Consider the following 56,889-nt stretch of genomic DNA (forward strand, 5'->3'; position numbering starts at 1 on the left):
GTGCACCGCGAGGGGGAAGGCGAGCGGCACGCTCCGGGTGAAGTCCCGCCCCAGCGTCGACCCGCTCACGCGCACCTGCTCCCAGGTCTGCGCCGACCGCTCGTGGTAGTAGCGGCAGTTGTCGAACCTCATCGTCAGGGACACCGTGCCCGAGCCGAACGGGCCCAGCCGCAGCGGCTCTTCGAGACCGCCCACCGGCACCATCAGCGGCAGTCGGGGGCTTTCGAGCCGGACGCTGTCGATCGTCAGCGGGAGCGGACCGGAGTTGCGCACGGGCACCTCGATCGTGATCGTCTCGTGGAAGCGGTAGTGGAACGCGTAGGTCCCGCGCGCGCCGTACTCCGGCACCATCAGCCCGGCCGCCACGGGCATGCTCGGCTCGACGTCGGGAGCAAGCCGGACGCCGAGGGGGAGTGCGGCCCAGACGCAGGCGAGCGCCACCACGAGCAGCCCGTGGCGCAGCGGCCGCCGACGACGCGGCCCCCGAGCGGCGTACGACGCGGGGTCGCCGTCGAGACGCGCGTGCGGGTGGTCGGTCAGCAGGCTCATGCATGCCTCCGGCGACGGCGGCGGGCCACGAGGCGCAGGACGAGCGCGCCGGCGAGGCCGAGGCCGGCGAGCAGCACCGGGCCGGTGGCGTCGGGCGCGACGGGTGACGCGGCGGCGGCCCGGATGCTGGCCGCTGTCGGCCTGGTAGGCGTGACGATCCAGTCGCAGCCGGCCGGCTCGGGATTGGAGTAGCGGTCGAACTCGGCGCACGGCAGCATCGAGGTCGTCTTGACCAGGTTGCTCACCGGGGCGTCGGACCTGTGGCCGCAGCTGGGCAGGGACCCGCGCGTGGCGTTGTGCGTGATCTGCCGGCCGGGGGCGGCCAGGTTGTCCTGCCAGCAGTTGCCGACGCCTGCGTCGTCCCACCAGAAGTCGAGGCCGTTGGGGAGGACCTGGCCGGTGGGGGAGAAGCCCATCTCGTTGCCGGTGTAGGCGTTGTGGTTGGAGTTGTCGTTCTGCTGCAGCGGGTCGTACTCGCCCCGCAGCAGCGCCGGCGGCACCCAGAAGAGCTTGAAGCCGGTGCGCCAGTTGTCCCACACCTCGTTGGCGTTCACGAAGTTGTGGTTGCCGACGATCATGCCGCCGGTGCCGACAGGCAGGGGGAGCGGAGGGCAGACCACGCCGCGCTGGTGCCCGCGGTCGCGGGGCTTCTCGGCCTGGCACGGGGCGTCGTCGCCCTGGGTGTTGCCGTAGTAGTTGACGTTGTTGCTGTAGATCCTGTTCTGGGTGAACCAGCCGTGGTCCTGGGGCATGCCGGGATGCCCGCCCAGGATCGACTCGACGACGAAGCCCACGCCGTTGTGGTGCATCCGGTTGTGGTGCACGTAGACGGAGTTGCCGGCGGTGCCCGAGAAGCCGAGGGCGTTGTGGTGCATGTTGCAGCGACGCACCTCGACCGACCAGCGGGTGAGCGGTCCGGTGCTGGTGCTCTGGGCGTTCACGTCGGCCGCCGAGCCGGGATAGATGCCGGAGTCGCCGTTGTGGTGGGCGTTGCACCGCTGGATCAGGCCGTGGTCGGAGGTGAAGGTCAGCACTCCGTAGAGGTCGTTGTAGCGGGTGACGACGCGGTCGACGACGTAGCCGTCGGTCTCGTGGATGTAGACCGCGTTCTCCCGGAACAGCTCCAGCGTCATGTTCGCGAGATAGAAGCCGTCGGCCCGGTCGGCCTTGATGCCGTTGTGCTTGACCCAGTCGCCGTCCTTGCGGAAGCCGCCGGTGAACCGCACCTGGCCGGGCGTGGCGCCCGTCCCGGTGATCTGCAGCCGGCAGAGCGGACCGTCGCAGGTGATGTCGGGGTCCTCGGGGTCGTCGCCCGCGATCGTGACCAGGTTGACCACCTCGCCGCACGAGTGGACGAGGTCGTAGGACACCACGCCGCCGTCGTAGTCCTCGGTGCAGGCGGGGTCCCACGACGGCCGCTCGCGGTAGACGCCGGGCAGGACGTAGATGTTGGTGCGGGGCCTGCGGACCGCGTCGACGGCCGCCTGGAGTTCGCGGTGGTCGCATCGCTCGAGCAGCCGCTCGTTGAAGCGTCGCACCTTGGCCTGCCTGATCCGGGCGATCCGCTTCGGCGACGTGGGCTTGCACACGACGAGGACGTCGCTGGCCTGCTTCAGCGAGCGGTGCTCCGGGACCGCCCCGGTCCCCGGCGGGAACTGCGACTCGCGCTCCTCGTGCGCCTGTGCCGGCCCCGCCAGTGAGAGGGGGAGTCCAGCGACCAGCAAGGCCAGAGCAACGAGGCGTCCCATGTCGCCTGAACGACGAGGCCGGCCGCGAGGTCACGCGCCGCTAACCTAGGCGCCGTGACCGACCCCAGCACCCGCCCGTCCCCGCACGACCCGTCCGCCAGCACCCCCGGCGTACGTCGGGTGGTCATTGCCGAGGACGAGGCGCTCATCCGCATGGACCTGGCCGAGATGCTGGCGGAGGAGGGCTACGAGGTCGTCGGGCAGGCCGGTGACGGTCAGCGGGCGATCGAGCTCGCCGAGGAGCTGCGGCCCGACCTGGTGATCCTCGACGTCAAGATGCCGGTGCTCGACGGCATCGCGGCCGCCGAGCACATCGCCGCGGCGCGGATCGCGCCGGTCGTGATGCTCACGGCGTTCTCCCAGCGCGACCTCGTCGAGCGGGCCAGGGACGCCGGCGCGATGGCCTACCTGGTGAAGCCGTTCAACCGCAGCGACCTGGTGCCCGCGATCGAGATGGCGGTGAGCCGCTTCGCGGAGGTCGCCGTCCTGGAGCGGGAGGTGCACGACCTCAAGGAGTCGCTCGCGACCCGCAAGGCGGTGGACCGCGCCAAGGGGGTCCTGCAGGAACAGCTCGGACTGAGCGAGCCGGAGGCTTTCCGGTGGATCCAGAAGACGGCAATGGATCTTCGCCTGTCGATGCGGGAGGTCGCCGAAGGAGTTGTGACGCACGGTCCCGGGGTCACGAAGCCCGCCGACTAGCACGGGCCTGCAGGCGTTGCGCCGCGTTGCGGTCAGGTCACGAAAGCGCAACAGCGGATGCAGACGTGTCGCCTTGCGTGTCGCAGGACACAACGGAGTGCTAGGTTCCCGCTGAAAAGGGCCGCCGACGAAGGTCGTCCCGGCCGACAAGCAGACGGAGGGTCCATGATCCGCTCATCCAAGACGTGGCAGGCACTCGCTGCCACTGCCGCCGCCGGCCTGGTGCTCAGCGCCTGCGGCACGACCGATACCGGCACAGGCGCCGAGGAAGGCGAGTGCGCGGGCAAGATCGCCGCGATGGGCGCCCTCAGCGGCCCGAACGCCAGCATCGTGATCCCGTCGGTGGACGGTGCGGAGCTGGCGCTCAAGCAGTGGTCGGAGGAGAACCCCGACTGCGCCATCGAGCTCGTGCGGCACGACACCGAGGGTGACCCGGCCAAGGCCACGCCCATTGCGACGCAGATCGCGGGCGACGACAGCTACCTCGGCGTCATCGGTGGTGCCTTCTCGAACGAGACCCGGGCCACCAAGTCGATCTACGCCGACGCGGGCATCACCATGATCAGCCAGTCGGCCACCGCGACCGACCTCAGCCTCGAGGACCCGGTGCCGGTCTTCCACCGCCTCGTGCCCTACGACGACTACCAGGGCCAGGCGATCGCGAAGTACATCACCGACGTCTTCGGTGCCAAGAGGGCCTTCCTGGTCGACAACTCCGAGGCCTACGGCGAGCCGCTGGTGGCCAGGGTCGCCGAGACGCTGGGCGACGTGGTCGTCGACTCGGACAAGACCGAGGTCGGCCAGACCGACTTCGCGCCCACGATCTCCAAGATCAAGGCGGCCAAGCCCGACGCGATCATGTACGGCGGCTACATCGCCGAGGCCGCGCCGCTGCTCAAGCAGATCCGCGACGCCGGCATCGAGGCCCCGTTCATCGGTGGTGACGGCCTCTACGGTGCCGACTGGGGTTCGGCTGCCGGCTCAGCCGGGGAGGACGCGATCATCGTCTGCCCGTGCGCCCCGATCGAGGAGGGCGAGACGTTCGCCGAGGACTTCGAGGCCGAGTTCGGCGAGGCGCCGGGTGCCTACGCGATGGAAGGCTACGACGCCATGACGATCTTCCTCGAGGCGATCGCGGAGGGCAACACCACCCGCGAGGACATCGAGGCGTTCGTCGACGGCTACGAGGGTGAGGGCCTGAGCAAGCCGCTCGCGTTCGACGAGAACGGCGACGTTCCCGAAGAGCAGGTCGCCTACTACGCGTACAAGACCGAGGGTGGCGCGCTGGTCCCCGACCAGCCGATCGAGCTCGGCTGACCGAGCACACCGAACAACCGACGGGGGCGGTCAGGTGAGACCTGACCGCCCCCACTGTTCGACCCGCGTCGGTGCGGGTCGCTGGGAGGGTCAGTGGACTTCGACAGTTTGATCAACGGCTTGGGCGGGCACACGCTCGACGGCCTCTTCCGGGGCTCCGTGTATGCCCTGGTCGCACTCGGCTACACGATGGTGTACGGCGTGATGCGGCTCATCAACTTCGCGCACTCCGAGGTGTTCATGGTCGGCACCTGGACCGTGCTCGGGGTCTACACGGTGCTGGGGGCGGGTGAGGGCTCGGGCACCATGATGGTCATCGCCGCGACCGCGCTGGCGCTGGTGTGTGCGATGGCCGCCTCGGCCACGGTTGCCCTGGGTGTCGAGCGGATCGCCTACCGGCCGCTCCGCAAGAAGAACGCCCCACCCCTGATCTTCCTGATCACCGCCATCGGCTGCTCGCTCGCGCTGATGGAGACCTTCGGCTATGTGCTCAAGGTGTTCTTCGGCGAGCCGTTCGGCCGTGCTCCGGTCAACATCCCCTCGCCACTGCGGACCAGCGCCCTGATCGAGATCGGCGACTTCCGCCTCACCAACGTGCACGTCCTCGTCATCGTCGGCGCCATCGTGATGATGTTCGCGCTGGACACCTTCGTGAACAAGAGCCGGATCGGGCGTGGCGTGCGCGCCGTCGCCCAGGACCCCGACACCGCTTCGCTGATGGGCGTCAACCAGGACCGCGTCATCATGATGGTCTTCGTGCTCGGCGGTGCCATGGCGGGTGTCGCAGCCCTCCTCTACACCGTCCAGTACGACATCACCTCCTGGAGTGCCGGCTTCCTGATGGGCATCAAGGCCTTCACCGCCGCGGTGCTCGGCGGCATCGGCAACCTGCGCGGCGCCCTGGTCGGAGGCCTCATTCTCGGGATCGTGGAGGTCTACTTCTCGACCCTCTTCGACTCCAGCTGGCAGAACGTGTGGGCGTTCATCGTGCTCGTCCTCGTGCTGATGTTCCGCCCGACCGGGCTGCTGGGCGAGTCGCTCGGAAAGGCACGGGCATGAGCGCGATCACCCACCCCCTCCGCAGCCTGCAGATCCCCGAGCGCTGGAACGCCGCGCCGAAGTGGGTGCGCATCGGCACCATCGTGCTGGCCCTCGCGCTGGCCTTCTACCTGCCGTTCCTCAACATCCTGCCGTTCGCCTACGTCCGCACGGATCTGAGCCCCCACGGCTCCGACTGGGCCAGCGTGCTCTTTCTCGTGGTCGTCTACATGATCGCGGCGGCCGGACTCAACGTGGTGATCGGACTGGCCGGGCTCCTCGACCTCGGCTACGTCGGGTTCTACGCGCTCGGCGCCTACTCGGTGGCCCTGTTCGGCTCGCCGTCGTCCCCCGTCACGGAGTGGATCGCGCAGAGGTTCGGCCTCTCGGAGGGCTGGGCCGTCCCGTTCGCCGCGTGCATCCCGATCGCCCTCGCGTTCACGATGATCGCGGGAGTCATCCTCGGTGCGCCGACCCTGCGGCTGCGCGGTGACTACCTCGCCATCGTGACCATGGGATTCGGCGAGATCATCCGCATCATCGCGAAGAACGCCGACCCCATCACCAACGGCGCCGCCGGCATCACCAACGTCCCGGTGCCGCCCGGTCCCGAGATCGACGGCCGGTCCTTCTTCAACACCTCCGACGCGGAGCGCTGGTACTGGCTGGCGCTGGTCATGCTGATCCTGCTCATCTGGCTCACCCGGCGGCTTGAGCACAGCCGGGTCGGGCGTGCCTGGCTCGCGATCCGAGAGGACGAGGACGCGGCGGCGATCATGGGCGTGCCGGCCTTCAAGTACAAGCTCTGGGCGTTCGCCATCGGCGCCGCGCTCGGGGCCATCGCCGGCCTGCTGTTCGGCAGCAAGCAGCAGTACGTCGAGCCCGGCGGCTTCCACCTGCAGCTGTCCTTCCTGTTCGTGGCGATGGTGGTCATCGGTGGGTCGGGCAACCTCTTCGGAGCGCTCCTCGGCGCCTTCCTGATCACCTACCTCCCGGAGCGGTTCCGGGAGTTCCAGGAATGGCGACCCTTCGCCTTCGGCGTCGCCCTCGTGGTCGTGATGGTCATGCGGCCCCAGGGGCTCTGGCCGAGCCGAAGACGAGCACGGGAGTTCGCGGATCGACGGCACGAGGCGCAGGAGGCGGCAGTAGATGTCTGACCAGACCAGCACAAGCAGCGACGTCCTCCTCGAGGTCGACCACGTCACGCTCAAGTTCGGCGGTGTCGTCGCGCTCAACGACGTCGACTTCTCGATCCGGCGGGGGGAGATCCTCGGCCTGATCGGCCCCAACGGCGCCGGCAAGACGACGTGCTTCAACGCGATGACGGGCGTCTACACCCCGACGACGGGGGAGATCCGTTTCAACGGCAAGCGCATCTCGGGCGAGAAGTCACACAAGATCAACCACCTCGGGATCGCCCGCACGTTCCAGAACATCCGGCTGTTCCCCGAGATGTCGGCCATGGAGAACGTCATGGTCGGCACCGACTCGCGCCACAAGACCAGCGTCATGGGCGCACTGTTCCGCGCCTACCGGGTCAAGCCGAAGGAGACCGAGCTCCCGGACAACTCGCTCAAGGCGAGCTTCGCGAAGGTCTTCGGGATCAGCCGCCACACCCTCGAGGAGCGGGCGGCCCGCCGGAAGTCGATGGCGCTGCTGCGGTTCGTCGGCATCGCCGACCGCGCCCACGAGCTGGCCCGCAACCTGCCCTACGGCTACCAGCGTCGCCTGGAGATCGCGCGGGCCCTGGCCACCGAGCCCCAGCTGCTCTGCCTCGACGAGCCGGCGGCGGGTTTCAACCCGGCGGAGAAGGAGGACCTGATGGGTCTCATCCGCCGGATCCGCGAGGCCGGGCACACGGTGCTTCTGATCGAGCACGACATGAAGCTGGTCATGGGGGTGACCGACCGCATCGTCGTCCTCGAGTTCGGGCAGAAGATCGCGGATGGACTGCCCGCCGACGTGGCCCGCGACCCGCGGGTCATCGCTGCCTACCTGGGAGAGCCGGACGATGCTGCTTCAGCTTGAGGATGCCGTTCTGACCTACGGCAAGATCGAGGCGCTGCACGGCATCTCGATCGAGGTCGACGAGGGCGAGGTCGTGGCCCTGATCGGCGCCAACGGTGCCGGGAAGACCTCCACCATGCGTGCCCTGTCCGGGATCCGCGGCCTCGCCTCGGGCAAGATCGTGTTCAACGGCGAGGACGTCACGCGGCTCCGGGCCGACCAGCGGATGCGCAGGGGCCTCGTGCTCACGCCCGAGGGTCGCGGCATCTTCCCGGGCATGACGGTGACCGAGAACCTCGACATGGGCGCCTACACCCGCAAGGACCGGGCGGCTATCGCCCAGGACCTCGAGCGGGCGTTCGGCCTGTTCCCGCGCCTCCAGGAGCGACGCAAGCAGGTCGCCGGTACGCTGTCCGGAGGCGAGCAGCAGATGCTGGCCATCGGCCGGGCGCTGATGTCGCGTCCCAAGCTGCTGATGCTCGACGAGCCGTCCATGGGCCTCGCGCCGATGATCATCCAGCAGATCTTCCAGATCATCAGCGAGATCGCCCAGCAGGGCACCACCATCCTGGTCGTCGAGCAGAACGCCAAGCAGGCGCTCAGCCGGGCTGACCGGGCGTACGTGCTGGAGACCGGCAACATCGTCAAGGCCGGCACGGGGGCGGCCCTGCTGGACGACCCGAGCATCCGGGAGGCCTACCTCGGGGTCGCCTGACCCCAAACCTGAGCATCTGTCCCCTCCTGCAGACAGGCGGGGACAACGGGCGTAGGGTCACGCCTGTGGCGCGGGCCGGTCCCGCGCCGTACGGGGCAGCATCAACACGGGGATGAGACGTGTGGGAGTGACGATGGCTCGTTCACCGGTGACGGTGCGCGCGGCAGGACCGGGCGACGTGGCCACCATTCGCGAGCTGTGGGAGGGCGCCCTGCGGAGGGCGCCGATCGACGAGCAGCTGACCGACGTGGCGACGGTCGTCGCCCAGTCGGCGGCGAGCGACACCCAGGCCGTGATCGTCGCCGAGCACGACGGGCAGGTGGCCGGCGCTGCGTTCCTGCTGTGCTCCATCATGACTCCGCTCAACCGTGAGCCGGTCGTGCTGGTGGTTGCGCCGCACGTCTTCCCGTCGTTCCAGCGGCGCGGTGTCGGCACCGCGCTTATGGACGCCGCGGCGCGCTACGCCGAGCAGCACGGGATCGCACACCTGGTGACCGCCGCGGGGGCCGACGCGCGCGACTCCAACCGCTTCCTGGCGCGGCTGGCGTTCTCGCCGGTCGCCATACTGCGCGTCGCCCCGACGGCCACCGTGCGGGCCAAGCTGGGTGGGCGACGCGGCATCGCAGCCGTCCGCCTCGGCGGGTCGAGCTCGCGGCACATCGACCGGGTCCTGGCCGCCCGGCGCGGGCGGCGCGAGCGCGTCGTCGGCTAGGCGGGCGAGGGCACCAGCGCGCACGTGATCCGCGAGGTGCACACGCGCTTGCCGCGCTCGTCGGTGATGACGACCTCGTAGCAGGTCGACGTGCGCCCCAGGTGGATCGCGGTGGCCACGCCGGTGAGCACTCCGGCCGTGGCGGCGCGGTGGTGGGTGGCGTTGATGTCCACGCCGACCGCGACCTTCTCGGGAGAGGCATGGATCGCGGAGCCGACCGAGCCCAGCGTCTCGGCCAGCACGACGGAGGCGCCGCCGTGGAGGAGGCCGAGGGGCTGGGTGTTGCCCTCCACCGGCATCGTCCCCACGACCCGCTCGGCCGAGATCTCGGCGAGCTCGACGCCCATCTTCTCGTTGAGCCGGCCCATGCCCTGCGGCATGGCGGCGACGAACTCGTCGATGCTGAGGCCGGCCAGGGACTTCGCGGTGTCGGTCATGGCCGCCATTGTGCCGGGCGTCCGGGCTGTCGGTGTCGGCGGCTAGAGTCGCGTCGTGCCTGAGACCAGCTCGCCCGTTCGCCCGCGACTCCTCCTGCTCGACGGCCACTCGCTGGCCTATCGCGCCTTCTTCGCGCTCCCGGTGGAGAACTTCTCGACGGCCACGGGCCAGCACACCAACGCGGTCTACGGCTTCACCTCGATGCTGGTCAACGTGCTGCGGGACGAGCAGCCCACCCACGTCGCGGTGGCCTTCGACAAGAGCCGGCAGACCTTCCGCCTCGAGGATTATCCGGACTACAAGGCCAAGCGCAACAAGACTCCCGACGAGTTCCGCAGCCAGCTGCCCCTGATCCAGCGCGTCCTCGACGCGCTGCGCATCACCCACCTCGATCTCGACGGCTACGAGGCCGACGACATCATCGCCACGCTGACCACGCAGGCGGTGGCCGAGGGGTCCGAGGTGCTGATCCTGACCGGTGACCGCGACTCCCTCCAGCTGGTCGGGGAGGACGCCACGGTCCTCTACCCGACCCGCGGCGTCAGCGAGCTCTCCCGGATGACACCGCCTGCCGTCGAGGAGAAGTACGGCGTCCCTCCCCACCGCTATCCCGAGCTCGCCGCGCTCGTGGGGGAGGACTCCGACAACCTGCCGGGCGTCCCCGGCGTGGGCCCCAAGACCGCGGCGAAGTGGATCACCGAGTACGACGGCCTCGACAACGTCGTCGCGCACGCCGACCAGATCAAGGGCAAGGCCGGCGACAACCTGCGCGCGCACCTCGGCGACGTGATCCGCAACCGCCGGCTCAACGCGCTGGTCTGCGACCTGACCCTGCCCTACCGCCCGGGCGACCTGTCTCGCCAGCCGTGGGATCGCGCTGCCGGCCTCGAGCTGCTGGACGAGCTGGAGTTCCGTGGGGAGCTCCGCACCCGGCTGATGGAGACCATCGATCCCGACCCGGGGGCGGAGGTGGACGAGGCGGGCTTCGAGATGGAGGGGGTGCGGCTCGCCCAGGGTGACGTGGCGAGCTGGCTCACCGCCCACGCCCGCCCCGGGGAGCGCCTCGGCGTGGCGGTGCAGGGCTCGTGGCGGGCCGGCACCGGTGCGGTCCTCTCACTCGGCATCGCCGCCGCGGACGGGGCCGCCGCCTGGGTCGACGCCGTCGAGCTCAGTCCGGAGGACGACGCCGCCCTCGCTGCGTGGCTGGCCGACGAGTCACGGCCGAAGGTGCTGCACGACGCGAAGGGTCCGATGCTGGCCCTCGCTGCTCGTGGGTGGACCCTGCGTGGAGTTGCCGTCGACACCGCGCTCGCGGCCTACCTGGTGCAGCCGGACCAGCGCTCCTACGACCTGGCCGACCTGACCCTGCGCTATCTCAAGCGCGAGCTGCGCCAGGACACCGCCGACACCGGCCAGCTGACGCTGGACGCGCTTGACGACACCACAGCCAGCGACACCGCGATGCTCGCCGCCCGCGCCGTCCTCGACCTGGCCGAGGCCCTCGAGGCCGCGGTGGAGGAGCACGGCGGCACCCGGCTGCTGCACGAGGTGGAGCTGCCCCTGGTGCACGACCTCGCCCGCATGGAGCAGACCGGCATCGCGGTCGACATCGACTACCTCGAGTCGCTGGAGTCGGAGTTCGGCGACCAGGTCAAGGCTGCCGCCGACGAGGCCTACGGCGTGATCGGGAAGGAGATCAACCTCGGGTCGCCCAAGCAGCTGCAGGTCGTGCTGTTCGAGGAGCTCGACATGCCCAAGACCAAGCGCACCAAGACCGGATACACCACCGACGCCGACGCTCTCCAGTCGCTCTACGAGAAGACCGAGCATCCCTTCCTACAACACCTGCTGCGCCACCGCGACGTGATCCGCCTGCGGCAGACGGTCGAGGGACTCCTCAAGACCGTCGCGTCCGACGGGCGCATCCACACGACGTACAACCAGATCATCGCGGCGACGGGGCGGCTCTCGAGCACCGATCCCAACCTGCAGAACATCCCGATCCGCACCGAGGCCGGGCGCCGGATCCGGGAGGGCTTCGTGGTCGGCGACGGATTCGAGTGCCTGATGACGGCCGACTACAGCCAGATCGAGATGCGGATCATGGCTCACCTCTCGGAGGACGCCGGCCTGATCGAGGCGTTCCGCTCGGGGCGCGACTTCCACTCCGTCACCGCCGGCCGCGTCTTCGGCGTCGAGCCGGGGGACGTGACCACCGAGATGCGGGCCAAGATCAAGGCGATGAACTACGGCCTCGCCTATGGCCTCTCCGCGTTCGGCCTCTCCCAGCAGCTGCGCATCGACACCGGTGAGGCGCGCGGGCTCATGGACGAATACTTCGAGACCTTCGGTGGGGTCCGCGACTACCTCGCCGGGATCGTCGACGAGGCCCGCCGCTCGGGCTTCACCGAGACGATCATGGGCCGGCGCCGCTACCTGCCCGACCTCACCAGCGACAACCGGCAGCGCCGGGAGATGGCTGAGCGGATGGCGCTCAACGCGCCCATCCAGGGCTCGGCCGCCGACCTGATCAAGGTCGCGATGCTCGGGGTCGACCGGGCGATCGAGAAGCAGGGGCTGCGCTCCCGGATGCTGCTGCAGGTGCACGACGAGCTCGTGTTCGAGGTCGCCGTGGGAGAGCGGGACGCCCTGGACGCGCTCGTGCGCGAGGAGATGGGCCGTGCTGCCGAGCTGGCCGTGCCCCTGGACGTCTCCGTCGGCACCGGCCGCAGCTGGCACGAGGCCGCTCACTAGCCCTGGTGAGTGGATACCGTCTCGGGGTCACGGTGACCGACGCGGGTCAGGTAGACACTGGCGGCCAGCAGCGCTGCGAGCACGCACAGGTCCACAACCACGACGACCGTCACGAGGCCGACGACGCTGTCGGTGGTCAGGCCCCCGCCGACCATGACGACGAGTGCCATCCACACGAGATAGATCGTGCGCCGGCCCTGGCGCGCGAGCACGGCGTAGACCAGCAGCTGCAGCATCGACAGCGCCGTGCCGAGCAGGGCGAAGATCCACAGCCGCGACTCGATCTCGGCGAACTGGCCGCCGCCGACGAAGATCATCGCGAGGCCTGAGAGCAGCGAGGACGCGAGCGTCCCCAGGGTGCCGAGGACAGCGACCAGGCCCAGGCTCAGAGCCAGGGCGCGCCGGCGCTCGGCATCGGACGACATCGACGGGAAGGCGAGCACGATCACGAACTGGGGCAGGAAGAGCACTGCCTTGGTGAGGATCAGCCCGGCGGCGTAGAGGCTGGAGTCCTGCTCGGAGAGCACGTTGCGCGCCACGATGATGTCGACGCTCGACAAGGCGAAGAACGCGAAGAGCGCCTGGGAGTTGTGGACGCTCTCGCGCAGGATTGCGATCCCGCGGTGCTCGGCGCTGGCCCGACCCGGCGCCCGCTGATGCCGCAGGGCCCACCAGCCGACCAGCACTGGGGCGCAATAGCCGATGAAGACGCCGACGAGCGCCCAGAGCTCGGTCGGGCGCCAGAGGACCAGCCCAGTGCCGAGGACGATGCGCGGGACGCCGGCGGCGACGTAGACCAGGGCGAGTGCCGTCCAGCGTCGTTCGCCCTGGAGGGTGCCCGCCTGGCCGCCCATCATGGTGAGGGGCACTGCACACAGCGGCACCATCAGTGCGAGCAGCAGTGAGTCCAGGCGGAGCACGTGGTTGATCACGGGCGAGAGCAGCATCAGCACGAAGCCCAGGGCCAGCGAGGTGCGCCAGGTGACCCTGAGCACCTGCGCCTCGATCTGGGCGACGTGCTCAGGATCGGCGGCGATTCGCCGGGCAGCGGTGGCCTGGAGTCCGAGCGAGACGACTGAGACCACGAGGAGCAGGCTGAGCACAGCGGTGAACGCCCCGAAGTGGGCGGTGCCGATGAGGCGGGCCACCACCAACTGGTAGGCATATGTCGAAACATTCATGACGCCCATCGCGATGGCGATGATGCTTCCCCGGCGCATCAGCGCAGCCATCCGCGAAACCGCTCCCATGGGAGGCGAGCCTACGGGTCGACGCGGTGGCGTCCTGGAAGCGCCTGCCCATACCGAGGGGATGTCGACGAGTTCACGACGAATGCTACTTGTGGGTAATATCCCGGACCGTTGCCCGATCGGGTGGCCGTGGTCTGGGAGGGCCACGTCTGGAGGAGGGACGCATTCGTCATGCGCACACTCGTGACTGCTGGCGCCATGGTGGCGCTGGCCATCGTCATGTTGATCTTGGTCGGGGCAGCGCTCGACCTCAATGTCGATTCAGCCGCACTGACCGGTGCCGCGCTCGGGGCCGTGATCGCACTCGTGCCCGACCGCTCCACCACCGCGCGGCTCGGGGGCTTCGTCGTGGGGCTCGCCGCAGCGTGGATCGGGTACGTCGGCAGGGCAGGGGTGCTGCCCGACACCTCGACCGGCCGGGCCTTGACCGCCGGCCTGGTCGTGCTCATCGCCGTCGGGGTGTGTGCGGCGACGTGGGGGAGGCTGCCCCTCTGGAGCGCCCTCGTCGGGGTGGCCGCCATGACCGGCACCTACGAGTCCGCCTACAGCGCGGCTCCGTCCCTGGTCGTGGACACCTCCGTCACCGGGGCGACGACTGCTCTCTTCACGGCCGCAGTCGGGTTCCTCGCCGCGGCGGCCTTCTCCGCCGGCCCGGCGGGGTCGTCGACCGAGCGCCGCAGAGAGGCCGCGCCGGATGACACCCACACGGAGCTCGAGACGATGCTGGAGGAGACCCGATGACGAGCACGATGCAGCGGCGTTCGCTGGCCCGGGTCGGGGCAGGGCTGGCCGCCCTTGCGCTCGGGAGCACGATGCTTCCCGCATTCGCCGCGGAGGAGGACGGCGAGGTCGCGGTGACGAACACCGAGACCGTGCAGGTCTACCTCGCGCCGACCGGTGAGATAGAGACCCGTCGGGTCTACGAGCAGCTGACCCTGAGTGGCGACGGCACCCTCGACCTGGAGAACCCGGTGGAGACGGCCGGACTCCGCAACCTCGACGGCTTCGGCACGTTCGAGGTCGATGGCGGTCTCCAGCGCGGAACGGTGTCGGTCGACGGGGTCGAGCGGTTCCGGAGCGTCAGCGACTACCGCGGCGACCTGCCGCTCGAGGTCGAGATCGAGTACCGCCTCGACGGCGAGCGGGTGGAGGCTGACGACGTGGTGGGCGCAGACGGCCTCCTCGAGGTGTTCTACACCGTCCGCAACATCACGTCCGAGCCGCAGGAGATCACCTTCACCGACGGCGCCGGCAGCACGGTGACCGAGTCCGTGGACGTGCCGATTCCCATGGTGGGCTCGGTGTCGACAGTGCTGCCTGCCAACTTCACGGACGTCGAGACCAGCGGAGCGAACATGGCTGGTGACGGGAAGGGCGGCACCAAGCTCACCTTCACCATGACGCTGGTGCCGCCCCTGGGCGAAGACACGGTGCGGGTGGGATACCAGGCTCGCGTTTCCGACGCCACGATTCCGGCCGCGACCGTGTCGGCGCTTCCGGTCAACCCGCTGGCGAGCCCGGCCTTCAAGTCCGCGGCGTCGAGCTACGAGGCCGGGTCGCAGACGGGCGAGAAGCTGGCAGCGGGCGCGACCGAGATCGACAGCAACCTGCTCAAGCTGCGGGACGGCACTGGCGAGCTCATCCTGGGGCTGATCCAGCTCCGCAACGGCGCCAGCCAGCTTCGTGACGGTCTCGCGGGCCGGGCCGCCCCCGGGGCGGCCAAGCTGGCCACGGGCGCCGGAGCGCTCCGGGACGGCCTCACCCAGATCGACTCCGGAGCCGACCGGCTCGACACGGGCGCGGGCAAGCTCCGAGACGGAGCCGGCCAGCTGGGCGCGGGCGCCGAGGAGCTCAAGGCGGGCGCGGCCAAGCTGGACGCGGGCGCGAAGCAGCTGCACACGGGGACGGGCACGGCCTTGGCCGGCAGCATGTCCTTGACCGCCGGCTTGTCGAAGATCAGCTCCGGCCTGAAGACCCTGGGCGGCGAGCAGGGGCTCGGGGCTGCGGGCAAGGGCATAGACGCCCTGCAGGCAGGCGTGGACCAGCTCCTCGCAGGGTTCGGCTCCGCCACTCAGGACGGGACCCTGCTCTACGCACTCAACGCGCTCTCCGGCGGGCTCGGACAGCTCGAGGGCGGTGCCGGCCAGCTCGCCGGCGGGCTGGGACAGCTCCGAGGTGACGCCGGAGTGCTGGCTGATCCCGCCGACGGCTCTGGGCTCGCCAAGGCGAAGAACGCCGTGGACGTCATCAAGGGTGGGCTCGACGAGTCGCTCAAGCCGGGCGGCAGCCTCGACCAGCTGGTGGGCGGCCTGACGGGGGTCAAGACGGCCTTCTGCTCGTCGCACCCGACGCTCAGTGCCCAATGCGCAGGCACGGTCGACCAGCTGATCGCAGGGGTCGGTGTCAGCCGCACCAACCTCGGTCAGGCCGCAGGGGGACTGGGCGCCGTCTCCGGCGGACTGGGCCAGGCTCTCGGCGCCCTGGACGCCCAGCTAGTCCCGGGGGCCCAGGCGCTCCACGCCGGTCTGATCCAGGCCAAGACCGGGGCGACGAAGGCACACCAGGGCGGGATCGCGCTCAAGGACGGCGTGGCCAAGGTCGGCGCGGGTCTGACACAGCTCGAATCCGGCCTCGCCACGGCGATCTCCGGCGTCCTGCAGCTCTCCACCGGCGCGACCGCGGCCTACACCGGGTCCAGTGCCCTCACCGAAGGGCTGGGCAAGCTCTCGGGCGGCACGGGCGAGCTCGCGACCGGCACCGGCAAGCTCGCTGCGGGCTCCGGGAAGCTCTCCGAGGGAGCAGACAAGGTTGCCGGGGGAGCCGGTCAGCTGGCAGATGGCACGACCAAGCTGGCCGACGGCACGCAGGAGGCCGCTGCAGGCTCCGCGCGTCTCGCGGACGGCGCGACCGAGCTGTCCACGGGTCTCGGCGAGGCCGCATCCGGATCGGGTCGCCTGGCAGACGGACTGGCCAGGGCGGCGTCCGGGGCGCCGGCCATCCGCGACGGCGCCGGCAGGCTCTCCAAGGAGGGCATGTCGAAGCTCATCGGCGCGGGCGAGGACACCGCCATGGACTACGGCAAGCTGGCGGCCATCGTCGCGGCCGGGTCCGAGCGGGCCGAGGCGGAGGCGATGGCCTACGGGGCTCCCCAGGGTGCTCAGGGCCTCACCGCCTACTCCTTCGAGATCCGCGGCGACACCGGCGAGGGCGGGCGCAACGTGACCCGCGGTGTGCTCGCCGGCCTCCTGTTGGCTGCGGGACTGGGCGTGGTGGCGCTCCGTCGCCGGATCGTCTGACCTCACCCCTCGATGCGGCGCCCCGGCCTGTGGCCGGGGCGCCGTTCTCGTGCCCGGAACCGGGGTCAGCGCAGGTCGGCCACGAAGATCGCGGTGCCCGGGGTGATCAGGCCGCGGGTGCGTGACCAGCCGCCCCAGACGCGGTCGTGGTCCTCGGGCCACTGCGGCTCCACGAGGTCGATCAGTAAGAAGCCCTGGTGCGCGAGCAGGCGCACCCAGTCACCCAGCGTGCGGTGGTGCTCGACGTAGGCGACCACGCCGGTCTCGTCGTCGATCTCGACGTAGGGAGTGCGGTCCCAGTAGGACTGCGAGGCCGTCAGGCCGGGCTCGTCGGGGTCGTCGGGGAACATCCAGCGCGTCGGGTGGGTGATCGAGAACGCGAACCGGCCCCTGGGCCTGAGCACGCGGCGTACCTCCGCGACGCAGCGCTCGATGTCGGCGACGAACTGCAGCGCGCCGAACGACGAGAACACGACGTCGAAGGCGTCGTCGCGGAAGGGCAGGTGCGTCGCGGTCGCGAGCACGGACGGTACGGCGATCCCGGTGGACTCGTCGAGGCGGCGACTGTGCTGGAGCTGCCGGTGGGAGAGGTCGAGGCCGACGGCACGACCGCCCTGGTCGGCGACCCACCGGGAGCACTGTCCGGCGCCGCTCCCGACCTCGAGGACGTCGCGACCGTCCACCGGCCCGAGCACCCCCGCCACAGCCTCGGTCAGTCCCTCGGGACCCCAGACGAAGCCCGCGTCGCCCAGGAACTCCCCGTGGGTGGCCTGGTACTCGTCGGCGTAGCGGTCCCAGTCGGGGCCGTTCGCCCGGCGGGACTCCTCCTCGTCGACCGCCCGACGCTCGACGCGGACAGGGGGATGGGGCAGCGGGTCCACGTTCGGAGGTTACTTGAACGCCAGCAGGGCGCCGGACAGGAGTCCGACGCCCTGCTGGGTCGTGATCTGATGCCGGGTCAGCCGATCGACGTACGGCCGGAGGTGCGGCGGTTGACGTCGTTCGGGCCCGACTTGATGCGGCTCGGGTCCGACCCGGCCTTGACCTCGCGACCGTCGCTCGCGCCACCGCGGTCGGTGTCGCACTTGGTCGGGTCGGTCTTGCGCTTCTGGTATCGCTTGTTGGCCTTGCCGGTCTTCTCGACCTTGTCCTTCAGCCGGTCCTTGTCGGTGTCGGCCTTGGTCGGGTTGGAGCGGGTCTTGCCGATGGTGATCTTGCTGCCGCTACGAGTGATGTAGACGACCTGCTTGATCTTGTAGCCCTTGACCTCGAGGCCGTCCGTGAGGCCGTCCTTGTCGGTGTCGCGCTTGAGCGGGTTCGTCGAGACATGGATCTTCTTCTTCGCCTTGCGGCCGCAGACCTCGAACCGCTCCTTGATGGTCATCCCCTTGAACTCGCGACCGTCGCTGAGCCCGTCGTTGTCGGTGTCCACGTCGTGCGGGTTGGTCCCGATCGCCTTCTCCTTGGCGTCGCTGAGGGCGTCACCATCGGAGTCCTTGGCGCCGAAGTCGTCCTTCGGGTTGTTCACCGGGTTGGTGCCGTTGTTGACCTCCGCACCGTCCGAGGCACCGCCATCGTCGGTGTCCCAGTCCTTCGGGTTGGTCTTGAAGGTCTTGACCTCGGCGCCGTCGGTGAGACCGTCCTTGTCGGTGTCGGCCTTCTTCGGGTCCGTGCCCAGGGCCTGCTCCTCGGCGTCGGTGAGGCCGTCGCCGTCGGTGTCGCCGCTGACGACCTTGTCGTCCACGCTGTGGCCGGCGGTGGCGTTGGTCCCGGCCTCGACCTCGGCGCCGTCGCCCACGCCACCGTCGTCGGTGTCGTAGTCCAGCGGGTTGGTCCTGGTCGTGTGGACCTCGGCGCCGTCGCTGAGGCCGTCGCCGTCGGTGTCGGCCTTGTGGGGGTCGGTGCCGAGCTGCTTCTCCTCGGCGTCGGTGAGGCCGTCGCCGTCGCTGTCACCGGGGACGGGCGAGTCGTCGGCGCCGTGGCCCTTGGTCGGGTTGGTGCCCTGCCACACCTCGGCGCCGTCCGGCACGCCGCCGTTGTCGGTGTCGGGGTCCAACGGGTCGGTGCCGTAGGTGTTGACCTCGGCGCCGTCGACGAGGCCGTCACCGTCCGTGTCCGCCTTCGTGGGGTTGGTCCCGTGGGTGTTGACCTCGGCGCCGTCGTTCAGGCCGTCGCAGTCGGTGTCCGGGTTGCCCGGGTCGGTGCCGATCTGCTTCTCCTGGTCGTCGGTGAGGCCATCACCGTCGCTGTCGGTGGCCCCGCACTCGACGCCACCGGTGGGCGCGAGTGCCCGGACGTGCATCGGGGCCAGGCTCAGGTCGGCCTCAGCCACCGTCACCCCGGCGGGCGCGGGCAGTGAGAGGACCTTGAGCTGCACGCGGATCAGCGCCTGCAGGTCGGCCTGGCCGGTCGCGCCGCTCGACTGCATGGAGGGCGAGAACGCCGTGACGGTGAGGTCGACCAGGGGGTCCAGCGTATCGAGCTCGGGGCCGAGGTCGACCGGCTGGCCGTTGAGCGGGATCGGGATCTGGTTGCCGCCGATGTTGGCGACGATCGTGGGCTTGTCGACGATCGTGGCCGTGCCGGTGGTGCCGTCGGAACGCGCCTCCACGGTCAGTGCACCGGTCACGTCGAGCGTGACGTTGCCGCCGAGCAGGTCGACGTCGCCCACGTGGGTGGTCACCCGCGACACCACGTCGTCACCGGCCGCAGCCGTGTCCACCAGCCTGGTCGTGGCACGCACGTCCGAGGCGCCCACCTTGACGAGCGGGCCAGCGGGAGCCGGCACGGCCCCACCCCCGGTGGCACCGGCCAGCGTGGTGAGCGCGTCGCTGTAGATCCGCTCGCCGTTCGTCGCCGGGACGCATGCCGCGCCCGACCTGTACGCCGCCATCACGTCACCGGTGATCAGGGGCGCCTGTAGCAGCGGGTCGAGGGGAGTGCCCTGCAGGGGCACCAGTGCGCGGGCCGGCGGGTTGGCCGTCGGCGGTGCCGCGACCTGCTCGGAGTCCACGGGCACCGGGACGTTGCCGAGCAGGAGCGAGGCCTCGAGGTTGGCCGAGGAGGCCGTCGCGTTGTTGGCGGTGCGCGTGCTGTCCACGTCAGCGCGGCTGTGGCCAACACCGGCGTCGGCGAGGCTGCCCTGGCCGGCGATGTTCGTCGTGAGCTTGATCAGGTCACCGTGTGCGTCGGCCGAGTATGCCGCGGGCAGCTTGGCCGCCGAGGCCGGTGACACCCCCAGCACCAGGGCCGACAGACCCGGCACGAGTGCCAGAGTCGTGAGTGCGGCCCAGGTGCGCCGGGATGGGAAGTCCCCCATGTGCATTAGCCCTTTCATTGACGGGAGAGGACGACGGATTGTCGTTCCCCCAGAAGTTCGCGTCTGTCTTGACAGCGTCAAGGTATTGGCAAAATGGTCAACGAGGTGGGTAAACGTCCGTTACGGATGGCCCGTCGGTGCGGAGGAGACGCGGCCCGGTTGGACTGGGATCAGTGCGCCCGCGTAGTCTTGAGGATGCGCCAGAGGTCTGCCTGGGTTCCATACGGAGCGGACCCTCGCTCGCTGTCGGCTCCGAGCGGTCCACCAGGTCTGCGGGGCCAGCACTAATGATGGTGAAACAGGGCTTCTGCGCGTGCCCGCACGACTTCTGTCCACCCTAGGAATCCATCTCCTTATGACGAGCACCCTCTCCACTCTTCCGGACTACGACGCGCCCCAGGTGGCCGTCAACGACATCGGGTCCGAAGAGGACTTCCTCGCCGCGATCGACGCGACCATCAAGTACTTCAACGACGGCGACATCGTCGACGGCACCATCGTCAAGGTGGACCGCGACGAGGTCCTGCTCGACATCGGCTACAAGACCGAGGGCGTCATCCCCTCGCGCGAGCTGTCGATCAAGCACGACGTCGACCCCTCCGAGGTCGTCGAGGTCGGCGACAAGGTCGAGGCCCTGGTTCTCCAGAAGGAGGACAAGGAAGGCCGGCTGATCCTCTCCAAGAAGCGCGCCCAGTACGAGCGCGCCTGGGGCACGATCGAGCAGGTCAAGGAGGAGGACGGCGTCGTCGAGGGCACCGTCATCGAGGTCGTCAAGGGCGGCCTGATCCTCGACATCGGCCTCCGCGGCTTCCTCCCCGCCTCCCTGGTGGAGATGCGCCGCGTGCGCGACCTCCAGCCCTACGTCGGCCAGACGCTCGAGGCGAAGATCATCGAGCTCGACAAGAACCGCAACAACGTGGTCCTGTCGCGCCGCGCGTGGCTCGAGCAGACGCAGTCCGAGGTCCGCCACGGCTTCCTCACCCAGCTGCAGAAGGGCCAGATCCGCAAGGGTGTCGTGTCCTCGATCGTCAACTTCGGTGCCTTCGTGGACCTTGGTGGCGTCGACGGCCTGGTGCACGTCTCGGAGCTGTCCTGGAAGCACATCGACCACCCGTCCGAGGTCGTCGCCGTCGGCGACGAGGTCACCGTCGAGGTGCTCGACGTGGACATGGACCGCGAGCGTGTCTCCCTGTCGCTGAAGGCGACGCAGGAGGACCCGTGGCAGCACTTCGCCCGCACCCACCAGATCGGCCAGATCGTGCCGGGCAAGGTCACCAAGCTGGTGCCCTTCGGCTCGTTCGTCCGTGTCGAGGAGGGCATCGAGGGCCTCGTGCACATCTCCGAGCTGGCCGAGCGCCACGTGGAGATCCCCGAGCAGGTCGTCCAGGTCAACGACGACGTCATGGTCAAGATCATCGACATCGACCTCGAGCGTCGCCGGATCTCGCTGTCCCTCAAGCAGGCCAACGAGACGGCCACGGCCAGCGACGTGGAGGAGTTCGACCCGACCCTCTACGGCATGGCTGCGACCTACGACGAGCAGGGCAACTACATCTACCCCGAGGGCTTCGACCCGGAGACCGGCGAGTGGCTCGAGGGATACGACGAGCAGCGCGCCGCCTGGGAGGAGCAGTACGCCAAGGCGCACGCCCGCTGGGAGGCCCACGTCAAGCAGCAGGCCGAGGCCAAGCAGGCCGAGGTCGAGGCCGGCGAGGCCACGTCCTACTCCAGTGGCGACGACGCCGAGGCAGCCCAGACCGGCGGTTCGCTGGCTTCCGACGAGGCGCTGCAGGCGCTGCGCGAGAAGCTCACCGGTGGCGCGAGCTGACGCCCGTCTGATACACGTGACGAAGGCCCCGACCTGACGGTCGGGGCCTTCGCCCGTTTCTGAGGGGGGTGGACCTCAGAGGTTGCGCGGGACGAGGTTGCCCCTGAGGTAGGTGGAGCCGAAGTCGTCGTGGAGGGTGACGTTGGCGGGGCCGGCGAACCGGTCGTGGCGTGCGTAGCGCACGAGCAGGCTGGCGAGTACTGCCAGGACAAGGAGGACGGCTGCGGTGGTCATGGCAGTAATCCTCCGCCTATCGAGATCCGGCCACCAGTGGCAGGAATGACAGCAAGAGTTGATTTCCTGCCATCGGAGGAGGATGCTGGCGCACATGCTCACCAATGTGGCCGCAGTCGTGTTCGACGGAGTGGCTCCCTTCGAGCTCGGGGTGCTGTGTGAGGCCTTCGGGCTCGACCGACGCGACGACGGCGTGCCGTTCCTCGACTTCGCCGTCTGCGGCCCCGAGCCGCTGGTCCGCGTCACGGCCGGCTTCTCGATCAACGTCGAGCACGGTCTCGACCGGCTCGAGGACGCCGACCTCATCGCCGTACCCGCAGTGCCCCGCAACAGGCTGGCTCCCGACCAGGTGATCGGCGCGCTCCGCAAGGCCTACGACCGCGGCGCCAGGATCCTCTCCGTCTGCTCCGGCGCCTTCGCCCTCGGGCAGGCGGGCCTGCTGGACGGCCGGGAGTGCACCACCCACTGGAAGTACACCGACGAGCTCGCCGCCCGGTTCCCGGAGGCGCAGGTGGTGCCGGAGGTGCTCTACGTCGACTCCGGACAGGTCGTGACCAGTGCGGGCACCGCCGCGGGCCTGGACGCCTGCCTGCACATCTGGCGCCAGGAGTACGGCGCCGCCGTGGCCAGCACCGTGGCCCGTCGCATGGTCGTGCCGGCGCACCGCGACGGCGGCCAGGCCCAGTTCATCTCCAAGCCGGTGCCGGCGTGCGAGTCGGAGGCGCTCGCGCCGCTCCTGGACTGGATCACCGCCCACCTGAGCGACGAGCTGACGGTCGAGTCGTTGGCCAAGCAGGTCCACATGTCGCCGCGCACGTTCGCGCGACGCTTCAAGGAGGAGACCGGCAGCACGCCGTACAACTGGATCCTCGCCCAGCGCGTGCGGGTGGCCCAGGAGCTGCTCGAGGCCACCGACCACCCGGTCGAGTGGATCGCCGCCGAGGTCGGGTTCGGGAACGCCGCCACGCTGCGGCACCACTTCGGGCGGGTCCGCGGCGTGAGCCCGCAGCAGTACCGGCGTACGTTTGGCCGCACTGCCTGAGCCGGACCGCCCGAGGGGGATGCCGTGGCCGTCGACATCACCGTGCGCGGGTCGTTCCGCGCCTTCCGCAAGCCGGAGCGGGCCGTCGTCCACCTGGTCGTCGGCCTCGAGGGCGCCGACGCGGCCCACGTCTACCACGGGGTGACCGGCCAGGTCGCGACGGTGACGGCGCTCGTGCGTGAGCTGCACGACCCCGAGCACGGCCCGGTCACCTGGTGGGCGTCCGACCAGCTGCGCACCTGGGCGAGCCGGCCGTGGAACCAGGACGGCAAGCAGCTCCCCCTGGTGCACCACGCGCACGTGGACCTGCAGGTGAAGTTCGCCGAGTTCGGCGCGCTCGGCAGCTGGCTGGGCAAGCTCGCCGAGATCGAGGGAGCGAACGTCCGGCAGATCGAGTGGGCGCTGACCGACGTGCACCGCAGGCAGCTGGTGCGCGAGGTGCGGGCGGCCGCGGTCAAGGACGCGCAGGAGCGGGCCCAGGCGTACGCCGATGCGCTGGGGCTCGGCCCGGTGCGGCTCGCCTCCCTCGCAGACGCGGGCATGCTGGCGCCGGGCCTGCACCCGGTCGGCGGCGAGGAGATGGCGATGGCGCGGGCCATGGCCCCCGGCGACTCCGGAGTGCCGATCTCCTTCGCGCCGGAGGACGTGTCCGTGACTGCGGACGTGGACGCGAGGTTCACCGCCGGCGACCCTACGATGGGGTCGTGACCAGCCAGCCCATCGCCGACCTGTCCGCCGACGACCTCGCCGCGCTGCTCGAGGAGCAGCGCAAGGCCTACGAGGAGCTGAAGGGCCGGGGGCTCAAGCTCGACCTCACCCGGGGCAAGCCGTCGGCGGAGCAGCTCGACCTGTCCGACGAGCTGCTGACCCTGCCGCGCGGGACCAGGGACGCCAGCGGCACCGACGTACGCAACTACGGCGGACTGAGCGGGCTGCAGGAGCTGCGCGAGATGTTCGCCGAGCTGCTCTGGGTCGAGCCCGAGCAGGTCGTGGCCGGCGGCAACTCCAGCCTCACGATGATGCGCGACTGCCTCGTCTACCTGATGCTGTTCGGCGGCGTCGACAGCGAGCGCCCGTGGAACCGCGAGGAGAAGGTCAGGTTCGTCTGCCCGGTGCCGGGCTACGACCGCCACTTCACCCTGCTGGAGTCGCTGGGCATCGAGATGGTGACCGTGCCCTTCAACGAGGACGGCCCCGACGTCGCCGCGGTGAAGGCCCTGGTCGCCGAGGACGCCAGCATCAAGGGCATGTGGGTCGTCCCGACCTATGCCAACCCGACCGGTGCGACGACCAGCCAGGAGGTGGCCGCCGAGCTCGCCGGCATGCCGACCGCGGCGCCGGACTTCAAGATCTTCTGGGACAACGCCTACGCGCTGCACCACCTCACCGAGGAGGAGGCGAAGAGCGCCGACATCCTCACCCTGGCGGCGGCCGCCGGCCACCCGCACCGGCCGATCATGTTCGCGTCGACGTCGAAGATCACCTTTGCCGGCGCCGGCGTCGCCTTCCTGGCTGCTTCCACCAAGACCGTCGCGTGGTACCTCGACCACCTCGGCAAGGGCTCGATCGGCCCGGACAAGATCAACCACCTGCGCCACGTGCAGTTCTTCGGCTCCGCCCAGGGCGTGCGCGACCACATGGTCCGGCACCGCCAGATCATCGCGCCGAAGTTCGAGGAGGTCGACCGCGTCCTCACCGAGCGCCTCGGCGGCCTCGACATCGCGACCTGGAACAAGCCGCAGGGCGGCTACTTCGTCAACCTCGACGTGCTGCCAGGCACGGCCAGCCGCGTCGTCGAGCTCGCCAGGGAGGCCGGCGTCGCGCTGACCCCCGCCGGGTCGTCGTTCCCCTACAAGCGCGACCCGGAGAACACCAACATCCGCCTCGCTCCGACCATGCCTCCGCTGCCTGAGGTCACCGAGGCGATGGAGGCCGTGGCCACGTGCGTGCTGCTCGCCGCCGCGGAGAAGCTGGCGGCCGAGAAGGCCTGAACGTGTCCAGCCAGCCGGACAGTGCCTTCTCCGCCGGGGCCTTCGCCGACGCGACCCCCACCGACCGGCAGGAGTTCACCTACTCCGTCGTCGGCGTGCAGAAGGCCGGCACGTCGACGCTGCAGTGGCTGCTCAACCAACACCCCCAGGTGTGCCGCCCGCCCCGCAAGGAGATGGGCTGGTTCGACGTCGACGAGCAGACGTGGCAGGGCGTCGACCACGCGTCGTACGCCGTGCCGCGCAGGTCGCCGGTCCACCGCGCCATGGGCGACGCGACCCCGCGCTACCTGTTGATGCCCCGGGCTCTGGAGCGGATGCGCGAGCACCGGCCCGGCATGCGGCTCATCGCTGTCTTCCGGGACCCGATCGACCGGCTCGTCTCCCAGTGGGTGATGGTGCGCGCTCGCCAGCCCGACCGGGCGCCGGACTGGCCCGAGATGATCGCCTGGCGGCCAGCGGACTTCCCCCGCGAGATCCCCGAGGAGATGCGGGGCAGGGGGGAGCGGGCCCGGTTCCTGCGGGCCTCGGGCGTGGTCCGCGGCTACTACGGCGGCCAGGTGCAGCACGGGCTGGAGGTCTTCCCGCGTGAGCAGTGGCTGTTCCTGGACTTCGCGACCCTCATCGCCGACCACGGGACCGTGCTCGACACGGTCACCGACCACATCGGGGTGGACCGCTTCGGCACGCATCCGCCGCTGAAGAAGCTGATGGCCGGCACCGACACGATCACCGGCACGCGCCCGACGGCCGAGGACCTGCTGTCACTGGCGCGCACCTTCGAGCCCGAGCTGGCCGGCTTCGGGCGGCTTACCGGGCTCGACGTGGCCCAGTGGACGACCAGCCGCCTGCTCGCCGGGTCGCTGGACCCGGCGGAGCAGGCGGAGAGGTACGCCGCGAAGGCAGGACTGGCGTGAGGCTCAGCGCGGCATCCGGGTGACGACGACCCGGAGGTCCCGGCGCGATGCGCGGCGACCCCGCGACGTACCCTCATCGGCGGCACGTCGGACGAGGAGAGGTGGCACGCAGTGCGGGTGGGCCTGACCGGGGGAGTCGCCTCGGGCAAGAGCACGGTGTCGGCGATCCTGCGCGAGCTCGGTGCCGTCGTCATCGACGCCGACGCCCTGGCGCGCGAGGTGGTCGCGACGGGCACTCCGGGCCTGGCGCGGGTCGTCGAGGAGTTCGGCGAGGGCCTGCTGACCCCCGGCGGCGAGCTCGACCGGCCGGCGATGGGCCGCCTGGTCTTCGGCGACGAGGCAGCCCGCAAGCGCCTCGAGGCGATCGTGCACCCGCTGGTCTTCGAGCGCATCGTCGAGCTCGAGGGGGCCGCCGGCGACCACGACGTCGTGGTCCACGACATCCCGCTGCTCGCGGAGAGCGGGCGGGCCGACACCTTCGACGCGGTCATCGTCGTCGACTCGCCGCGCGAGGTGCAGGTCGATCGGATGGTGCGCGACCGCGGCTGGACCGTGGAGGACGCCGAGTCGCGGATCGCGGCCCAGGCCTCCCGCGAGGACCGGCTCGCGGTCGCGACGCACGTCATCGAGAACACCGGCACCCTCGAGCAGCTGGAGGCTCGCGTGCGCGAGGTCTACGCCGAGCTGGCGGCGCGGGCATGACGCTGGCTCCGGTGAGGACGGCCGTGGCGGCTGCCGCGATGCTCGCGCTCGCCGCCTGCAGCGGGATCCCGGCGACCGCCCCCACGGACGGCTCCGACGTCCGCTCGCCGTCCGGGCAGGCCGGCTCGGCGACGCCGGAGGTCGATCCCGACACCCCGCTCTCGTGGGGCCCGACGGTCGGCGAGCTCGCGCGGGCGCAGGAGCTGGTGGCCGGATGGACGCCGGAGCAGCTCGCCGGCCAGGTCATCGTCGGTCGCTACCACGGCACCGACTCGGCCGGTGCCCGGCAGATGGTGGCGGACCTCCACCTCGCGGGGATGTCGATCACCAGCGGCAACATCGTCGACTCGACCCAGGTCCGTCAGCTGACCCGGGCGATCAGCGAGGCCGTCGCGGCTGGCGGGCGCGACTTCCCCGCCGTGATCGGCGTCGACCAGGAGGGCGGCTACGTCTCCCACCTGCGCGGGATCGCCACCGAGTTCCCGGCCTTCAACGCCGCCGGCGCCGCGATCGAGGCCGACGGCGAGACCGGTCGGCAGGCGGTCCGTGCCGCTGCCCGCGCGACCGGCCTGGAGGTCCGCGACCTCGGCTTCACCTGGGTCTTCGCGCCCGTCGCCGACGTGACGATCGGGGCGGCGGACCCCACCATCGGCACCCGGTCGGCCTCGAGCGACACCGCGGTGGCCGCCAAGGCGACCGCCGCGGCGGTGCGCGGCTACGACGACGCGGGCGTGGTGTCGACGGTGAAGCACTTCCCTGGCCACGGGGCTGCGCTCAGCGACAGCCACGACACCCTGCCCCAGCTCGACTCGACGCTCGCAGAGCTGCGCACCCACGATCTGCCGCCGTTCGAGGCGGCGATCGCCAGCGAGGCGCCCGCGGTGATGCTGAGCCACCTCGACCTCACCCGGCTGGCACCGGGCGTGCCGGCCAGCCTGGCGCCGGAGGTCTACGACGTGCTGCGCGACGAGCTCGGCTTCGAGGGGGTCGCGATCACCGACTCCCTGGGCATGGGTGCCGTCGCCGGCCGTCGCAAGCCGGCCGTGCAGGCCCTCAACGCCGGCGCCGACCTGCTCCTGATGCCGGTCGACACCCGGGTCACCCACGGCATCATCACCGACGCCATCTCCTCCGGGGAGGTGCCCCGTGAGCGCGCCGAGGAGGCCGCCGCCCGCGTCGTGGCCGTGCAGCTGTGGCAGCAGCGGGTCGCCGCCGAGGTGGCCGTGCCCACCGGCGTCACCACGCAGGCGGAGCAGGCCGCCAGCGACCTCCTGGCCGCGGCGTACTGACGAAATGACGCAGCCGCCGGGGCATTGCACCACCGGCGGCTGCGGAGTCGGGACGGGTCAGGCGGCCATGTCGGGGTCGCCCAGCTTGCGCAGCTTCTGCAGGGCCTCCCGCTCGAGCTGGCGGACCCGCTCGGCCGAGATGCCGTGGCGGGCCCCGATGTCGGCGAGCTTGTGCTGGCGGCCGTCGAGCAGGCCGTAGCGCGCCCGGATGATGTCGGCTGCCCGCTCGTCGAGCGAGTCGACGAGCCCGTTGAGCCGCTCGCGCGACTCGGTGTCGAGCACCGTGAGGTCGGGGCTGGGAGACGTCTCCTGGGCCATCAGGTCACCGAGGGAGGTGTCGCCGTCCTCGTCGACCGGGGTGTCGAGCGAGACGTGGTCGCGGCCCCAGGAGAGCAGGTCGAGCACCCGCTCGACGTCCATGTCGAGCTCGTCGGCGATCTCGTGCGGCTCCGGCTCGCGGCCCAGCTGGCGCTCCAGGGTGCGGCGGGCGCCGCCGACCTGGTTGAGCTCCTCGACCACGTGCACGGGGAGGCGTACGACGCGGGCCTGCTGCGCGATGCCGCGCGTGATGGCCTGGCGCACCCACCAGGTCGCGTAGGTCGAGAACTTGTAGCCCTTGGTGTAGTCGAACTTCTCGACCGCACGGATCAGGCCGGTGTTGCCCTCCTGGATCAGGTCGAGCATCGGCATCTGGGACCGGCCGTACTTGCGCGCGATGGAGACCACCAGCCGCAGGTTGGCGGTGATGAACTGGTCGACGGCGCGGCGGCCCGCCTCGGCGAGCCACTCGAGCTCCTCCTCGGTGGCCGACATGGGCGCGCCGCCCTTCTTGCGGCCCACGCGGCCCTCGCGGAGGAGGTGCTCGGCCATCAGGCCCGCCTCGATCGTCTTGGACAGCTCGACCTCGGTCTCGGCGTCGAGGAGGGGAGTGCGCGCGATCTCGTCGAGGTACAGGCCCACGCTGTCCCGGCCCTCGATCTCGCGGGTCGTGGCGCGTGCGCCGGTGCGGCTCCTCGACTGCTGTGCTGTGCTCATCGTCTCCTCCTCCTCGCGCGGGCGAACCCCCACGTCGCCCGTGCTTCGGTGCAACGGCCCGGACGTTCCGGAGATTCCCGGATCCGTGGTGGGCCCTTCACCTCCACAGACGTTCCGGTACCCACCAGAGTTGCCGCAATCGGGAGTTCTCAGGGAGTTCTCAGGGCTCACCCTGACTCGGCCGGCCGAGCAGGACGGCGGCCGTGGGACCATCGGGCCGTGCGCAGCGTGGACCTCAACGCGGACCTCGGCGAGGAGGTCACCGACGACACGGGCCTGCTTGCCGTCGTGACCAGCGCGAACGTGGCGTGCGGCTACCACGCCGGCAACGCCGCGGTGATGCGCGCCGTGTGCGCCGAGGCGGTGGCCCGGCGGGTGACCGTCGGGGCCCAGGTGTCCTACGACGACCGCGAGCACTTCGGCCGAGTGCCCCGCGACGTCGCACCGGACGTGCTCCGGGAGCAGGTCGCCGACCAGGTGGGCACGTTGCGGGAGATCGCCCGCTCGGAGGGGACGGACGTCGCCTACCTGAAGCCGCACGGCGCGCTCTACCACCGGGTGGCCTCGGACCCGGAGCAGGCGGCGGCCGTGCTGGCGGGTTCGGGCGAGCTGCCCGTGCTGGGACTGCCCGGCGCGGTGGTGCTCGACCTGGCCCGCTCGGCCGGCCGGGGCACGCGTCTCGAGGGGTTCCCGGACCGCGCCTACACGGCCGAGGGCGGGCTGGTGCCGCGCACGCAGCCGGGCGCCGTCCTGACCGACGAGTCGGCCATCGTGCGGCAGGCGCTCGCGCTCGCCACCCGCGTCGACTCGGTGTGCGTGCACGGGGACTCACCGGACGCAGTGGTCCACGCCCGCGCCGTACGCCGGGCGCTGGAGGCCGCCGGGCATGCGGTCGTGACCTGCTGGTCCTCCACAGGGTGAGGCCGGGCCTGTGGAGACTGTGACGCGTGCTGTGGAGTGGACCGGAAGATCTGTGGAGCTGCCTGTGGGACCAGGAGAATGTGGCGCGCACCCCTTGCGCCGCCCGGACGCGGGGGCATAGAACTCTCTTCACCGGCACCGCAAGCGGTGCCGGGGATCGACCAGGAAGCACGATCCGCCCGGCGAGCTCGCTCGCCGCGTCGGCCCGGTGACGGGGACGACGGGATCGCAGCACCTGGGCGATGGATCGGACGTCACCAAGCCGGTCAAAGCCGAGGGGCTCCTGGTGCTCATACCACCGGGAGCCCCTCACCCTTTCCGCACCATGCTCCCGCGGGACACGCGCGGTCGACCACGCCGTCCACGTGACGAGCCGGTGTTGGATGGGCCCGTGCACATCACCCAGGTCGGCCCCCGTGCCGCCCTCGTCGAGGTGGCCGACGCCGCCGAGGCCCTGTCGCTCGCCGGCTGGGTGCGGGGCCGGGTGGCGGCCGAGGAGGTCGTGCCGGCAGCGCGCACGGTGCTCCTCGACGGCCTCGGCCCGGGGACCGACCTGGCGGCGCTGCTCGCAGGCTGGTCGCCGGAGGTGCCGGCGCCGCCGGGTCCGTGGGTGACCGTGCCCGTGGTCTACGACGGCCCCGACCTGGAGGCGGTCGCGGCGCACTGGGGGTGCAGCGCCGGCGACGTGGTGGTCCGGCACACCGCCCACGTGTTCGTCTCGGCCTTCTGCGGCTTCTCGCCCGGCTTCGCCTACCTGAGCGGCCTGCCGACCGAGCTCGCGGTGCCCCGGCTGGCGTCCCCGCGGACCCGCGTCGAGGCCGGCTCGGTCGCGCTGGCCGACGCCTGGTGCGGGATCTATCCGACGGCCTCACCGGGCGGCTGGCAGGTGATCGGGCGCACGGACCTGACCCTGTGGGATCCGACGAGGGAGCAGCCGGCCCTGCTGGCGCCCGGCACGCGCGTGCGCTTCGTGGAGGCGTCGTGACCCTGGTCGTGCTCGACCCGGGCGCCCTGACGACCGTGCAGGACCGCGGCCGTCGAGGCTGGGCGCACCTGGGCGTCCCGCGGGCGGGCGCGCTCGACGCGGACGCAGCGGCCCTGGCCAACCGGCTGGTCGGCAACGAGCCCGACGCCGCGCTGCTCGAGACCACGCTCACCGGCGTGCGGGTGAGGCTCGAGGAGGCGCGCACGCTGGCGGTCACCGGCGCGGAGTGCGACGTCGTGGTCGGCGGCCGGTCCTGTGCCTTCGCCGAGCCCGTGTCGGTGCGGGCAGGTGCCGAGGTGCAGATAGGGCCGGCACGGCGAGGCGTCAGGTCCTACCTCGCCGTCTCCGGCGGCCTCGCGGTGGCACCCGTCCTCGGGTCTCGCTCCACCGACACGCTCGCCTGGGTCGGCCCACCCCTCCCGCAGGCCGGCGACAAGCTGCCGCTCGGCCCGGTCGCGGGCCCGCCGCGCGCCGCCGACGTCGTCGTACGGCGTCCCCGAGAGGCGGTGCTGCGCCTGCACCGCGGGCCCCGGGCCGACTGGGTGACGTCGCAGGCCTGGGACGCGCTCGACGGCGCGGCGTACACCGTCGGTGCGGACTCCAACCGGATCGGGCTGCGGCTGGAGGGGCGGGCCGTCGAGCGGGTCGAGCGCGGTGAGCTGGCGAGCGAGGGGGTCGTGCTCGGCGCCGTGCAGCTGCCGCCGAGCGGCCAGCCGGTCGTGTTCCTGCACGACCACCCGGTCACGGGCGGCTACCCGGTCATCGCGGTGGTGGATCCGGACGACCTCGGCGTGTGCGCCCAGCTCCGGCCGGGGGAGGAGGTCGCGCTGAGGGCGCTGGGCGACCGCAGGAGGAGCCATGGGTAGGGCCCGCACCCTCGCCCAGGTATACCGACACTTCGGTGAGGTCGATGCGGCCGGGACCTCGCCGCTGTACGAACGCGTCGCCGTCGCCCTGAGTGAGTCCGACGAGGCTCTGCGCGCCATCGAGGCGGCCCCGGCGCGCAAGCGGCACCCCACGGTGGTCCTGGCCGCGCTGCACGACCTCGCCCTCGCCGGACGTGCCCCGGCGCTGGCCGCCGCCTATGCCGCGGCGGACGGCGACGCTGCCGCTGGCGCGGCGATCGACACGCTGCTGCGCATGACCGACTCGGTCGTCGCCATCGCCGCGCGCCGGCGGACACGGACCGACGTGACCGGACGCTGCGCCGTGCTCTACCCGGCCGTTGCCGAGGCCGCGCGCCGGGTGGGCGCGGATGCGGTGGGACTGATCGACGTGGGCTGCGGGGCCGGGCTCAACCTCAATGTCGATCGCGTCGGCCTCACGTACAGCAACGGACAGTCGCTGGGCGATCCCTCATCCCCCGTGCAGCAGTCCTCGTCGATCGTGGGAGACCGGCCGGTCCCGGCGGGGGAGATGCCCGCGGTCGCAGCCCGGGTCGGCGTCGACCTCGAGCCGCTCGACGTGACCGATGCGGATGACGCCCGATGGTTGCGCGCCTGCCAGTGGCCGGACCAGCCGGAACAGGTCGCGAGGCTCGAGGCGGAGATGGCGTTGGCGGCGGTGGACCCCCCTCTGCTGCTGCGAGGCGACGCCGTCGAGGTGCTGCCCGACGCCTTCGCCCGCGTGCCCGCGGACGCCCTGCCTGTCGTCACCACGACGTGGGCGCTGTCGCACTTCCCGCTCGAGAGCCGCCTGCGCTTCCTGCACCGCCTCGACGAAGCCGCAGCCGGCCGGGCGGTGGCGTGGGTGTCGGCGGAGGGGGTCGGCGTCGCGCCGGTGATACCGACACTCGGCGATCGCCGGGCCTCCGGCCACAGCATCATCGGCCTGGCGGTGTTCGACGGGTCGGCCCTGCGAGCCGAGGCCGTCGGCCGCTGCTGGTCGTGGGGTCGCCTGCTGGCCTGGCTGGCAGATCCCTGACGGGTCAGTCCTCCTCGCGCCGCAGGGAGCGGGCCGAGAGTGCCGGGTCGTCCGCCCTGAACGACCGGACGGGCCCGGGCGGCGTGTCGGCGGTCTCGAAGCGCACCGTGACGACGCCCTTGCCGGAGCCCCAGACCCAGCCCGCCCCCAGCTCGGCGTGCAGCACGTCCATCCCGGGCGCCCACTGGCCGCGCGAGCGGGGTGCCTCGGGGAGGTCGGGCACGTCGTCCCCCTCCTCCACCTCGCCGAAGAGATCCTCCTGGACCCAGTCGGCGAGCCCCGAGACGCCGACGCCGAGCAGCCGCACGCCGCCGGAGGTGTCGAGGTCGGCGAGCAGGGCCCGCGCGTGGCGCCCGATCACCGGGCCGCTGTCGGTGGGGCTGGGCAACGTCGTGGAGCGGCTCAGGGTGGTGAAGTCGTGCAGGCGCACCTTGATGCTCACGGTGCGCCCCGACAGGCCGTGCTTGCGCAGCCGCTCGCCGACCCCGAGCGCCTGGCGGGTGAGCAGCCCCTCCATCAGCTTGCGGTCGGTCAGGTCGGTGTCGTAGGTCCCCTCCACGCTCACCGACTTGGTCTCCCGCTCGGCGACCACCGGCCGGTCGTCCTGGGCCCGCGCCAGCTGGAAGAGCGAGTGCCCGTGCGCCCGGCCGACGAGCCGCACCAGCTCGTCCTCCGTCACGCGCTCGAGCTCCTCGACCGTGTGGATGCCGGCTCGGCGGAGTCGCTCGGCCGTGGCCGGCCCCACGCCCGGGATGACGGTGACCTGCATCGGCCGCAGGAGCTCGCGCTCGGTGCCCGGGGTGACGACGGTCAGGCCGTCCGGCTTGTCGAGCTCGCTGGCGACCTTGGCGATGAACTTCGAAGTCCCGAGGCCCACGGAGGCGGTGAGCCCACCGGTCACCTCGCGCACCCGGCCGCGCAGCTCCTCGGCGTACGCCGTGACGGTGGGGACCTCGAGGTCCGGCAGCGTGGCCTGGGCGAGGTCGACGAAGGCCTCGTCGAGGGACAGCGGCTCGACCAGCGGCGAGACCGAGCGGAGCAGCTCCATCACCCGCGTGCTGGTCTCTCGATAGGCGTCGAAGCGCCCGCTGAGGAACGCCGCATGCGGGCAGCGGGCGCGGGCCTCGCGGGTGGACATCGCCGACCGGACGCCGTACTGCCGGGCCTCGTACGACGCGGTGGCGACGACGCCGCGCCCCCCGACCCCGCCGACGACCACCGGCTTGCCGCGCAGCGAGGGCTTGTCGCGCTGCTCCACGGAGGCGAAGAACGCGTCGAGGTCGAGATGGAGGACCGAGGCGACCGCACGCATCAGCGGGAGAGGTCCTCGGGCATGGGCGCATTCTCGCAGGCCAGTTGTCGCCCGACTGGCTGTGGGAATCGCGCGTCGGGACCTTTTCCACAGCCAGCGACTGGACGTGGGTTCGGCTGTCCGTGTGCGCGGACAGCGTGGCTCCATGACCATCTCACCCACACCACCAGAGCCCACGCGGCTCCTCGCCCGGACGCCCGAGGACATCGTCGCGTTCGCGCCCGTCGCGCTCGGCTTCACACCCGCCACGTCGGCCGTGATGATCACGGTCGGCCAGGACCAGACGTTCCACGCACGCGTGGACCTCCCGGACGACGTCGACGGCGCCGAGGAGGTCGTCGATGCGCTGCTCGGCCCGGCCCAGCGCCACGAGGTCCGCCAGGTGCTCTTCGTCGTCTACGACGACGACACGGCCGTCGCCGACGAGGTTGCCTGGGCGCTCCACGACGGCTTCACCGCGGCCGGGATCGAGGTCGTCGACGTGCTCCGCGTCCACGACGGCCACTGGTTCGCGGTGCTGCCGGGGCGGCCGCGCTCGGCGTACGCGGGGACGCCGTTCGACACCACCTCGCACCCCTTCGTCGCACAGGCGGTCTACGAGGGCAAGGTGGTGCTCGGGTCCCGCGAGGAGCTGCGCGCCTCCCTCGACCCCGATCCCGGGGCCGTCGCCGCCACGGAGGCGGCCCTCGCCGGGGCACGACCCCTCAGCCCGGCGCAGGTGCAGCGGCTGGTCCGTCACCACACCGCTGCCGGCACGACCTGCGACCCGGACGAGCTGGCCCGGCTGGCGGTCTCGCTGCGCGACCCGGCGCTGCGGGACGAGGCGTGGGGGTGGGTCGACCGGGGCTGGGCGCGCGAGCACCTGGCCTTCTGGCGGGACGCCGTGCGCCGGGTGCCGGAGCACACCATGCCGTCGGTCGCCGCAGTCCTTGCCTTCGCGGCATGGCTGGCGGGGGAGGGGGCGCTCGCCTGGTGCGCCGTTGACCGGTGCCGGGAGGTGCAGCCCGGCCACTCGCTGGCGCGGCTCGTCGCCGACATGCTGACGTCCGCGGCCCCGCCCCGCATGTGGGACCAGGTGCGCCCCGGCAGTGGCATCCACCCGACCGAGCCGGCCGCCTGACCATGGCCCGGGCGCCCCGTGCGTGGCTAGGGTGCCGACATGGGCGAAGAGGTGGAGCAGCAGGAGTTCTCGCGCGCGGACCGCACGCGCCACCGCGAGAAGGTGCGGCGCTGCCTCGACGTCTTCGCGCGGATGCTGCGCGAGGCCAGGTTCGACACCGACGACCCGATGACCGGGCTCGAGGTCGAGCTCAACCTCGTCGACGACCAGGGCGACCCGGCGCTGAAGAACGCCGAGGTCCTGGAGGCGATCGCGGACCCCGACTTCCAGACCGAGCTCGGCCAGTTCAACATCGAGATCAACGTGGCACCCGCCAAGCTCAGGCAGGGCGGGCTCACCACGTTCGAGGAGAGCCTGCGGCGCTCGCTCAACTCGGCCGAGGAGAAGGCCAGCGAGGTCGGCGCCCACCAGGTGATGATCGGCATCCTGCCGACCCTCGCCGAGGGCCACATGTCGGTGGCGTCGCTGAGCTCCAACCCGCGCTACCTGCTGCTCAGCGAGCAGATCCTGGCCGCGCGGGGCGAGGACATCACGATCAACATCTCGGGCCGCGAGCGGCTCTCGACGACGGCCGACTCGATCGTGCCGGAGGCGGCGTGCACCAGCACGCAGTTCCACGTGCAGACGTCCCCGGACTCGTTCGCGGCCTACTGGAACGCCTCCCAGGCCATCGCCGGGGTGCAGCTCGCGGTCGCGGCGAACTCGCCGTACCTGCTCGGCAAGCAGCTGTGGCGCGAGACCCGGATCCCGCTGTTCGAGCAGGCCACCGACACGCGGAGCGAGGAGCTCAAGGCGCAGGGCGTCCGTCCGCGGGTGTGGTTCGGCGAGCGCTGGATCACCTCGGTCTTCGACCTCTTCGAGGAGAACGTGCGCTACTTCCCGGCGCTCCTGCCGGTCACCGACGACGAGGACCCGCTCGAGGTGCTCGAGAGCGGCGGCACCCCGGAGCTGCACGAGCTGCGGCTGCACAACGGCACGATCTACCGCTGGAACCGGCCCGTCTACGACATTGCGGGGGGCGTCCCGCACCTCCGCGTGGAGAACCGCCTCCTGGCTGCGGGCCCGACAGTCGCCGACACCGTCGCCAACGCCGCGTTCTACTTCGGCCTGGTCCGCACCCTGGCCGAGCACGAGCGCCCGCTGTGGTCCCAGATGTCCTTCCAGGCCGCCGAGGAGAACTTCCACGTCGCCGCGCAGCAGGGCATCGACGCGCAGCTCTACTGGCCGGGCATCGGCCAGGTGCGGGCCACCGAGCTGGTGCTGCGCCGGCTGCTCCCGATGGCCCACCAGGGGCTCGAGTCGTGGGGCGTGGAGACTTCCGTGCGGGAGCGCCTCCTGGGGATCATCGAGCAGCGCTGCCTGCGCGGCACCAACGGTGCCGAGTGGTTCGTCGACCGGATGGCCGAGCGGCACGGCGAGGACGTCTACGACGCGCTGCGCGCGACCCTGCTGGACTACCGCGAGCGGATGCACACCAACGAGCCGGTGCACACCTGGGGCTCCGACTAGCCCGGAGGCCTCCAGCGGCGCAGCCGCCGCCACTCGCGGCGTACGCCCGAGACCGGATCGACCCATCCGTCGCGGGTGACGACGACGAAGACCGGCGCCAGGCCGGCGTCGGCACACGCCCCGCGCACGGCGGCCGACCACGCGGCGTCCGCGTCGTGGAGGTCGAGGCCCCCGCTGCGGGTCAGCCAGGCGTACGGCGTGCCAGCCAGCCGCAGGGCCCGGTCGGCCAGGGCCCGGTGGAGCAGCCCGGCGGCGATGTCGGTGCGCAGCGCCGCGTCCAGCCGCTGGCCGGGCCCGACGACCCACGTGGGGGAGACCCGGTCCGGCCTGCCGACGTGGATGGTGACGGGCGCGTGTCGGCGGCGGGACTCGCTCTCCCGGAACTCCAGCACAGCAGCCCGCAGCACGACATGGGTGTCGCGCGAGATCGGCGCCTGCAGGCTCATGCACACCACCCTGCCCCAGGTGGGTGGCGCGCCGCGCCGTGCCCTCCACAGCCTCCCGGTGGGGAGGCGTATCCGATACGGTGCCGGAGTCCGGTGTGAATCACCGCACACCACTCGGAAGAAGGAGGCGCCCATGGGCACCGTCGTCGTCGGTTATGTCCCCAAGCCCGAGGGAGAGGCTGCGCTCGCCACCGCCATCTCGGAGGCTCGCCTGCGCGGCAGCAAGCTGGTGGTCGTCAACTCCCACCGCGGCGGACACGACTTCGACAAGAGCGAGGCCGAGAAGGCCGAGGACGACATGTCGCGCGTGCAGCAGGTGCTCGAGGAGTCCGGACTGGAGTTCGACATCCGCCAGCTGGTGCGCGGCTTCGAGCCGGCCGAGGACCTGATCAGCATCGCCGAGGCCAACTCGGCCGAGCTGCTCGTCATCGGCCTCCGCCGCCGCTCGCCCGTCGGCAAGCTGATCCTGGGCTCCAACGCCCAGCGCATCCTGCTCGACGCGCACTGCCCGGTGCTGGCGGTCAAGGCCGACTGACGCAGGCCAGCCCGGTCGCGGCCACCCCGGGGGAGTCCGGCAGGATGTGGCCATGGGCTTCCACATCACCGGTGACCCGGCGGCCGACAAGGTCCTCGACGACTCCCCGTTCGCGCTGCTCGCGGGGATGATGCTGGACCAGCAATACCCCATGGAGCACGCCTTCAGGGGCCCTGCGAAGGTCGTCGACCGCTTCGGCTCCTTCGATCCCGCCGCGATCGCGGCTGCCGACCCGGAGGAGTTCGCCGCCGTGGCGGCGACCACGCCGGCGATCCACCGCTTCCCCGGCTCGATGGCCGCGCGCCTGCAGGAGCTCGCCCGGATCGTCGAGGAGCAGTACGACGGGGACGCCTCCCGCCTCTGGACGGAGGCCGCTGACGCCCGGGACCTCCTCAAGCGCGTGATGGCGCTCCCCGGCTTCGGCAAGCAGAAGGCCCAGATCTTCGTGGCCCTGCTCGCCAAGCAGCTCGGCGTACGACCCGAGGGCTGGGAGCAGGTCGTCGGTGACTACGCGCTCGACGGCTATCGCTCCGTCGCAGACGTCGTGGACGAGGCCTCGCTGCAGAAGGTGCGCGACTTCAAGAAGGCCAAGAAGGCCGCTGCCAAGGCGTCCGCCTCGAGCTGAGCCGGGCCGATGAGCAGGACTGACCCGACGGCCGTCCAACCGGGCGTCCGCCCGGCGTCATCGGGGAGCCTCGGGGGCCCTCCCTGCCTCGAGCCGGCTGCCCTGCCCGAGCGTCTGGTCCGGATGAGCATGTCCGGCCGCGTGGTGGTGGGCATCACCGGCGCACCCGGGAGTGGGAAGTCCACCCTGGCCGCCAGCCTGGCGTCGAGAATGGGGGAGCGGTGCGTCGTGGTGCCGATGGACGGCTTCCACCTCACCGACGCGGAGCTCGGCCGGCTGGGCCTGGCCGACCGGAAGGGGGCACCCGAGACCTTCGACGTCCGAGGCTTCGTCCATGCCGTCGGTCGGATACGCCGGGAGGTCGACGCCACCGTCTACCTGCCCGAGTTCGACCGCAGCGCCGAGCAGTCGGTCGCGGGTGCGATCGCTGTCCGTCCGACGCACTGCGTGGTGCTCGTGGAGGGCAACTACCTGCTGCTGGACGCGCCCGGGTGGCAGGAGGTCCGGTCGCTGCTGGACGAGGTGTGGTTCGTCGAGGGAGACGAGGACGTGCGAGTCCGCCGGCTCGTCGAGCGGCACGTCCGGCACGGCAGGTCGCCGGATGCGGCCGAGGAATGGGTCATGCGCTCGGACCAGGCCAACGCCGCCCTTGTCGCCGCGACACGGACGGAAGCCGATGCCGTCGTGAGGATCGACTGAAAGTACCTCGGGCAAGGTGTGCATCGTCCCCGGATGAGCAAGGATGGCGACTCGTGAGAAGCGATGACGTGACGCCAGCCCTGGTCGCCGGGATCGACTCGTCGACGCAGGCCACGAAGGTGGTGGTCTGCGACGCGGGCACGGGCGAGGTGGTGCGCGAGGCCCGGGCGCCCCATCCCGACGGGACCGAGGTCGATCCCGAGCGGTGGTGGGAGGCACTCCGCGCGGCCACCTCGGACGGGATCCTCGACGGCGTCAGCGCCGTCGGCGTGGGCGGCCAGCAGCACGGCATGGTCGCCCTCGACGAGGACGGCCAGGTCCTCCGGCCCGCGCTGCTCTGGAACGACACCCGGTCCGCCGGCGCTGCCGGCGACCTCGTCTCGGACCTGGGCGGACCGGAGCAGTGGGTCGACGCCGTGGGCTCGGTGCCCGTGGCCGCGCTGACCGTGACGAAGCTCCGCTGGCTTGCAGAGCACGAGCCCGAGACCGCGGCCCGTGTCGCCGAGGTGGTCCTGCCCCACGACTGGGTGACCGCCCGCCTGCGGGGTGCCGACCGGGTGCGACCGGGCACCGCGCGCACCGACCGCGGCGACGCCTCGGGTACCGGCTACTGGTCCCCCCACGAGGACCGCTACCGGCTGGACATCCTCCGGCTCGCCCTCGGACGGGACGTGGGCCTGCCACCGGTGGTCGGGCCCGCGGACACCGTGGGAGAGGCGCCCGGCGGCATGCTCGTCTCCGCAGGCACCGGCGACAACATGGCGGCTGCCCTGGGCCTGGGCCTCGAGCCCGGTGACGTCGTCGTCTCCCTCGGCACGAGCGGCACGGCCTTCGCCGTCCACGACCGTCCCGCGGCCGACCCGACGGGCGCCGTGGCGGGGTTCGCCGACGCGAGCGGGCGGTTCCTGCCCCTGGTGTGCACGCTGAACGCCGCCCGCGTGCTCACCGCCGCGGCGACCATGCTCGGCACCGACCTGGCGGGGCTGGAGCGCCTGGCCCAGCAGAGCGCTCCGGGCGCCGGAGGGCTGGTCCTCCTTCCCTACCTCGACGGCGAGCGCACGCCGGACCTGCCCTTCGCGTCCGGGACCCTCGGCGGCCTCCGCCGCGGCAACGCCACGCCCGAGAACCTCGCGCGGGCGGCCGTGGAGGGCATGCTGTGCGGGCTCGCGGACGGGGTCGACGCCCTCACCGCCCAGGGCGTGCCCGTGCGGCGCGTGCTGCTGATCGGCGGCGCGGCCCGCTCGACCGCCGTCCAGGTGGTCGCCCAGAACCTGTTCGGGGTGCCCGTCGACGTGCCCCCTCCGGGCGAGTACGTCGCCCTCGGGGCCGCCCGCCAGGCAGCCTGGGCGGTCGCGGCCCAGCGCGGGCAGGCGGAGCTGCCGGCGTGGTCGCACCGCCCGGCGGTGAGCCTGCGTCCCGACGACCCGGCCGCCGGCACGCGGGTGCGCGAGCAGTACCAGGCGCTGCGGACCGCCGTGCACCCGACGACCCGGCGCGAGGGGCGTTCTGAGCCTGCTACGTGATTCCCACCAGGGCCGTGGCAGAATACGAAGCGCGGCTCTTGACGTCTCCGGGCCTCGCCGCGCCCCGAAGTCTCCTCACGAGAGGTGTTCGTGTCCCCGCACGCACGCAAGTTGCTCCCTGCTGAGGTGCTCGCGCACCCGTCCATCGTGGCCTTGGTCGAACGGGGGACCCCCACCGGCACTGTCTCGCCGGACGAGGTCCGCCAGGCAAGCGAGGATGCCCAGGTCGAGCCCCGCCACCTCAAGGCGCTGCTGGTGCACCTGAGCGGCCTCGGCATCTCGGTGCACCTCGACGCCTCCTCCTCGCGTGCGGTCGCCGCCACCTCGGCGCGGAAGACCACCACCGCGTCGACGACCAAGGCTGCCGCGAAGAAGGCGCCGGCCAAGAAGGCGGCTGCCGCGAAGACGACCGCCCCCACCAAGAGTGCCGCCAAGAAGGCCCCCGCGCAGAAGGTGGCCGGCGAGGCCGCCGACGCGGCGGTCGACGAGGTCGTGCCCGCGGTCGGTCCCGACGGCACGAAGATCCTGCCCGACCTGCCCGACGAGCAGTTCGAGGTCGACGTCGCAACCGACCCCTCCATCAAGGAGGACGAGAAGGAGGCGTCGTTCGTCGTCTCCGCCTCCGACGACACCGACGAGCCCGAGCAGCAGGTCATGGTCGCCGGCGCCACCGCCGACCCGGTCAAGGACTATCTGAAGCAGATCGGCAAGGTGCCCCTCCTCAACGCCGAGATGGAGGTCGAGCTCGCCAAGCGGATCGAGGCCGGTCTCTTCGCCGAGGAGAAGCTGGCCAAGGGTGGCAAGATCACCCCCAAGCTGCTCGACGAGCTGGAGTGGATCGCGGAGGACGGCCGCCGCGCCAAGAACCACCTCCTCGAGGCCAACCTCCGCCTCGTCGTCTCGCTCGCCAAGCGCTACACCGGCCGCGGCATGCTCTTCCTGGACCTCATCCAGGAGGGCAACCTGGGCCTCATCCGTGCGGTCGAGAAGTTCGACTACACCAAGGGCTACAAGTTCTCGACCTACGCGACCTGGTGGATCCGCCAGGCGATCACCCGCGCGATGGCCGACCAGGCGCGCACCATCCGCATCCCGGTGCACATGGTGGAGGTCATCAACAAGCTGGCCCGCGTCCAGCGCCAGATGCTGCAGGACCTGGGCCGCGAGCCCACGCCGGAGGAGCTCGCCAAGGAGCTCGACATGACCCCCGAGAAGGTCATCGAGGTCCAGAAGTACGGCCGCGAGCCGATCTCGCTGCACACCCCGCTCGGCGAGGACGGCGACTCGGAGTTCGGTGACCTGATCGAGGACTCCGAGGCCATCGTGCCGGCCGACGCGGTCAGCTTCACGCTGCTCCAGGAGCAGCTGCACGCCGTGCTCGACACGCTGTCGGAGCGCGAGGCGGGCGTGGTCTCGATGCGCTTCGGCCTCACCGACGGCCAGCCCAAGACGCTCGACGAGATCGGCAAGGTCTACGGCGTGACGCGCGAGCGCATCCGCCAGATCGAGTCGAAGACGATGTCCAAGCTGCGCCACCCGAGCCGCTCGCAGGTCTTGCGCGACTACCTCGACTGATGCGGACACAGCCCGCCGCCGCGGCACTCCTCGTGCTGCTCGCGGCGGGCTGTTCCGCGTCCGGGCCGGGTGCGGAGCGGGCGCCCTCCCCGTCCCGGCAGCCGACCTCCGGGGTCGCGACGCCCACGGCCGAGCCCACGGCGCCCACGGAGCCCACCCAGCCGACGGCCGAGCCCCCGAAGCGCCCCCTGCGGGCCCGGGACTTCGACACCCCGGCGGCGATGGCGGTCGTCCGCCACCTCGCCGGCACCATCGGCCCGCGGCATGCCACCAGCCCCGCCTACCGCGCGGCGGCCGCGTGGACGGCGAGCTACTTCCGGCGCCTGGGCTACGACGTACGCCGCGAGCGATTCGCCGTGCCGGGAGGAGACTCCTGGGGTGTGCCGGTCGAGGCCGGCGCCTCGTGGAACGTCGTCGCCACTCCGCCGGGCTTCCAGCCGAAGGCGCCACACCTCGTCGTGGGCGCCCACCTCGACACGGTGCCCCAGGCGCCCGGAGCCGAGGACAACGCCTCGGGCGTCGGCGTGCTCCTCGCGGTGGCGCAGGCCCTCGCCGAGGGGGAGGCCCGGCTCCCCGTGGTGCTGGTCGCCTTCGGGGCGGAGGAGCCGCGGGGGCTGACCGACGCCGACCACCACTACGGCTCTCGCGCGCACGTCGCGGCGCTGTCCCGGGCCGAGCGCGCGGCAGTGCGCGGCATGCTCTCGCTCGACCGGGTGGGCGTGGGCAGCGTGGTGCCGGTCTGCACCGCCACCGGCGGCACCGACCCGGCCCAGGAGCAGGCCCTGACGGCGGCCCGGCGTGCCCGCGTACCGGCGCAGCCGTGCGTCAACCGCTCCAGTGACCACTGGTCCTTCGTCCGTGCAGGCCTGCCCGGCGTGCGGATCGGTGGCACCTCGTACACCGGCTACCACAGTCCGCAGGACGTCGTCTCCGTCGTCGACGAGGCCCAGCTCGGACGCACCGGACGCCTGGTGCTCTCCTGGCTGGCCCCGGGCAGCTAGCGGACGACGCCCATGTCGGCCAGCACGGCCCGGCCCTCGGCGCCCCGGAGCGGACGTGGCGTGAAGGTGGCGTCCATCCGGTAGGGGGTGAGGTCGACCCGGCGGACGCGAGCGTCGCGGATGGTCGCGGTGAGGACGACCCCCTCCAAGGTCTGCTCCATGAAGTCCATGTCGAAGACCGCGTTGCCCAGCGAGTGGTAGATCCGCATGCCTCGGTGGCGCTCGACGCCCTGCACCCAGTGCGGGTGGCCGCCGACGACGAGGTCGGCCCCCGCGTCCACCAGCCCGCGCCCGACGAGCGACTGCACCGGCCAGGGGGTGTGGGTGTACTGCTCACCCCAGTGGGGGAGTACGACGACCACGTCGACGCGCCGGTCGAGCCGCCGCACCGCCCGGAGCACCCGCCCCAGGTCGCCGTGGTGGAGCGGCCCGGTGCGCGGGGGCATCCGCACCGAGAGCGCACCGGGAGTCCCCGGGGCCGCCCTCGGGGTCTCCCCGATGGCGTTGAACGCCAGGAAGCCGACGCGCACGCCACCCCGCTCGACCACGGCCGGCCGCAGGGCGGTGCGGAGGTCCCGCCCGGCGCCGACCGGCCGGATGCCGGACCCCTCGAAGGCCCGCAGCGTCTCCACGAGGGCGTCGGGTCCGTGGTCGCCGACGTGGTTGTTGCCGAGCGAGAGCACGTCGAAGCCAGCACCTGCGAGACCGCGCAGCACCGACGGCGGGGCGGAGAAGTAGTCGTCCTGGGTCGGCGGGCCCGCGGTCGAGAGGGTGCTCTCCAGGTTGCCGACGGTGATGTCTGAGCGGCGCAAGAGCGGCCTCAGGTGCCGCAACGTGTCGGTGGGGTCGTCGTGCACGGCGGCGACGCGTCGGCCGAGCATGAGGTCGCCGACCACGGTCAGGGTGATCGGCCCTGCCGGCGGGCTGGAGGGCGTGGCGCCCGGCGGCGGGGTCGGCGCGGCTGCCGGGGACGGGGTGGGAGCGGCCTCCGGCTCCTCCGGCGGCGGCCCCGGGCCGGCTGAGCAGGCGGTCAGCAGCATGAGGGCCGCGCACCCGCGTCGTACCCACCCCCACTGCCCCATGGCCGCCACACTAGACCCGGACGTCCGCCGGAGCTGCTGAGGTCATTCCTCGCCGGATGCAACCCTGAGCGGAGGAGCAAGCGTCCTGAGGGCACACCCGAAGGACACGACGATGGAGAACCAGATGACCACCCTCGCCCGCATCACGGCCGCCGCCCTCGGTGGCGCGGCCCTCCTGCTGAGCACCCTCGCCGCACCAGCCCAGGCCGAGGTCTACGGGATCGACGACCCCGCGGACGCGTCGGCCTCGCTGACCGACATCCACGCGCTCTCCGTGCGCCACGGGGCCGACAACGTCGTGGTGAAGGTCAGGTTCGCCGACCTGCGGCGCAAGGGCTCGGCCGGCATGAGCGTCTTCCTCGACAGCGACCGGGCGAGTGCCGGCCCGGAGTACGTGCTCGGCATGGGCCTCTCCGACGGCACCGACTACCTGCTCACGCCCGCGGACGGGTGGCGGTCGGCCCAGCAGTCCGTGGACTGCGACTACCAGGCGTGGCTTCGCTACGACCGCGACGTCGCCAAGGTGCGGATCAGCCGCGGCTGCCTCGACGAGCCCGAGGAGGTGCGGGTCAGCGTCAAGATGACCGACGACTCCGATGCCTCCCACCCGATCACCGACTGGGCACCGGGCAAGCGCCGCTTCACCCTGCCGGTCGCCCGGGGCTGATCGACGTCAGCCGGCCGCGACCAGCGCCACGGCAGCCCCGCACAGCACGAGCCCGAGGCCCTGCGCGCGGTGCACGTGCTCGCGGAGCGCGGTCGCGGCCAGCACGATCGTCACAGCGGGATAGAGGGACGTGAGCACCGCTGCCACCGTGAGGAGGCCGGTCTGCGTCGCGAGCAGGAACGCCAGCACGGCACCGCTCGCCATCAGGCCGGCCACTACCCCCCACAGCTCCGAGGCGTGCCGCGGCAGCCACGCGGCCCCGAGGGCCACCGCCGTGAGGGCCACCGCGACCATGGCCACCGCCTGGCACACGGCCAGCGGCCAGTAGCCGGCCTCCTCCGGCACCTGACCCATGGCGGCGAACAGCACGCCGAAGCCAACGCCGGCCAGGACCCCGTCGACCAGGCCAGCGGCCAGGTCTCCGCCGGAGTCCGGCTCCCTGCTCACCAGCCAGATGCCCGGCACCGCCGCCGCGATGCCGGCCCACACCAGCGCCTCCGGACGCTCGCCGGCCGCCACCCCCACGACGACGGGCAGCAGCGCGGCACCCACGGCCGACACCGGGGCGACCACGCCCATCCGCCCGGCCGCGAGGCCGCGGTAGAGGAAGGCCCCTCCGGTGCCGCTGCCCACGCCCGCCAGGGCCCCCCACGCCAGGTCGGTGCCGGTGGGGGCGCCGCCGATCCCGGCCGCGAGCAGCACAGCGCCGAGGAGACCGCCGACGCCGGCGGTGAAGGCGACCGGCCAGGCGGAGGTACGCCGTGACGCGAGGCCGCCGATGAAGTCCGACACGCCGTAGGCCACGGCCGCGGCGAGGGCCAGCAGCACGCCCATCTCAGGTCACCACCAGCCCGACGACCCAGACCAGGGCCGCCAGCGTGGCCGCGGCGAGCTCGATCAGGATGGACACGCCGACGGCCCTGAGCGCGTGCCGGGTGGCCGGGCCGGCGGCGGCCGTGCCGACGCGGCGCCGCTCCGCGACGTACACGCCGAGGACGAAGCCGAGGAACAGGCCGACCACCGGCACGACGAAGAACCCGACGGCGCCCAGCACCGCCCCGAACAGCAGGGTGGAGCGGGGCACGCCGTTCGCCCTCAGGCTGCGCCCGGGCACGGCGTACTTCACGACCGTGCCGACGACCAGCAGGGTGGTCGCCACGGCGAAGACGATCCAGGCGTCGCGGGTGGCGACCTCGGTGGCCCAGACCAGGATGGCGGCCAGCACCAGCAGGGTGCCGGGCAGCACCGGGACGATGATGCCGAGCAGTCCGAGCATGATGGCGACGGCGACGATGACTTCGGTCACGCTCACGCGCCCGAGCCTCCCATGTGGGGCCGTGGAGACGGACGACGGCCCCGGACCTTGCGGTCCGGGGCCGTCGAGGGTCGGTGGGCGGTCAGCGCTCGTCGTCGGTCGTCACCGCAGGGGTCTGGTGCAGCTTGTGGGTCTCGTCCACGACCGTCACGGCGATCTCACGGAGCTTGTCGCCGTGCTCGCGCGCGTGGTGGGCGCAGAAGAGAAGCTCGCCACCGCTCTGGAGCTCGACCCGCAGGTATGCCTGCGCGCCGCAGCGGTCGCAGCGGTCGCTCGCCGTGAGCGCAGCGCGGTCAGGGGCAATGGCAGTGGTCACATCGGCCTCATTTCTCTCCATCGGTGTCTGCCCCAACGTAGCGACGGGGCCAAAGATTCCCCGCCCGCCGAAGCCGACTCCCACCATCCTGTCATTAGATTCGTTACCCCGAATGCCTTATCCCCAAGCGTGGACCCGGCTTTCCTTACCGTAGACCCGGCCACCGACATCCCGCGGCAGCGTGCCCTGCGCGGTCCACCGGCGTGTCGCGGGTAGATTCGCCCCTTGTGGCAGCACCGGCAGACAACACCTACAACGCAGCGCACCTCCTCGTCCTGGAGGGGCTCGAGGCGGTCCGCAAGCGCCCGGGCATGTACATCGGCTCGACGGACACGCGCGGGCTCATGCACTGCCTGTGGGAGATCATCGACAACGGCGTCGACGAGGCGCTCGCGGGCGTCGCGCGCCGCGTCGAGGTGACCCTGCTCGCCGACGGGTCCGTCGAGGTGTACGACGACGGGCGCGGCATCCCGACCGACAAGGAGCCGAAGACCGGGCTGCCGGGCGTCGAGGTCGTGGCCACCAAGCTGCACGCGGGCGGCAAGTTCGGCGGCGGGTCCTACGTCGCCACCGGCGGCCTCCACGGCGTCGGCCTGTCCGTGGTCAACGCGCTGTCGTCGCGGATGGACATCGACGTCGACCGCGCGCCCCACCAGCAGGGCATCTCCTTCCAGCGAGGCGTGCCCGGGGTCTTCGACGGCGACGGCCCGACGGCGACCTTCACCCCGAAGTCCGGGCTGACCCGCAAGGGCAGGCGCGTCGCCAAGGGCAAGACCGGCACCCTGATCCGCTTCTGGCCCGACCGCCAGATCTTCACCAAGGACGCCAGGTTCGAGCTCGAGGGCCTGCTCGGCCGGGCCCGGCAGACGTCCTACATCGTCCCCGGCCTGGAGCTGGTGATCCGCGACCAGCGCGGCCCGGAGCTCGTGGAGGAGAAGTTTCTCCACGAGGGCGGCATCAGCGAGTTCGCCGACTTCCTGTCCGAGGGGGAGCCCGTCACCGACATCCTGCGCCTGCAGGGTGCGGACACCTTCACCGAGACCGTGCCGCTGCTCGACGACTTGGGCCACATGACGCCCCAGGAGGTCGAGCGCGAGCTGACCGTCGACGTCGCGCTCCGGTGGAGCAACACCTACGACACCACCGTCCGGTCCTACGTCAACGTGATCGCCACCCCCAAGGGCGGCACCCACGTGAGCGGCTTCGAGCAGGCCGTCACCGCGACGTTCAACGACGTGATGCGGTCCGCGAAGGTGCTCAAGGTCAACGACGACAACGTGATCAAGGACGACGTGCTCGAGGGCATGACCGCCGTGGTCACGGTCCGCCTCGCGGAGCCGCAGTTCGAGGGCCAGACCAAGGAGATCCTCGGCACGCCGGCCGCGCGCGCCGTCGTACGCAAGGTGGTCTCCTCGGAGCTCAAGGCGTTCCTGACGTCCACCAAGCGGGCCGAGAAGGCCCAGGCCAAGCTGGTCATGGACAAGGTCTACGGCGCCGCCAAGACGCGGCTGGCGGCCAAGCAGCACAAGGAGACGCAGCGGCGGAAGAACGCCCTGGAGTCCTCGGCGCTGCCGGCCAAGCTCGCCGACTGCCGCGCCGCCGACAACGAGCGCACCGAGCTGTTCATCGTCGAGGGCGACTCGGCGCTCGGCACCGCCAAGCTGGCGCGCGACTCGGAGTACCAGGCGCTGCTGCCCATCCGCGGCAAGATCCTCAACGTCCAGAAGGCCTCGGTCGGCGACATGCTCAAGAACGCCGAGTGCGCCTCGATCATCCAGGTCGTCGGCGCCGGCTCGGGGCGCACCTTCGACCTCGACGCGGCGCGCTACGGCCGGATCATCTTCATGGCCGACGCCGACTCCGACGGCGCCCACATCCGCTGCCTGCTGGCGACCCTCTTCTTCACCTACATGCCCGACCTGATCAAGGCCGGCCGGGTGTTCACCGCGGTGCCGCCGTTGCACCGGATCGAGATCTCCAACCCGCGCAAGGGGACGGACAAGTACGTCTACACCTACTCCGACGACGAGCTGCAGCGGAGGCTCGCCGAGCTGAAGAAGAAGAACATCCGCTGGAAGGACCCGGTGCAGCGCTACAAGGGCCTGGGCGAGATGGACGCCGACCAGCTGGCCGAGACCACGATGGACCCGCGCCACCGGACGCTGCGCCGGCTCACCATCGACGACGCCGAGTCGGCCACCCAGGTCTTCGAGCTGCTGATGGGCTCCGACGTGGCACCGCGCAAGGAGTTCATCGTCCAGGGTGCCTACGAGGTCGACGTCGAGTCCCTGGACGCCTGAGTAGTCGACGCGCCGTCCGGCACCCTGACCCCGTCGGGCGCCGGACGACCCGTCGGGCGATGCCGGGTCTACGACCCCTCGCGGACCTCGTAGATCTCGTCGGCGACGAGGCCGTGCGCCTCACGGTGGACGGTGCTGGCGGCGTCTGCTGACGGGGCCTCGGCGAGGCAGAAGATCTTGCCGTTGGCCTCGTCCACCCAGTAGCGCAGGTACTTCACGTCGTACTTGTCCTGCGTGGCGAGGTCGGCCATGTGGGCCTTGGCGACTTCCTCGATGCCGACGGCGTCGCCCATGTTGTGGACATCCATGAAGAGCGGCATGACGGGGTTCCTCTCGTTCGGTGGTGGATGACCTCGAACGTAGGTCCGCGGGCGGGCGCTCCGCATCGGGAGCGGATCCCTATCTCGGGGCTGTGGCCTCCCCACCCAGGCGCAGCAGCCCACGCTCCCGGGCGGCCGCGGACGCCTCCCGTCGGTTGGCGACGCCGAGCTTGCCGAGCACCGCCGACACGTGGTGGTCGACCGTCTTGGGCGAGATGACCAGGGCGGCGGCGATCTCGTCGTTGGTCAGCCCGGCCACGATCCCGTGCAGGACGTCCTGCTCCCGCGGCGTGAGGCCGGCGGGGTGAGCGAGGGTGCCGGTACGCCGCGTGCGCGGCACCGCCATGCCGGCGGCGCGCAGCCCCCGGCGGGCCGCGGCCAGGGTGGCGGTCGCGCCGAGGCGCTCCAGCACCTCCAGCGCGCGGCGGGCGGAGTCGGGGTCGCCCGCGTCGAGGAGGGCCAGCGCGGCGGCGTGGTCGCAGCCGAGGGCCTGCCACTGACGGGCGGCGCCGGCGTGGTCGCCCGCGAGCTCGACCGCGTAGGGGTCGGGACAGCCGGGAGGCGGTGTGACGGCGACGCCGAGTCGGCGGGCCCACACCGCCGCCATCCCGGACAGCCGGGGGATGCGCGCCCGGTCCAGCGCCGCCTGGGCCCGCTCCCGGGCGTCCTGGTCGCGGCCGGCCAGCCAGTCGGCCTCCGCCTCGGTGACCGCGGCGAGGACCCGCCAGCGCGACTCGAGGGCGGCCTCGGCGCGGGGGAGTGCCGCTGCCAGGACCTCCCGGCCGTCAGGGTCTCCGCGCCGCAGCTTGATCCGGGCGGCCACCAGCTGGAGCTGGAGCATGCTGAGCGGCGACATCACCGGGCCGGACAGGAGCCCCTGGACCAGGTCGAGCGCCTCGTCCCAGCGGCCCGTGGCGAGCAGCGCCTCGGCGCGCAGCGAGCGCAGGGTGGTGGCGAAGGTGACGACGTCGTGCTCCTCGCAGAACGCCAGACCCGCGCGGAAGACCTCCTCGCCCGCGCCGTACTGGTGCTCGTCGACGTGGATGCCGTACGCGTAGGCATAGGTCCGGGCGGCAACCATGGCACTGCCGCAGGCGAGCGCGGCGGAGACGGCATCGTCGGCTGCCTCCCGCCAGGGCAACCCCAGCGCGGCCCTGGAGACCGCGACGGTCTCCAGGGCGTCGGCGAGGACGTCCGGCAGGCCGAGCGACTCCGCGAGCGCCACGGCCTGGTGTGCGAGTGCGAGGCCGGCCTCGTGGTCGTCCTGGAGGCAGTGCATCGCGGCCAGGTGCTTGACGACCCGGGCGAGCTCGGGCGACGGCCCGAGCGGCTCGAGCAGGGCGTACGCCCGATGGCTCGCCGCCTGCGCCTCGGCCCCGCGGGACAGGCGCCACAGGCAGATGGCCAGGTGACGCCACACGTCACCCTCGCGCAGTGCGTCGCCCACCTCCTGCCAGAGGGCGAGCGCCACCTGCATCTCGGCCAGGGCGGCCGCCCAGTCGTCCTGCGAGGCGAGCGCAAGCCCCGCCACCTCATGGAGGACTGCCCGGGTCGCCGGTGGGGCGCCGGCCGCGCTGGCCAGGGCGCTGCGGCAGTGCGCGACAGTCTCCCGAGGTGCCCCCATGGCGGCGGCATGGTGGGCGGCCTCGGTGGCGTGCTCGAGCACGGCTGCATGGTCGCCGGCCCCCTGCGCGTGGAAGGCCAGCTGGGCGGGGTCGGCGTCGCCCCGGCGCACCAGCTCGGCCAGCAGCAGCCGGTGCACCTCGACCCGGCGGTGCGGCGGCACGGAGTCCTCGACCGCCAGTCGTGCGAGCTCGTGGCGGAAGCGGGTCGTCGTGGTCCCGTCGCTCACCAGGAGTCCGGCTGCCACCAGCTCGTCGAAGCAGGCGAACGGCGCCTCGACGACGGCGCCCACGAGGGCGGGGTCGAGCCGCGGGCCGGCCAGGGCGGCCACCTCCACCACCTCGCGGCACTTGGACGACAGCGTCGCGACACGCGCGAGGACGGAGTCGCGCGCCGAGTGGGGGAGCCGCTCGCCGGGACTGAGGAGGAGCTCGGTGACGAAGAACGGGTTGCCGTCGGTGAGGCGGTGGACCTCGTCGGGGTCGAGGCCGGTGCCCTCCACCATCACCGCGATGGCGCCCGGGGTCAGCAGCGGGAGGGTGATCCGGCGCAGCGCCCGCTCCCGTGCCAGCTCGCCGAGCGCGATCCGCAGCTGACCGCGCGCACCCTGGTCGTCGCGGAAGCTGACCAGGAGCAGCACCCGAAGCCGCTGAACGCGCCTGCCGAGGTGGCGCAGCAGGTCGAGGGTGGCGTCGTCGGCCCAGTGCACGTCCTCGAAGACCAGGACGGTGAGGCGGTCGCTTGTCCGGAGGTGGTCGAGGAGCAGCGTGAAGAGCACCTCACGGCTCGCCCCTGCCCGGCAGGCGGCCTCGAGGGCGCCGCCGAGATCGACGGAGATGTCGTGCAGCGGGGCCAGCGGCCGGGGAGTCGCGAGCCCGTCGCAGGCGCCCCAGCACCACAGGGCGTCGGTCAGGTGCCGCTCAGCGCGCTCGAGCAGGGTGGACTTGCCGACGCCGGCTTCTCCCTCGACGAGCACCAGGCGCCCCAGGCCGCAGTCCGCCTCGGCGGCGTACTCGAGCAGGGCGTCGAGCTGGGTCTCGCGCTCGAGGAAGTCCACCCCTCGATTGTCGCGCCGCCGGACGCCAGGGGGCGAGTGGTCTGGACCGGGGTCAGAACTTCTGCTCGAGGAGCCCGGTGTCGACGTCGTAGAGGAAGCCGCCGACCTTGACGGTCCCCGGGATGAGCGGGTGCGACCGGACCTTCTGCACGTCCTCCTGCAGGGCGGCGATCTGGTCGCTGATGACGTGGAACTGCTGCCACGACGCGTCCTGACCGGCCGACTCGCCGACCTTCACCCAGAGCTCCTGCTCGGTGTGCTTGGCCATCGCGCAGCTGGTGTGCGGGACGACCAGGATCCGGTTGACGCCGAGGAGGTGTACGCCGAGCACCAGGGCCTCGAGGGCGGCACTCGTCACGCGCCCACCCGGGTTGCGGAAGATCTTGGCGTCACCGTGCTCGAGCCCCAGCATCCGCAGGGGGTCGATGCGGGAGTCCATGCAGGTCACGATGGCGACGCCCGCATGGGCAACGCCGTCGAACCCGCCCAGCTCGAAGTCCGCTGCGAACTCACGGTTGGCGGCGATCAGGTCATCGAAGTCGTCTGAGACAGCACCCACGAGGAGGAGGCTAGCGACTTCAGCCGCCGGTGCTGAGCAGGTCCCGAGTGGAGAGATCGGTGGGCTCGGTCTCACGGAAGAGGACCAGGGCGAGAAGGGCCGCCGCCAGTGCGCACCCGGCGGCTCCCCAGAAGACCGCGTGCTCCTGCGCGATCCCGGCGACCCGCAGCAGGTCGGTGAACTCGGCGCACCGGCTCTTGCCGTCGCACACCTCCTGCACTGGCGGGACCGCGGCCTGCTCGGCGTAGTAGCGGCGCAGCCCGAGCGTGGTGAGGGCGGAGATGCCCACGAGCATGCCGACCATGCGGGCGACCACCACGAAGGCGCTGGCAAGGCCGTGGACGTCGTCGTCGGTGTGCGCGAGCAGCGCGGCGTTGACGGGCGCCAGCGCGAGGCCGAAGCCGAAGCCGCCGACGAGCAGGGCCACGTTGGCCACCGGCTCGTCCAGGGTCGTCAACCCCCACCTCGTCATCAGCACGAACCCGACCGCGGCGAGCAGCATCCCGGCCGCGGTCACCAGCGCGGGGGAGAGGCGGCGGATCAGGAAGCCCCCCGCGATCGCGCCCACGGGCAGGGCTACGAGGAACCGGACGAGCACGAGCGCGGCCATCAGCTGGGAGTCGGGATAGACGGTCGTGCGGGCGAAGAGCGGGATGTCGATCAGGGCGGCGATGAGGGCGGCGCCGACGAAGAAGCTCACGAGCAGTGCGCCCCACGCCGGGGTGCGCCGCAGCGCGCCGCGGGGCACCAGCGGGGTGCCGGCCCGGCGGAGGTGGAGGGCGAAGGCGGCAGTGGCCACGGCAGCTCCTAGCAGGAACCACAGGCCCTGGTCGGAGAAGACCTGCACCTGCGGGTCGGCGGTGGCGAACGCCAGGATCACCCCGGCCAGCCCGGTCGCCAGCAGCAGCGCGCCGAAGACGTCGGCCTCGGCGAGGCTGGCGGCCCATCGCCGGAGGTCCAGCAGCGGCCGGGGGGCGAACCAGCACCACACCAGCAGCCCCACCGCCGAGCCCATCGCGATCACGCCCACCGGCGTCAGCCAGCGGCCGTCGCCGGCGTACGGGATGAAGAGCTGGCCCCAGGTCAGGTCGCGCATCAGCGCCGCGGGGCGGACGAAGACCAGGGCGCCGGCGAGCAGCGCGGTGGCTGCGAGCGCCACGCCGACGAGGTCTGTGCGGATGCGCCGACTCGGCGCCTCGCGCGTGTGCAGATGAGCCGACTCGGCGCCTCCGGCGTGTGCAGATGAGCCGAGTCGGCGGATGGCGGCGGCCAGGACGAGGCCGACGGCGAGGTTGATGCCGAAGATGGCCCGCCAGTCGGCGACGGCCAGCACGAGCGCCCCGAAGAGTGGGCCGAGGACCGAGCCGAGCTCCTGGACGGCCGAGACGACGCCGAGGGGTACGCCGCGGCGCTGGGGCGGGTAGAGGTCGGCGACCAGGGCCAGGGTGGCCGGGACGAGGCCGCCGCCGCCCACGCCCTGGAGGAACCGGCCGACCACCATGGAGGGCAGGTCGTAGGCGAGCGCCGTCACGAGCGAGCCCAGGGCGAAGAGGACCAGGGAGGCGACCAGCACCGGCACCCGGCCACGCAGGTCCGCGATGCGGCCGATCAGGGGCAGCATCGCGACGTAGCCCAGCAGGAACCCCGAGACGATCGGGGCGGCGCGCTGCAGCTCGTCGATCGGGATGCCCGAGCTGGTCATCATGTCCGGCAGGGCCAGCACGACCACGTAGGTGTCGGCGGCCGCGAAGGCGACCGCGACCGCGGCGAGGGCGAGCAGCACCCGGGGGGACGCCGGCGAGGCGCCGCGGGTCATGGCGCGACGATCTCCGCAGACGTGTCGTAGTCCTCGAAGGAGACGGTGTAGGTCATCTCCTCGCTCCCGGGGTAGAACACGCCCGTCAGGTCGGCCTTGCGCAGCTCCCCCTCGGCGGACACGAGGTATTCGACGTCGAACGAGTCTCCCGAGGAGCTCGGGATTACCTGCTGCACCGCGCTCCCGGGGACGGTGCCCGTGTAGGTCGTGAGCACCTCGGAGTTGTCGGCGCCGCCGCGGACGCTCTCGCCCTCCTCGAGGTCCTTGGTCTGGGTCAGCAGCGCCGGGAAGCCGGTGGCCGGGTCGACCAGGTCCGCCGGGTCGGGCGCGCCGTAGTCCGCCGGGTCGACCTTGCTCCAGCCGGTCGTGAAGGGGATCTTGGCGTGGACCGTGTCATCGACCGCGATCACCGGCACCTCGACGTTCTGGCCGGCGAAGACGACGGTGAGGGTGCCGTCGAAGGCCGGCGCGTTGGTGGCGACGCCCTCGGCCCTCGTGACGCCGGTGACGCCAGGCGGCAGGACTGCGGTCCTGAGGCTGAGCTGCACGCCGCTCGTCTCGCTGAGCCGGTCGCTGGCTCCGGCCAGCACCTCCTCCGGTGTCTGCTCCTCCGAGACCGGCTCCTCGCCACCGCCCGTGCAGGCGGTCAGCGCCAGGACGGCGAGCGGGACGAGGAGGGCGAGGCGGGCAGCTGGCATGGCGTCAGCCTTCCACAGCGTCGGCCGCCGCCAGCTGCAGCGCGACCGGGCCCGCGACGGCGGCGATCGGCTGGGATCCGGGCAGGCCCGAGCCGTCGCGCTTGCCGTTGGCCTCGGGCAGCACGATCGGCGCGCCGCTGTCGGCGGCGGCACGCGCCGGGGCGGGCCCGGCCCACGCCGCGACGAGGGTGTCCTCGCCCTTGAGGAACCGGTGGCAGCGCACGCCGCCGGTGGCGCGGCCCTTGGCGGGGTATTCGCTGAACGGGGTGACCTTGACGGCGCCTGCCTCGGTGCCGGGCAGGGCGGTCGACGACCCGGAGGCAGTGACGACCACCGACGCCGCGGGATCGAGCGACCCGAAGAAGACGACCCGCTCCCCGGCCGTCAGCCGCACGCCGGCGATGCCACCGCCGGAGCGGCCCTGGGGGCGCACGCCCTCGGCGCCGAAGTGGAGCAGCTGGGCGTCGGAGGTGATGAAGCACAGCGTCTCGGTGCCGGTGGCCAGCTCGACGGCGCCGACCACCTCGTCACCCTCCTTGAGCGAGATGACCTCCCACTCGTCCCGGCCGAGCACCTCCGGGTTCACCCGCTTGACCACGCCGTCCCGGGTGCCGAGCGCGAGCCCCGGTCCGTCGGTCGCCAGGGAGGTCAGCGCCAGGGCCCGTTCGCCGGGGTCCAGCGGCAGGACCTCGCTGAGCGGCAGGCCGCCCTGCAGGTTGGGGTCGTTGGCCGAGTCGGGCAGCTCCGGCATGTCGAGCACGCCCAGCTTGACGAGCCGGCCGCGTGAGGTGAGCACGCCGACCTCGCCGCGCGCCGTCGTACGGACTGCGGAGACGACGACGTCGTGGTTGGCGCGGCCCTCGCCGTGGCCGGGGCGGGCGTCGCTGCTGGTGCGGGCGAGCAGGCCGGAGGAGGACAGGTAGGCGAAGCACGGGTCGTCGGCCACCTCGAGCGGCGCGGCGGACGCCGACACGGTGGTGCCGGCGGAGGCGAGCAGCACCGTGCGCCGCGGAGTGCCGTAGGTCTTGGCGACCCCGGCCAGCTCGTCGGAGACGACCTTGCGGAGCAGCTTGTCGTCGCCGAGGATCGCGTCGAGCTCCTCGATCTGGCGCTCCAGCTCGGTCTTCTCCTTCTCCAGCTCGATCCGGCTGAACTTCGTGAGGCGGCGCAGCTGCATCTCCAGGATGTACGTCGCCTGCGCGTCGCTGAGGTCGAAGACGTCCCTCAGCCGCTCCTTGGCCTGGCCGGCGTCGTCGCTGGAGCGGATCAGCTGGATCACCTCGTCGATGTCGAGGATCGCGACCAGCAGGCCCTCGACCAGGTGCAGCCGGTCGGCGGCCTTGCCGCGCCGGAACGCCGAGCGGCGGCGTACGACGTCGAAGCGGTGCTGGAGGAAGACCTCGAGCAGCTCCTTGAGGCCGAGCGTGCGGGGCTGGCCGTCGACGAGGGCGACGGTGTTGATCCCGAAGGAGTCCTCCATCGGGGTCAGCTTGTAGAGCTGCTCCAGCAGGGCCTCGGGCACGAACCCGTTCTTCACCTCGATCACCAGGCGCAGGCCGTGGGCGCGGTCGGTGAGGTCCTTGATGTCGGAGATGCCCTGCAGCTTCTTGGCCAGCACGAGGGCCTTGATCCGCTCGACGACGCGCTCGGTGCCCACGCCGTACGGCAGCTCGGTGACCACGATGCCCTTGCGCCGGGCGGTGACCGACTCGACGCGGGCCGTGGCGCGCATCCTGAAGGAGCCGCGGCCGGTCTCGTAGGCGTCGCGCACCCCGTCGAGGCCGACGATCTTGCCGCCCGTCGGCAGGTCGGGGCCGGGGATGAAGCGCATCAGGTCGTCGAGGGTCGCGCCGGGGTGGCTGATCAGGTGCCGCAGCGCCTGGACGACCTCGACCAGGTTGTGCGGCGCGATGTTGGTGGCCATGCCGACCGCGATGCCGGTGGTCCCGTTGACGATCAGGTTGGGGATCGCCGACGGGAGGACCACCGGCTCCATCTCGCGGGAGTCGTAGTTGGGCTTGAAGTCGACGGTGTCCTCGTCGATCGAGGCGGTCATCGCGACGGCTGCGGGCGCCATCCGGCACT

General features: G+C 71.9%; 51 protein-coding genes (2 of these 51 running past the window's edge). 31 read left to right on the forward strand and 20 right to left on the reverse strand.

All coding sequences use genetic code 11. The features are described from left to right. Nucleotides 1-549 carry the 5' portion of a hypothetical protein gene (locus DDE18_RS04820; RefSeq protein WP_116571125.1) on the reverse strand. 63 nt of this gene lie to the left of the window's left edge, so 549 of the gene's 612 nt are visible here — the first part of the coding sequence; the start codon lies at nt 547-549; its stop codon lies off the left edge, out of view. After that, nucleotides 546-2,297 carry a right-handed parallel beta-helix repeat-containing protein gene (locus DDE18_RS04825; protein WP_116571126.1) on the reverse strand — a complete coding sequence of 584 codons (1,752 nt, stop codon included), beginning with the start codon at nt 2,295-2,297 and terminating at the stop codon, nt 546-548. Before DDE18_RS04825 ends, DDE18_RS04820 begins: the two co-directional genes overlap by 4 nt. Nucleotides 2,298-2,351: 54 nt before the next feature. Here DDE18_RS04825 and DDE18_RS04830 point away from each other — a divergent pair, with 54 nt between their 5' ends. The 7 genes from DDE18_RS04830 to DDE18_RS04860 all read left to right on the forward strand — a co-directional run bounded on the left by DDE18_RS04830 (nt 2,352) and on the right by DDE18_RS04860 (nt 8,785). Beyond that, on the forward strand, nt 2,352-2,996 hold the full coding sequence (locus DDE18_RS04830) for an ANTAR domain-containing response regulator (protein WP_116571127.1): 645 nt from the start codon (nt 2,352-2,354) through the stop codon (nt 2,994-2,996). 165 nt (nt 2,997-3,161) lie between these two features. After that, nucleotides 3,162-4,313 (forward strand): branched-chain amino acid ABC transporter substrate-binding protein, encoded by a 1,152-nt coding sequence (locus tag DDE18_RS04835; RefSeq protein ID WP_116571128.1) that lies wholly within the window; start codon nt 3,162-3,164, stop codon nt 4,311-4,313. 93 nt (nt 4,314-4,406) lie between these two features. After that, a complete protein-coding gene (locus tag DDE18_RS04840; protein ID WP_116571129.1) occupies nt 4,407-5,372 on the forward strand; it encodes a branched-chain amino acid ABC transporter permease in 966 nt (321 codons plus the stop codon). Next, nucleotides 5,369-6,508 (forward strand): branched-chain amino acid ABC transporter permease, encoded by a 1,140-nt coding sequence (locus DDE18_RS04845; RefSeq protein WP_116571130.1) that lies wholly within the window; start codon nt 5,369-5,371, stop codon nt 6,506-6,508. Before DDE18_RS04840 ends, DDE18_RS04845 begins: the two co-directional genes overlap by 4 nt. Further along, complete coding sequence (locus DDE18_RS04850) at nt 6,501-7,379, forward strand: ABC transporter ATP-binding protein (protein WP_116571131.1); 879 nt, start codon at nt 6,501-6,503, stop codon at nt 7,377-7,379. The genes DDE18_RS04845 and DDE18_RS04850 overlap by 8 nt, the downstream gene beginning before the upstream one ends. Then, nucleotides 7,363-8,073, forward strand: coding sequence for an ABC transporter ATP-binding protein (locus DDE18_RS04855; RefSeq protein WP_116571132.1), 711 nt, complete (start codon nt 7,363-7,365; stop codon nt 8,071-8,073). The genes DDE18_RS04850 and DDE18_RS04855 overlap by 17 nt, the downstream gene beginning before the upstream one ends. A 133-nt stretch (nt 8,074-8,206) precedes the next feature. Next, nucleotides 8,207-8,785 (forward strand): GNAT family N-acetyltransferase, encoded by a 579-nt coding sequence (locus DDE18_RS04860; RefSeq protein ID WP_165821040.1) that lies wholly within the window; start codon nt 8,207-8,209, stop codon nt 8,783-8,785. Here DDE18_RS04860 and DDE18_RS04865 read toward each other — a convergent pair. Then, nucleotides 8,782-9,222, reverse strand: a complete 441-nt coding sequence (locus tag DDE18_RS04865; RefSeq protein ID WP_116571494.1) for a hotdog fold thioesterase — start codon at nt 9,220-9,222, stop codon at nt 8,782-8,784. The genes DDE18_RS04860 and DDE18_RS04865 overlap by 4 nt on opposite strands. Before the next feature lie 55 nt (nt 9,223-9,277). On the opposite strand from DDE18_RS04865, the gene polA reads away from it, so the two are divergent. Then, complete coding sequence (gene polA / locus DDE18_RS04870) at nt 9,278-11,977, forward strand: DNA polymerase I (protein ID WP_116571134.1); 2,700 nt, start codon at nt 9,278-9,280, stop codon at nt 11,975-11,977. Here the strand turns inward: polA and DDE18_RS04875 are convergent. Then, nucleotides 11,974-13,227, reverse strand: a complete 1,254-nt coding sequence (locus DDE18_RS04875; protein ID WP_116571135.1) for a lipopolysaccharide biosynthesis protein — start codon at nt 13,225-13,227, stop codon at nt 11,974-11,976. The two genes, polA and DDE18_RS04875, sit on opposite strands and share 4 nt — an antisense overlap. Before the next feature lie 171 nt (nt 13,228-13,398). Between DDE18_RS04875 and DDE18_RS04880 the strand changes: the two genes are divergently transcribed. Both DDE18_RS04880 and DDE18_RS04885 read left to right on the forward strand, forming a co-directional pair. After that, the gene (locus DDE18_RS04880; protein ID WP_116571136.1) at nt 13,399-13,968 is read left to right on the forward strand and encodes a hypothetical protein; all 570 of its coding nucleotides are present in this window, start codon (nt 13,399-13,401) and stop codon (nt 13,966-13,968) included. Then, a complete protein-coding gene (locus DDE18_RS04885; RefSeq protein ID WP_116571137.1) occupies nt 13,965-16,523 on the forward strand; it encodes a hypothetical protein in 2,559 nt (852 codons plus the stop codon). The genes DDE18_RS04880 and DDE18_RS04885 overlap by 4 nt, the downstream gene beginning before the upstream one ends. 65 nt (nt 16,524-16,588) lie before the next feature. On the opposite strand, the gene DDE18_RS04890 is transcribed toward DDE18_RS04885, so the two are convergent. Together DDE18_RS04890 and DDE18_RS04895 are read right to left on the reverse strand one after the other, a co-directional pair. Next, complete coding sequence (locus DDE18_RS04890) at nt 16,589-17,404, reverse strand: class I SAM-dependent methyltransferase (RefSeq protein WP_116571138.1); 816 nt, start codon at nt 17,402-17,404, stop codon at nt 16,589-16,591. A gap of 77 nt (nt 17,405-17,481) precedes the next feature. Continuing rightward, nucleotides 17,482-19,842: a binary toxin-like calcium binding domain-containing protein gene (locus DDE18_RS04895; RefSeq protein ID WP_133241161.1), complete on the reverse strand. Its 2,361-nt coding sequence runs from the start codon at nt 19,840-19,842 to the stop codon at nt 17,482-17,484. A 355-nt stretch (nt 19,843-20,197) separates the two neighbouring features. Between DDE18_RS04895 and rpsA the strand changes: the two genes are divergently transcribed. Then, nucleotides 20,198-21,670 carry a 30S ribosomal protein S1 gene (gene rpsA, locus DDE18_RS04900; protein WP_116571140.1) on the forward strand — a complete coding sequence of 491 codons (1,473 nt, stop codon included), beginning with the start codon at nt 20,198-20,200 and terminating at the stop codon, nt 21,668-21,670. A gap of 75 nt (nt 21,671-21,745) precedes the next feature. Here rpsA and DDE18_RS22830 read toward each other — a convergent pair whose 3' ends face one another. Beyond that, nucleotides 21,746-21,904, reverse strand: coding sequence for a hypothetical protein (locus DDE18_RS22830; RefSeq protein ID WP_165821041.1), 159 nt, complete (start codon nt 21,902-21,904; stop codon nt 21,746-21,748). 94 nt (nt 21,905-21,998) lie between these two features. On the opposite strand from DDE18_RS22830, the gene DDE18_RS04905 reads away from it, so the two are divergent. From DDE18_RS04905 to DDE18_RS04930, 6 genes are all read left to right on the forward strand, one after another. Then, the gene (locus DDE18_RS04905; protein WP_116571495.1) at nt 21,999-22,946 is read left to right on the forward strand and encodes a helix-turn-helix domain-containing protein; all 948 of its coding nucleotides are present in this window, start codon (nt 21,999-22,001) and stop codon (nt 22,944-22,946) included. Between the two features lie 24 nt (nt 22,947-22,970). Beyond that, a complete protein-coding gene (locus tag DDE18_RS04910) occupies nt 22,971-23,654 on the forward strand; it encodes an SIMPL domain-containing protein (RefSeq protein ID WP_116571141.1) in 684 nt (227 codons plus the stop codon). Then, on the forward strand, nt 23,651-24,937 hold the full coding sequence (locus DDE18_RS04915; RefSeq protein ID WP_116571142.1) for an aspartate aminotransferase type Ic: 1,287 nt from the start codon (nt 23,651-23,653) through the stop codon (nt 24,935-24,937). Before DDE18_RS04910 ends, DDE18_RS04915 begins: the two co-directional genes overlap by 4 nt. A 2-nt stretch (nt 24,938-24,939) precedes the next feature. Continuing rightward, the gene (locus tag DDE18_RS04920) at nt 24,940-25,851 is read left to right on the forward strand and encodes a sulfotransferase domain-containing protein (RefSeq protein ID WP_165821042.1); all 912 of its coding nucleotides are present in this window, start codon (nt 24,940-24,942) and stop codon (nt 25,849-25,851) included. Nucleotides 25,852-25,962: 111 nt separating this feature from the next. Continuing rightward, nucleotides 25,963-26,553, forward strand: coding sequence for a dephospho-CoA kinase (gene coaE, locus DDE18_RS04925; RefSeq protein ID WP_116571144.1), 591 nt, complete (start codon nt 25,963-25,965; stop codon nt 26,551-26,553). Between the two features lie 11 nt (nt 26,554-26,564). After that, entirely contained in the window at nt 26,565-27,842 is a 1,278-nt protein-coding gene (locus tag DDE18_RS04930) for a glycoside hydrolase family 3 N-terminal domain-containing protein (protein WP_245916452.1), read from the forward strand. Between the two features lie 57 nt (nt 27,843-27,899). Here DDE18_RS04930 and DDE18_RS04935 read toward each other — a convergent pair whose 3' ends face one another. Beyond that, nucleotides 27,900-28,877, reverse strand: a complete 978-nt coding sequence (locus tag DDE18_RS04935; protein ID WP_116571146.1) for a sigma-70 family RNA polymerase sigma factor — start codon at nt 28,875-28,877, stop codon at nt 27,900-27,902. A gap of 219 nt (nt 28,878-29,096) precedes the next feature. Here DDE18_RS04935 and DDE18_RS04940 point away from each other — a divergent pair, with 219 nt between their 5' ends. The 4 genes from DDE18_RS04940 (at nt 29,097) to DDE18_RS04955 (ending at nt 32,706) form a co-directional block, all read left to right on the forward strand. Further along, on the forward strand, nt 29,097-29,798 hold the full coding sequence (locus DDE18_RS04940; protein WP_116571147.1) for a 5-oxoprolinase subunit PxpA: 702 nt from the start codon (nt 29,097-29,099) through the stop codon (nt 29,796-29,798). A gap of 391 nt (nt 29,799-30,189) precedes the next feature. Then, nucleotides 30,190-30,783, forward strand: coding sequence for a 5-oxoprolinase subunit B family protein (locus DDE18_RS04945; RefSeq protein WP_245916453.1), 594 nt, complete (start codon nt 30,190-30,192; stop codon nt 30,781-30,783). Continuing rightward, complete coding sequence (locus DDE18_RS04950; RefSeq protein WP_116571149.1) at nt 30,780-31,649, forward strand: 5-oxoprolinase subunit C family protein; 870 nt, start codon at nt 30,780-30,782, stop codon at nt 31,647-31,649. The genes DDE18_RS04945 and DDE18_RS04950 overlap by 4 nt, the downstream gene beginning before the upstream one ends. Then, a complete protein-coding gene (locus DDE18_RS04955) occupies nt 31,642-32,706 on the forward strand; it encodes a DUF2332 domain-containing protein (RefSeq protein ID WP_116571150.1) in 1,065 nt (354 codons plus the stop codon). Before DDE18_RS04950 ends, DDE18_RS04955 begins: the two co-directional genes overlap by 8 nt. Before the next feature lie 4 nt (nt 32,707-32,710). On the opposite strand, the gene DDE18_RS04960 is transcribed toward DDE18_RS04955, so the two are convergent. Further along, on the reverse strand, nt 32,711-34,018 hold the full coding sequence (locus DDE18_RS04960) for a DNA polymerase IV (protein ID WP_116571151.1): 1,308 nt from the start codon (nt 34,016-34,018) through the stop codon (nt 32,711-32,713). Nucleotides 34,019-34,163: 145 nt separating this feature from the next. Here DDE18_RS04960 and DDE18_RS04965 point away from each other — a divergent pair, with 145 nt between their 5' ends. Together DDE18_RS04965 and DDE18_RS04970 are read left to right on the forward strand one after the other, a co-directional pair. Then, on the forward strand, nt 34,164-35,138 hold the full coding sequence (locus DDE18_RS04965; RefSeq protein ID WP_116571152.1) for a DUF4192 domain-containing protein: 975 nt from the start codon (nt 34,164-34,166) through the stop codon (nt 35,136-35,138). A 39-nt stretch (nt 35,139-35,177) separates the two neighbouring features. After that, complete coding sequence (locus tag DDE18_RS04970; protein WP_116571153.1) at nt 35,178-36,647, forward strand: glutamate-cysteine ligase family protein; 1,470 nt, start codon at nt 35,178-35,180, stop codon at nt 36,645-36,647. On the opposite strand, the gene DDE18_RS04975 is transcribed toward DDE18_RS04970, so the two are convergent. After that, nucleotides 36,644-37,093, reverse strand: coding sequence for a hypothetical protein (locus DDE18_RS04975; protein WP_116571154.1), 450 nt, complete (start codon nt 37,091-37,093; stop codon nt 36,644-36,646). The genes DDE18_RS04970 and DDE18_RS04975 overlap by 4 nt on opposite strands. A gap of 133 nt (nt 37,094-37,226) precedes the next feature. On the opposite strand from DDE18_RS04975, the gene DDE18_RS04980 reads away from it, so the two are divergent. The 6 genes from DDE18_RS04980 to DDE18_RS05005 all read left to right on the forward strand — a co-directional run bounded on the left by DDE18_RS04980 (nt 37,227) and on the right by DDE18_RS05005 (nt 43,051). Further along, entirely contained in the window at nt 37,227-37,628 is a 402-nt protein-coding gene (locus tag DDE18_RS04980; RefSeq protein ID WP_116571155.1) for a universal stress protein, read from the forward strand. A 52-nt stretch (nt 37,629-37,680) separates the two neighbouring features. Continuing rightward, the gene (locus DDE18_RS04985) at nt 37,681-38,253 is read left to right on the forward strand and encodes an HhH-GPD-type base excision DNA repair protein (protein ID WP_116571156.1); all 573 of its coding nucleotides are present in this window, start codon (nt 37,681-37,683) and stop codon (nt 38,251-38,253) included. A 9-nt stretch (nt 38,254-38,262) separates the two neighbouring features. Beyond that, nucleotides 38,263-38,952, forward strand: a complete 690-nt coding sequence (locus DDE18_RS04990; protein ID WP_116571157.1) for a nucleoside/nucleotide kinase family protein — start codon at nt 38,263-38,265, stop codon at nt 38,950-38,952. A 68-nt stretch (nt 38,953-39,020) separates the two neighbouring features. Beyond that, the gene (xylB, locus tag DDE18_RS04995) at nt 39,021-40,475 is read left to right on the forward strand and encodes a xylulokinase (protein WP_245916454.1); all 1,455 of its coding nucleotides are present in this window, start codon (nt 39,021-39,023) and stop codon (nt 40,473-40,475) included. A gap of 84 nt (nt 40,476-40,559) precedes the next feature. Further along, nucleotides 40,560-42,050: an RNA polymerase sigma factor gene (locus tag DDE18_RS05000; RefSeq protein ID WP_245916455.1), complete on the forward strand. Its 1,491-nt coding sequence runs from the start codon at nt 40,560-40,562 to the stop codon at nt 42,048-42,050. Further along, a complete protein-coding gene (locus DDE18_RS05005; protein ID WP_245916456.1) occupies nt 42,050-43,051 on the forward strand; it encodes a M28 family metallopeptidase in 1,002 nt (333 codons plus the stop codon). Before DDE18_RS05000 ends, DDE18_RS05005 begins: the two co-directional genes overlap by 1 nt. On the opposite strand, the gene DDE18_RS05010 is transcribed toward DDE18_RS05005, so the two are convergent. Continuing rightward, the gene (locus tag DDE18_RS05010; RefSeq protein ID WP_133241162.1) at nt 43,048-44,133 is read right to left on the reverse strand and encodes a CapA family protein; all 1,086 of its coding nucleotides are present in this window, start codon (nt 44,131-44,133) and stop codon (nt 43,048-43,050) included. The two genes, DDE18_RS05005 and DDE18_RS05010, sit on opposite strands and share 4 nt — an antisense overlap. Before the next feature lie 112 nt (nt 44,134-44,245). Between DDE18_RS05010 and DDE18_RS05015 the strand changes: the two genes are divergently transcribed. Then, entirely contained in the window at nt 44,246-44,800 is a 555-nt protein-coding gene (locus DDE18_RS05015) for a hypothetical protein (protein ID WP_116571159.1), read from the forward strand. Nucleotides 44,801-44,806: 6 nt separating this feature from the next. On the opposite strand, the gene DDE18_RS05020 is transcribed toward DDE18_RS05015, so the two are convergent. From DDE18_RS05020 to DDE18_RS05030, 3 genes are all read right to left on the reverse strand, one after another. Continuing rightward, nucleotides 44,807-45,634 carry an EamA family transporter gene (locus DDE18_RS05020; protein ID WP_116571160.1) on the reverse strand — a complete coding sequence of 276 codons (828 nt, stop codon included), beginning with the start codon at nt 45,632-45,634 and terminating at the stop codon, nt 44,807-44,809. 1 nt (nt 45,635) lies between these two features. Next, nucleotides 45,636-46,112: a DUF456 domain-containing protein gene (locus DDE18_RS05025; protein ID WP_245916457.1), complete on the reverse strand. Its 477-nt coding sequence runs from the start codon at nt 46,110-46,112 to the stop codon at nt 45,636-45,638. 85 nt (nt 46,113-46,197) lie between these two features. Next, nucleotides 46,198-46,452 (reverse strand): DUF7455 domain-containing protein, encoded by a 255-nt coding sequence (locus tag DDE18_RS05030; RefSeq protein WP_211754411.1) that lies wholly within the window; start codon nt 46,450-46,452, stop codon nt 46,198-46,200. Between the two features lie 206 nt (nt 46,453-46,658). Here DDE18_RS05030 and DDE18_RS05035 point away from each other — a divergent pair, with 206 nt between their 5' ends. Next, nucleotides 46,659-48,731, forward strand: coding sequence for a DNA gyrase/topoisomerase IV subunit B (locus tag DDE18_RS05035; RefSeq protein WP_245916458.1), 2,073 nt, complete (start codon nt 46,659-46,661; stop codon nt 48,729-48,731). 68 nt (nt 48,732-48,799) lie between these two features. On the opposite strand, the gene DDE18_RS05040 is transcribed toward DDE18_RS05035, so the two are convergent. From DDE18_RS05040 to DDE18_RS05065, 6 genes are all read right to left on the reverse strand, one after another. Beyond that, nucleotides 48,800-49,051 carry a DUF4242 domain-containing protein gene (locus DDE18_RS05040; protein ID WP_116571163.1) on the reverse strand — a complete coding sequence of 84 codons (252 nt, stop codon included), beginning with the start codon at nt 49,049-49,051 and terminating at the stop codon, nt 48,800-48,802. A 79-nt stretch (nt 49,052-49,130) separates the two neighbouring features. After that, nucleotides 49,131-51,731, reverse strand: a complete 2,601-nt coding sequence (locus DDE18_RS05045) for an ATP-binding protein (protein WP_116571164.1) — start codon at nt 51,729-51,731, stop codon at nt 49,131-49,133. Between the two features lie 52 nt (nt 51,732-51,783). Further along, nucleotides 51,784-52,290, reverse strand: coding sequence for a beta-class carbonic anhydrase (locus DDE18_RS05050; RefSeq protein WP_116571165.1), 507 nt, complete (start codon nt 52,288-52,290; stop codon nt 51,784-51,786). A 19-nt stretch (nt 52,291-52,309) separates the two neighbouring features. Next, the gene (locus DDE18_RS05055; RefSeq protein WP_116571166.1) at nt 52,310-54,106 is read right to left on the reverse strand and encodes an MFS transporter; all 1,797 of its coding nucleotides are present in this window, start codon (nt 54,104-54,106) and stop codon (nt 52,310-52,312) included. After that, complete coding sequence (locus tag DDE18_RS05060; protein ID WP_116571167.1) at nt 54,103-54,804, reverse strand: LppX_LprAFG lipoprotein; 702 nt, start codon at nt 54,802-54,804, stop codon at nt 54,103-54,105. Before DDE18_RS05060 ends, DDE18_RS05055 begins: the two co-directional genes overlap by 4 nt. A gap of 4 nt (nt 54,805-54,808) precedes the next feature. Continuing rightward, nucleotides 54,809-56,889 carry the 3' portion of a DNA gyrase/topoisomerase IV subunit A gene (locus DDE18_RS05065; RefSeq protein WP_116571168.1) on the reverse strand. It continues 397 nt past the right edge of the window, so 2,081 of the gene's 2,478 nt are visible here — the last part of the coding sequence; its start codon lies off the right edge, out of view; the stop codon is at nt 54,809-54,811.

Source organism: Nocardioides gansuensis, assembly GCF_003076135.1.
Classification (GTDB): Bacteria; Actinomycetota; Actinomycetes; order Propionibacteriales; family Nocardioidaceae; genus Nocardioides; species Nocardioides gansuensis.

Excerpts from the sequence above, each read along its gene's own strand:
- DDE18_RS05055 (WP_116571166.1), bottom strand. The coding sequence starts at position 54,106 with ATGACCCGCGGCGCCTCGCCGGCGTCCCCCCGGGTGCTGCTCGCCCTC.
- DDE18_RS04970 (WP_116571153.1), top strand. The coding sequence starts at position 35,178 with ATGGGCGAAGAGGTGGAGCAGCAGGAGTTCTCGCGCGCGGACCGCACG.
- DDE18_RS22830 (WP_165821041.1), bottom strand. The coding sequence starts at position 21,904 with ATGACCACCGCAGCCGTCCTCCTTGTCCTGGCAGTACTCGCCAGCCTG.
- DDE18_RS04905 (WP_116571495.1), top strand. The coding sequence starts at position 21,999 with ATGCTCACCAATGTGGCCGCAGTCGTGTTCGACGGAGTGGCTCCCTTC.
- DDE18_RS04850 (WP_116571131.1), top strand. The coding sequence starts at position 6,501 with ATGTCTGACCAGACCAGCACAAGCAGCGACGTCCTCCTCGAGGTCGAC.
- DDE18_RS04825 (WP_116571126.1), bottom strand. The coding sequence starts at position 2,297 with ATGGGACGCCTCGTTGCTCTGGCCTTGCTGGTCGCTGGACTCCCCCTC.
- DDE18_RS04835 (WP_116571128.1), top strand. The coding sequence starts at position 3,162 with ATGATCCGCTCATCCAAGACGTGGCAGGCACTCGCTGCCACTGCCGCC.
- DDE18_RS04865 (WP_116571494.1), bottom strand. The coding sequence starts at position 9,222 with ATGACCGACACCGCGAAGTCCCTGGCCGGCCTCAGCATCGACGAGTTC.
- DDE18_RS04955 (WP_116571150.1), top strand. The coding sequence starts at position 31,642 with ATGGGTAGGGCCCGCACCCTCGCCCAGGTATACCGACACTTCGGTGAG.
- DDE18_RS04855 (WP_116571132.1), top strand. The coding sequence starts at position 7,363 with ATGCTGCTTCAGCTTGAGGATGCCGTTCTGACCTACGGCAAGATCGAG.
- DDE18_RS04965 (WP_116571152.1), top strand. The coding sequence starts at position 34,164 with ATGACCATCTCACCCACACCACCAGAGCCCACGCGGCTCCTCGCCCGG.
- DDE18_RS04880 (WP_116571136.1), top strand. The coding sequence starts at position 13,399 with ATGCGCACACTCGTGACTGCTGGCGCCATGGTGGCGCTGGCCATCGTC.
- DDE18_RS05010 (WP_133241162.1), bottom strand. The coding sequence starts at position 44,133 with ATGGGGCAGTGGGGGTGGGTACGACGCGGGTGCGCGGCCCTCATGCTG.
- DDE18_RS05020 (WP_116571160.1), bottom strand. The coding sequence starts at position 45,634 with ATGGGCGTGCTGCTGGCCCTCGCCGCGGCCGTGGCCTACGGCGTGTCG.
- DDE18_RS04935 (WP_116571146.1), bottom strand. The coding sequence starts at position 28,877 with ATGAGCACAGCACAGCAGTCGAGGAGCCGCACCGGCGCACGCGCCACG.
- rpsA (WP_116571140.1), top strand. The coding sequence starts at position 20,198 with ATGACGAGCACCCTCTCCACTCTTCCGGACTACGACGCGCCCCAGGTG.
- DDE18_RS05060 (WP_116571167.1), bottom strand. The coding sequence starts at position 54,804 with ATGCCAGCTGCCCGCCTCGCCCTCCTCGTCCCGCTCGCCGTCCTGGCG.
- DDE18_RS04985 (WP_116571156.1), top strand. The coding sequence starts at position 37,681 with ATGGGCTTCCACATCACCGGTGACCCGGCGGCCGACAAGGTCCTCGAC.
- DDE18_RS05030 (WP_211754411.1), bottom strand. The coding sequence starts at position 46,452 with ATGGAGAGAAATGAGGCCGATGTGACCACTGCCATTGCCCCTGACCGC.
- DDE18_RS05005 (WP_245916456.1), top strand. The coding sequence starts at position 42,050 with ATGCGGACACAGCCCGCCGCCGCGGCACTCCTCGTGCTGCTCGCGGCG.
- DDE18_RS04845 (WP_116571130.1), top strand. The coding sequence starts at position 5,369 with ATGAGCGCGATCACCCACCCCCTCCGCAGCCTGCAGATCCCCGAGCGC.
- DDE18_RS04960 (WP_116571151.1), bottom strand. The coding sequence starts at position 34,018 with ATGCGTGCGGTCGCCTCGGTCCTCCATCTCGACCTCGACGCGTTCTTC.
- DDE18_RS04860 (WP_165821040.1), top strand. The coding sequence starts at position 8,207 with ATGGCTCGTTCACCGGTGACGGTGCGCGCGGCAGGACCGGGCGACGTG.
- DDE18_RS04980 (WP_116571155.1), top strand. The coding sequence starts at position 37,227 with ATGGGCACCGTCGTCGTCGGTTATGTCCCCAAGCCCGAGGGAGAGGCT.
- DDE18_RS04885 (WP_116571137.1), top strand. The coding sequence starts at position 13,965 with ATGACGAGCACGATGCAGCGGCGTTCGCTGGCCCGGGTCGGGGCAGGG.
- DDE18_RS04895 (WP_133241161.1), bottom strand. The coding sequence starts at position 19,842 with ATGGGGGACTTCCCATCCCGGCGCACCTGGGCCGCACTCACGACTCTG.
- DDE18_RS05040 (WP_116571163.1), bottom strand. The coding sequence starts at position 49,051 with ATGCCGCTCTTCATGGATGTCCACAACATGGGCGACGCCGTCGGCATC.
- DDE18_RS04975 (WP_116571154.1), bottom strand. The coding sequence starts at position 37,093 with ATGAGCCTGCAGGCGCCGATCTCGCGCGACACCCATGTCGTGCTGCGG.
- DDE18_RS05015 (WP_116571159.1), top strand. The coding sequence starts at position 44,246 with ATGGAGAACCAGATGACCACCCTCGCCCGCATCACGGCCGCCGCCCTC.
- DDE18_RS04990 (WP_116571157.1), top strand. The coding sequence starts at position 38,263 with ATGAGCAGGACTGACCCGACGGCCGTCCAACCGGGCGTCCGCCCGGCG.
- DDE18_RS04875 (WP_116571135.1), bottom strand. The coding sequence starts at position 13,227 with ATGGGAGCGGTTTCGCGGATGGCTGCGCTGATGCGCCGGGGAAGCATC.